Genomic DNA, 57533 nt, shown 5'->3' with positions numbered 1-57533 from the left:
ACCCCGCCCCCAGGCGCGCGATCTCGACCGAGCCGCGCTCGTCGAAGACCGGGCAATCCTGGACCATGCGCACGACGGCATTGAAATCCGCCGCCTCGATCACCGAGTAGCCCGACAGCGAGCTGCTGGACAGCTTGGGGCCGATCAGGCGGCTCGGGATCTCGACGCTGTCCTGCGTCAGGCTGCCCGGATCGAGCAAGGCCGGGCCCAGGGCGCCGAACCAGGCGCGCCAGCGATCTTCCTGGCGCTCGCCCGGCTCCGATGCGCCGCGATAGATGATCAGGAATCGTTCCATGTCGTCCCCCATGAAGGTGGGCTCAACATAGCAGAAGCGGGCCGGCGCTGACGCACGGCTGACCCGCACCGCTGGCCCGCCCCATGGTCCGCTAGCCGATCAGAAGCGCACGTTCGCCGTCAGGCTGGCCGAGCGCGGAGTCCCCGGCGTATAGCGGTAACCGCTCTTGTTGATGGCCGCGACATACTTTTCGTCGCCGATGTTGTACACGTTCAGGCGCAGGTCGACGTGCTTGCTGACCTTGTAGCCGACCATGGCGTCGAACACCCAGTACGATTCGGTGTACAGCGGGGTGCCGATCGCGCCGTCGGTGCCGCGCGCCAGCTTGTCGGAAAAACGCGCGCCGCCGCCGATGCGCAGGCCCCACGGCAGGTCATACGAGGTCCAGGCGGTGAACGATCGCTTTGGTTGATAGGTCAGGCTGTTCTCGCCGGCGGCGGTGACGTTGCGGCCGCGCTCCACGCTGGTGTCCATGTACAGGTAGCCGGCGCTGAGCAGCCAGTGCGGCGCCAGTTCGCCGGTCGCGCCCAGCTCCACACCCTGCACCCGCTTCTCGCCGGTCTGGTACCACTGCTGGTCGACCGGATCCTGCTCGACCTCGTTCTCGACCTCGGTGCGAAACAGCGCGGCCGACAGCGACAGCTTGGATTTCAGCAGGTCGAGCTTGCCGCCTACTTCGGTGGTGACCGTCTTTTGCGGATCGTAGATCGGATTCTGGGCGCTGTTGGCGTTGCCCGACACGGTGAAGCTGCCGCCCGGCGGCTGCTTGGAACTGGCCACCATCGCATATACGCTACTGTTGGCGGTCGGCTTGTACAGCGCCGACAGCTTGCCGTTGACCAGGTTATCGCCGACCTTGAAGCGGGTCGAAGTCAGCACGTTATTGGTCAATGCCACCACCGAATAATCTCCGCGGAAGTGGTCGAGGCGCACGCCGCCATTGAAGATCCAGCGTTCGCCGACCTTGACGGTGTCGAACACGTACACGCTCTGGGTGTCGACCTCGCCCTCGTTGTAGGCGCCGGTGCGGCGCACGTCGACCGGCGTGGTCGGCGCCTGGTTCGGGTCGGGATGGTAGATGTTCGCGGGCGGCAGCGTGCCCAGGCCCGTCAAGCCCCAGGTGGTCTGGCGTTCGCTGGTGATTTCGAGGCCCGTCACCAGGGTGTGCGACACGGCGCCGGTGTCGAACTGGCTGGTCAGCGTCGTGACGTTGGTGAGGATCTTGTTTTCCTGGTCCTTGCCGGTGCGGATGCTGCGCGCCAGGGTCCAGGTACTCGGGTCGGCCTCGACCGGCGTGGCGAGGTTGGCGGCGCTGGTGAGGAAGGCGGTGAGCAGGTAGTCCTGGCTGGTCTTGCCGTAGCGGCTCGTGTTCTGCAGCTTCATGGTCGGCGAGAAGTCGTGCTCGATGCGCACGGTGGCCATGTCGGCCTTCACGTCGTCGTAATCATCGACCGAGCCGTAGAAGTTCTTGGGGTCGACCTTCGGGGCGTCGGCGACCCAGGGTTTGGCGCGGTCCGGGCTGGTGTAGCCCGGCAGGCCGATCACGTACACGCCGCCGTCGGGGATGTTGTTCTGGTCGACGTGCAGGTAGTCCAGGTGCACCCGGGTGGGGCCGTTCAGGCCGAAGCCGATGCTCGGCGCCACCGCCCAGCGCTTGTTCTCGACCACGTCGCGCGCGGCGCTGCCCGAATCCTGGGCCAGCACGTTCAGGCGCACGGCGATGCCGCGCTGTTCGTCCAGCACCTTGTTGGCATCCAGCGTGATGCGTTTCTGCTCGCCGCTGCCGCCAGTGATCGCGGTGGTCACCAGGTCGGTGAGATTCGCCTTCTTGGTCACCAGGTTGACCGAGCCGGTCGGCGCACTGCGGCCGTTGTCGGTGCCGGCCGGGCCTTTCAGCACGTCGATCTGCTCCAGGTTGAACACGTCGCGCGAGATCGAGCCGACGTCGCGCACGCCGTCGACGTAGATGCTGCCGGACGTATCGAAGCCGCGCATGAAGATCGCGTCGCCGGTATTCGTGTTGCCGTTCTCGCCCAGGAAGAAGGCGCCGACGCCGGGGGTGTTGCGCAGCGCCTCGGTCAGGGTCAGGGCGCCCTGCTGCTCGAACAGCTCCTTCTTGATCACCTGCACGGTCTGGGCGGTGTCGACCAGGCGCTCGGTGTACTTGGGCGACGAGGCGTTCTCGGCGCGGAAGGGGTTCTCGTAGTTGCCGACGACTTCGACGGTCGATTGCGGAGCGACGGTGGCAGGCGCTGCAGTGGCGGTGGCAGCGGTGGCGGCGGTGGCGTCGGCGGCGGCGTGCGCGCCGAGCGGCAGCAGCGCCGCGGCCAGTGCGGTGCCCGCGAGCTGGCTGCGGGTGATGGGGTGCTTGCGGCTTTTTATTGCTTTCATGGCGAGGCGGTCTCTCTCAGAAGTGATATTTGATGAAACAGTGCAACTAAAACAATGATTCTACCGAGAACGTCAATACATGTAAACGATAATCATTATCATTTGTGTTCGCACCACACACTTGACCGGGTTCGCCTGGGCCGTTTGCCAGTAGCAGAAAGCAAACGTCCCCGCTCATGGCGGGGACGTTGTCCAACCGTTGGGCATGCGGCGCTCGCCGCATGCCGGCCGGCGTCAAGCCTTCTTCTGCTGCGCGATCCAGTTGTCGACCAGCTCGCCCAGCACGTCGAGCGGCACCGAGCCGGCGCCCAGCACCAGGTCGTGGAAGGCCGGCAGCGAGTACTTGTCGCCCAGTTCCTTCTGCGCCTTCTCGCGCAATTCCAGGATGCGCAGCATGCCGATCATGTAGGCATTGGCCTGGCCCGGCCACACGACGTAGCGCTCGGTTTCCTGGGCGCCCATGCCGTAGTCGATCGCCTGCTGGCGGGTCCAGCCCTTGGTGTGCAGGCCGGTGTCGGCCACCAGGCGGCGGGCGCGGAACAGCTCCGAACCCAGCGCGCCCAGAAGGCCCGGGACGTCGTCCTTGTACCAGCCCTGCTCCACCGCCAGGCGCTCGGTATACAGCGCCCAGCCTTCCGAGTGGGCGCTGCCGCCGCTGAAGATGCGCTGGCTGCGGAACTTCGGCAGGTCGCTCATCTCTTGCTGGATGGCGAGCTGGAAGTGGTGGCCCGGCACCGCCTCATGGTAGGCCAGGCTGCGCATGCGGATCATGTCGAAGGTCGGGCCGCGCAGCGGCACCCAGAAGATACCCGGACGGCTGCCGTCCGGCGCCGGCAGGGTGTAGTGGGCGGCGGCCGACGGCTCGGTCAGGGGCGGCACGCGGCGCACGTCGACCGGCGCGCGCGGCTTGAGGTTGAACAGCGAGGCGCTCCTGCGCTCGGCGTCGCGCACCATCTCGTTGTAGCTGGCGATGATCGCCGGACGCGGATCGCCCTCGCCCTTCGGCTGGAAGCGCGCATCGAGCTGCTTCATGCGGGTTTCGATATTGCCGTCGGCCAGGCCGAGCGAGCGCAGGTGCTTGTCCATCTCGGCTTCGATGCGCGCCACTTCGCGCAGGCCGATCGTGTGGATCTCGTCGGCCGTGAGCTGGGTGCTGGTGAAGTTCTCGATCGCGCGCTTGTAGGCGGCGGCGCCGTTCGGCAGGCGCGAGATGCCGGCAACAATGCCGGTCTTCGGGTGGATCTCGGCCATGAAGGCCTGCACGCGGGTGTAGGAAGGACGGATCTTCTGCTCGACGATGCCGGTCGCGCGCGCGATGGCGGCGCTGCGCGCCTCCGGCGACAGGTCCTTCATCTCGGCGGTGCGCTGGGCCAGCGTGGTCACCAGCACGTTGTCAGAGGCGGCCGGCTTGAGGAAGTGGTCGACCTGGAACTGGGCGCGCTCCAGGATGAAGCGCGGAGGAATCATCTGCTTGCTTGCCGCGCCCTTGGCGCGCGCCAGCGCCTCGTCGAGACGGACCGCCACCTGGTCCAGGCGCGCCAGGTAGCTGTCGACGTCGGCCGCGTTGCGCATCGGGTGGGTGTTGGTCATGAAGTTGACCAGGCCGATCTGCGGACCGCTGAACTGCGAGAACACGAAGGCGTGGTCTTCGAACGGCTCGTTGGCGATCACGTTCTGCAGCGACCAGCGCATCACCGCCGCCGAGATCTTCTGGGTCTCGTTCAGGGGCTGCGACTTGAAGCCGTCCAGGCGCTTGACGCCTTCGCGCGCCATCGCGACGGACTTCTGGCGGTGCGCCGCGCTCAAGGGGGTCAGTTCGCGGTCCAGCCTGGCCTGCTCGGCGCCGCTGAAGTACTGGGTCGAGGTCGCCAGTTGCGGGCTCAGGCGCACCCAGTCCTCGGCAAACTTGTCGCTCCAGGCGTCGAAGGCCTTGTAGGGGGCGACGGCGGCGGCCTGGGTGGCGGCCGGCGCAGCCACCGCTGGCAGCGACACGCCGGCGAGCATGGCGGGGATGAACAGGGCGGCGATGGTGGCGCGCAGGCTGCGCTGGCGGGTCGATGGCATCTCGGGTGTCTTCCTTGTGGTTGATTATCTGCGGCGGGTAGCAATTGCCGCCAAGGAATCTAACATGGAAGTAAACAGATCGACAACGCCGGTGTTGTCGCGCGGCGTACGTACGGCGTCTTACATCCGGTCGCAATTTACTCTCACTGCATGACAGCTCGCGGCTACGATCACGACTGGACCAGACGAAAGGAGCGGGCATGACGGCAGGCAGGCATGGAAAGTGGAGCAGCGCCATCGCAATGGCGTCGGGGGCGTTGCTGATCTTGCCGAACGCACTGGCGCAGGCGCCTGCCATGCGGGATCCGATCCCGGCGCAAACCGCGCGCGCCGTCGTGCAGCAGACCATCCAGCTGGTCGAGTCCGAAGGCCTGTACCCGCGCAAGCGGGACGAATACGCGAGCGCCAAGGCGCGGCTGCTGGCGGCGCTCGACGATGCGGGAGCGCAGGTCGATCGCCAGTCGCTGTGGCAGCAGGTGAACGCGCTGCTTGCCACCCTCGACGCCGATGGCCACTCGTCCATCCGGGCGCCGTCGAGCGGGCGCCGGGTCCAGCAAGGCCTGGCGAACGCACGCGCGCAAGGGACGGCGTCGTCCTTCGCGCTGGTCCTGACCGCGCACGGCCAGGTGCTGCACTGGACGCCGCCCCAGAGCATGGGCGACCTGCAGACCGAAGCGCCGCTCTTCCTGCAGCGCTTCCACGCGGACTATGCGACGACGCCGGGGACGGACAAGGCCTGCGCCCTCGTGATCGACCTGAGCGCCCAGCTCGGCGGGAACGCCTGGCCGCCTTTCATCGCCATGCATCCGCTGTTCGGCCCGGCCAATGCGGCGGCCTTGGTCGCACGCGACGGCGCGCGCACGGCCTTCGTCAAGCCGCTGCAACTGCGCGAGATGGAAACCCTATACGGGGGGCGCGCGGACAATCCGCTGCAGCGCTTCGCCGGCGCGCCGCTGGCCGTCTTCGTCGACCAGCGCACCAGCAGCGCCGGGGAAATGCTGCTGGTCGCCCTGATGGGAGAGGGCCCGCGCACGCGCACCTTCGGCCAGACCTCGTTCGGGGCGACGACCGCCAATGTCGCGCACCGGATGGCGGACGGCTCCATGCTGGCGCTGACGACGTCGCGCTACGCGGTCGGCGACGCGCCTGTCATCCGCGGCGGCATCGCGCCCGAGGTTCCGACGAGGCCGGGAGAATCGGCGAGGGAGACGCTGCTGCATGCTGCGACATGGGCGGCCCAGTCCTCGCCGCTCTGCCGTCACTGAGGGCGGTCGACGTCACCTTGCGCGGCGGCGATCATCCGCTCCTTGAGTTCGATCTCGCCGCAGTAATACAGCACGGCCGCGCCAAGGCAGGCCAGCACTTTCCACCCCAGCAGCAGGCTGCCGACGCACACCACCGCTGCCCCCAGCGCGAGCCGGATCGCGAAAGTGCGGCGCGCCATGCCGAACACCACGCGGCTGTATGGACGCTGGTGGAAGAACACCACGAACAGCAGCCAGTAGGGAATCGCATACACGAAGTACAGCAGCGCGCCGATGCCGAGCGCAAAGCCGACCAGGGGCACGCGAAACGCCAGCATCCCCAGGACGCCGATCGCCAGCCAGTACAACGACAAGTTCCGGTACCGCACTTGCACTCCCGATGAATCGCATTGGGCGGCATCTTACCTCACGACCATCTCGGGGCAGGTGCGCGCTCCGTATAATGCCGGCTTGGCCTCCACGAAGAAAGCGACCACACCGCATGCAGCACATCCGGGACAAGCTCGAAAACAAGCAGATCGGCATCTATTTCGCGACGGTGGCGTTGGCCGCGCTGGCAGCGCTGGCGCTGCCGGGGACCACGGCCCTGAAGCCCGCGGTCAACCCTGCCCTGGCCTTCATGCTGTTCGTGACCTTCCTGCAGGTGCCGCTGGCCGAACTGGGACGCGCCTTTACCCACACGCGCTTCCTGGGCGCGCTGCTGGTGACCAACTTCGCCGTGATCCCGTTGCTGGTCGCCGGCCTGCTGCCCTTCGTGCCAGGCGATCCGCTGATTCGGCTGGGAGTCCTGCTGGTGCTGCTGGCGCCCTGCATCGACTACGTGGTCACCTTTTCCCACCTCGGCCGCGCCGATGCGCGCCTGCTGCTGGCGGCGACGCCCGTCCTGCTGGTCGCCCAGATGCTGATGCTGCCGCTGTACCTGCGCATCCTGCTCGGCGATGATGCGGCCGGCCTGGTCCAGCCTGGCCCCTTCATCGACGCTTTCGTGTGGCTGATCGCCGCGCCGTTGCTATTGGCGGTCGCGCTGCAGCTCTGGGCCGCACGCAGCCAGGCCGGCGCACGTGCGTCGACAATCCTTGGCCTGCTGCCGGTGCCGGCCACGGCGCTGGTGCTGTTCATCGTGGTGGCGTCGGTGCTTCCGCAGCTCGGCCAGGCGCTCGATGCGGCGCTGCGGGTGGCGCCCGTCTATGCCGCCTTCGCGCTGCTGGCCCCGCCCGCCGGCTGGCTGGTGGCGCGCCTGTTCCGACTCGCTGCGCCCGCCGGCCGCGCGGTCGCCTTCAGCGGCGCCACCCGCAACTCGCTGGTGGTACTGCCGCTGGCGCTGGCCGTGCCGGGCGCGGTGCCGCTGCTGCCGGCGATCATCGTGACGCAGACGCTGGTCGAGCTGATCGCGGAGCTGGTCTACGTGCGCCTCATCGCGCGTCTGGGCTAGCGTCGGCCTCGATTATCAAGAGCGCCTGCTTCGCCGGACTCCAGCTGCGCGCCAGGCGCCAGTCGCGCGCCGCGCCCTCCACCACCACCTGCCAGTGGGTCGCCTCCAGGATCGGCAGCGTGGCCGAGAAGCGGCCCTGCGCATCGGGCAGCGCCTCCAGCGCCAGGTCGCGCTCCGGCAGGGTCGGATGCGCCAGCCGGATGTGGAATGGCGCCACCACCGGCTGGCCGCCGCTGGCCAGGCGTCCGTTCAGGCGCCCCGCCTGCGCATCGTGGCTGGCCTCGAAGGAAAGCAGCAGCTCGGTGGCGACGCGGTCGCGCCGCAAGTCCTGGTTGATGGCCTTGCCCTGCTTGTAGTAGTCGGCCACCACCATCGCGTCCGGCTGCTGCGCGCCGAGCCAGGCCGAGACGCCGGTGGCGATCATCACGGCCACCGGACCGATCATCAGGAACCACGGCCAGCGGTGCCTGTACCACGGCGCCGCCTGCTGCGGGAAGTTGGGGTTGGTCGCTTGCATATCCTTCTCCTTGCTCATATCGGCCTCACTTCGGAACGCTCATTTAGGTACAATAAAGGCCGCCCCTTCGCTCACGCTCAGGTCCGGATCGCCCACCGAGCGCACAGTGAATTCGATCCTGTTCGACCCCGGCTTGCCGGCGCCCGGGTCGACGCGCACCCGCACCGGCACCGCGCGCGTGGTGGCGCCTTCCATTGCGATGGCGCCGTCGTCCACCACCGTGGCCGAGGGAATGCCGCTCACGCTCACCCGCAGCGTCTGCGGCGCTTCGCTCGTGTTCATCACCTGCAGCCGGTAGACGTTCTCGATGCGGCCATCCTCGACTTCGCGCCCCATCGAGCCGCGGTCGCGGATCACGTCCAGCTTGAGCGGATTGCGCAGCGCCAGCGACGTGCCCATCGCCGCCACCAGCATGGCCAGCACCGCGCCGTAGACCAGCACGCGCGGACGCAGCATGCGGCGCCGGATCTCGAGCGCGCCGAGCTTTTGCACCAGGCCGTTCTCGGTCGCATAGCGGATCAGGCCGCGCGGTTTGCTGACCTTGTCCATCACGATATTGCAGGCGTCGACGCAGGCGGCGCAGCCGATGCACTCATATTGCAAGCCCTTGCGGATGTCGATGCCGGTCGGGCACACCTGCACGCACAGGCTGCAGTCGATGCAGTCGCCGCTGTTGCCGGCGCGCGCCTGCGCTTCGCCCTTCCTGCGGCCGCTGCGCGGCTCGCCGCGTTCGGCGTCGTAGGTGACGATCAGCGTGTCCTGGTCGAACATCGCGCTCTGGAAGCGCGCATACGGGCACATGTACTTGCAGACCTGCTCGCGCAGCCAGCCGGCGTTGCCGTAGGTGGCGAGAGAGTAGAACAGGATCCAGAAGGTTTCCCACGGCCCCAGGCCGAAGGCCGCGATTTCGCCGCCCAGCGAGCGGATCGGGGCGAAGTAGCCGACGAACGTGAAGCCGGTCCAGAGCGCGACCGCGCCCCACGACAGGTGCTTGGCGCCGCGCCTGGAGATCTTTTCGGCATTCCACGGCTGGCGCGCGAGCCGCAGCTGGCTGCTGCGCGAGCCTTCGATCTTGCGTTCGATCCACAGGAAGATCTCGGTGTAGACCGTCTGCGGGCAGGCGAAGCCGCACCAGACGCGGCCCGCTACCGCGGTGACCAGGAACAGGCCATAGGCGCACACGATCAGCAGCGCCGCCAGGTAGATGAAGTCCTGCGGCCAGAACACCATGCCTGCCAGGTAAAACTTGCGGCTGGCCAGGTCGAACAGGACGGCCTGGCGGCCGTTCATGTTCAACCACGGCAGGCCGTAGAACAGGATCTGCGTCAGCCAGACGCAGGCCCAGCGCAGCGTGGCGTAGCGTCCCTCGATCTCGCGCGGGAAGATGTCTTCCCGCGCGGCGTACATGCGGACGATCGCTTCGCGCGGCGCTCCAGCAGGGTCTGTCATTTTGCTGCCGTCGCTTTCGTGGGAATGCTTGACGCCGGTGAGGTCGGATTCGACAGGCTCCACACATAGGCCGCCAGCACGTGGACCTTCTCTTCGCCCAGGAAGTCGCCGAAGGCCGGCATGGTGTTGGTGCGGCCCTTGCGGATCGTCTCCATCACGGTCTCGACGCTGCCGCCATAGAGCCAGGTCTTGTCGGCCAGGTTCGGCGCGCCCAGCATCGCATTGCCCTTGCCGTCGGCGCCGTGGCAGGCCACGCAGGTGGCGAACTTCGGCTTGCCGAAGGCGACCTTGATTGGATCGGCCGACAGGCCGGACAGCGAGCGCACGTAGTGGGCCACGCTCTCGACGTCCTTGTCCGAGCCCAGCGCCGCGCCCATCGGCGGCATCATGCCGGTGCGGCCGCTCATGATCGTGGTCTTGATGACCTCCGGCTCGCCGCCGTGCAGCCAGTCGGCGTCAGCCAGGTTCGGGAAGCCCTTGCTGCCGCGCGCATCCGAGCCGTGGCATTGCGAGCAGTAGGTCAGGAACAGGCGCTCGCCGATCGCGTGGGCCTGCGGGTCTGCGGCCACGGCCTTCAGGTCGAGCTTCCTGTACTGTTCGAACAACGGGCCATACTCGAGCTTCGCCTGCTTCAGCTCGGCCTGGTACTCGCTCACCTGGTTCCAGCCCACGGTGCCGCGCCAGGCGCCCAGGCCCGGGTACATGACCAGGTAGGCGGCGGCGAACAGGATCGACAGCCAGAACAGCACGATCCACCAGCGCGGCATCGGCGTGTTGAGCTCCGTGAGGTCTTCGTCCCACACGTGGCCGGTGGTCATCTCCGGTTTGCCGGCGGCGTCGAGCCTGACCTTGAACTTGGACTGCGACCATAGCAGGATGGCGCAGCCGGCGATCGACAGGACCGTGATCACCGCGACGTAGTAATGCCAGAAGTCGTTGAAGAAGTCGGCCATGTCAATGCTCCTCGCCCTGGTCGGCGCCGTCCGCGAACGGCAGCCGCGCCGCCGCGTCGAAATCGCTGCCCTTGTGCAGCAGGTAGGTCCAGCCCACGATGCCCATGAAGGTCGCGAAGCTGATCACGGTCATGACGCTGCTGGCGTCGTCGAATATCTGTTGGATTGCCATCTCAGTTCCTCGTCTTGATCTGGGTGCCCAGGCCCTGCAGGTAGGCGACCAGCGCGTCCTGCTCGGTCTTGTCGACCAGGTCTTTCGGTGCTTCCGCGATCTCCGCGTCGGTATAGGGCACCCCGACGCGCCGCAGCGCGCGCATCTTCGGCATGATCTCGGCCGGGACCAGCTTGGTCGTGGCCAGCCACGGATAGGCCGGCATGTTCGATTCGGGCACCACGTCGCGCGGATTGTCGAGGTGGGTGCGGTGCCATTCGTCGCTGTAGCGGCCGCCCACGCGCGCCAGGTCGGGGCCGGTGCGCTTGGAGCCCCACTGGAACGGGTGCTCGTAGACCGACTCGCCGGCCACCGAGTAGTGGCCATAGCGCTCGGTCTCGGCGCGCAGCGGCCGGATCATCTGCGAGTGGCAGCCGTAGCAGCCCTCGCGGATGTAGACGTCGCGGCCGGCCAGGCGCAGCGGCGAATAGGGTTTCAGGCCGGCGACCGGTTCGGTGGTCGACTTCTGGAAGAACAGCGGCACGATCTCGACCAGGCCGCCGAAGGAGATGACCAGCAGGACGAGGCCGATCAGCAGCCACACATTCTTCTCGATCCACTCATGGGTGAATTTCATTGCAGACTCCTGGTTTCTTTAGGCTGGGACGACATGCTCGGCGTCAACCACGCCGCGCGGATTCTTCGGCCCGACCGGGATCGGGACGTCGACGCTCTTCGTGCCGCGCATCGTCATCCAGGTGTTCCAGGCCATCAGCACCATGCCGCACAGGTACAGGGCGCCGCCCGTCACGCGGATCACGTAGTAGGGCCAGGTGGCCTTGACGCTTTCGGCGAAGGTATAGGTCAGGGTGCCGTCGGCATTCACCGCGCGCCACATCAGGCCCTGCATCACGCCGGCGATCCACATCGAGGCGATGTAGAGGACGACGCCGATGGTGGCGACCCAAAAATGCGTTTCGACCATGGCGACGCTGTGCATCTGCTTCTTGCCGGCGACGCGCGGGATGATGTAGTAGATCGAGCCCATGGTGATGAAGCCGACCCAGCCCAGGGCGCCGGCGTGGACGTGGGCGACGGTCCAGTCGGTGTAGTGCGACAGGGCGTTGATGGTCTTGATCGACATCATCGGACCCTCGAAGGTGGCCATGCCGTAGAACGACAGCGAGACGATCATGAATTTCAGCAGCGGATCGGAGCGCAGCTTGTGCCAGGCGCCCGACAGGGTCATGATCCCGTTGATCATGCCGCCCCACGACGGCGCCAGCAGGATGATCGAGAACACCATGCCCAGCGATTGGGTCCAGTCGGGCAGCGCGGTGTAGTGCAGGTGGTGCGGACCGGCCCACATATAGGTGAAGATCAGGGCCCAGAAGTGCACGATCGACAGGCGGTACGAGTACACCGGACGCTCGGCCTGCTTTGGAATGAAGTAATAGACCATGCCCAGGTAGCCGGCGGTGAGGATGAAGCCGACCGCGTTATGGCCGTACCACCACTGGATCATGGCGTCCTGCACGCCCGAGTACACCGAATACGATTTCATCAACGAGGCTGGCGACGTCATGCCGTTCACGATGTGCAGGATGGCGACCGCCAGGATGAAGGCGCCGAAGAACCAGTTGGCGACGTAGATGTGCTTGACCTTGCGCTTGACGAGGGTGCCGAAGAACACCACGGCGTAGGCGACCCAGACGATGGCGATCAGGATCGCGATCGGCCATTCGAGTTCGGCGTATTCCTTGCCGCGCGTGAAGCCCATCGGCAGCGTGACCGCGGCGCACAGCAGCACCGCCTGCCAGCCCCAAAAGGTGAACGCGGCCAGCTTGTCGGAGAACAGGCGCACCTGGCAGGTGCGCTGCACCACGTAGTACGAGGTGGCGAACAGGCCGCAGATGCCGAAGGCGAAAATGACCGCATTGGTATGCAGCGGACGCAGGCGTCCGTAGCTGAGCCATGGGATGTCGAAGTTGAGCGCGGGCCAGGCCAGCTGGGCCGCGATGAACACCCCTGCCGCCATGCCGATCACGCCCCAGACCACGGTCGCAATGGCAAACTGGCGCACGATCTTGTAGTTATAGTTTAGACTGCTGTCCAAGATGCTCTCCTGAAATGACACGATGTAGTGACAGCCAGGAGTGTGCGTTTACGAACCTTAAAAATCCTTGATGTGTATCAAAATGTTCCTTGATGGATAGAGTATGGGGAACGTCTGTCGTAGCCTGTTGTGCGCTGAGCTGCGACGCTTTCTTCCACGATTCCATGGGCATCGTTTTGAGATGAATCAGGTCCAAAACTAGACGGCCCGCCACAGTCCGGGGGGCTTTTCCTCACTCACCAATAAGGAATCGCTATGCCGCCTCTTTCCCAATCCGTTCACGAAGAAATGTCCAAGCGCCTACACCAGGCGCGCGAAGACCTGCTCGGCGCCGTTCGTTCGCGCACCACGGCCGACGAGGGTGACGCTCCGCAGATCGGCCCGCTCGCACATGAGGTGCCGGGCGACGACCGCGTGACCGCCGAGATGATCAGCCACGACCAGGCCCACCTGGCCGAACACGATGCGAACACGCTGCACGAGATCGACGTCGCCCTCGGCAAGCTCGAGGCCGGCGGCGCCGGCATCTGCGAGTCGTGCGGCCGCGAGATTCCGGACGGGCGCCTGCTGGCCACGCCGACGGTGCGCACCTGCATCGAATGCCAGGACCGCATCGAGAAGGAAACCCACACCGGGCGCGGACCAACGATGTGATCCGTCGTCGCGGGGTCGGCGGCCATGCCTCCGACCCTACCGATCGTCATCCTGCAAGACGCGATACGCCGGCCCTTCCAGATCGTCGAACTGCCCGCTCTCGGCCGCCCCGAAGAACACCCACAAGGCCACCCCCACCACCAGCACGCTGAGCGGCACCAGCAAATACAAGGCTTCCATCGCTAATCCCTTCGCAAGCGCAGCGCATTGAGCACGACCACGGCCGAGCTGGCCGCCATGCCGATCCCCGCCAGCCAGGGATTCAACAACCCCGTCGCCGCCGCCGGAATCGCCGCCACGTTGTAGACCGTGGCCCAGGCCAGGTTCTGGCGGATCACCGCCAGCGTGCGGCGCGCCGTGTCCAGGGTGTCGGCCAGCGGCGCCAGGCTGTCGCCCATCAGCACCCCGTCGGCATGCAGCTGCGCCAGTTCGGCCCCGCGCCCCATCGCGAACGAGACGTCGGCCCCGCGCAGCACTGCCGCGTCGTTGATGCCGTCGCCGACCATCGCCACGATCGCGCCATCCTGCTGCAGGCGCCGTACATAGGCCAGCTTCTCCTGCGGCAGCTTGCCGCCGATGGCGGTCGAGATGCCCAGGCGGGCCGCCACGGCCTGCGCCGCATGCTGCTCGTCGCCGCTGAGCAGGATCACCGTCTTGCCGCTGGCGCGGATGCGGCGCACCACCTCGGCGGCGTCGGCCCGCAGGCCGTCGGCCAGGTCGAAGCGCGCCAGCCAGCCTTCGCTGCTGCCGAGCCAGACCGAGGTGGCGCCCACCGGCGCCGCCACGCGCGCCACGCCGCCGGCCACGCCGGCGACCCAGGCGACGTTGCCCAGGCGGTAGTAACGCCCATCGACCCAGCCCTCGACGCCCTGCCCGATCGTGAACTGCGTGCGTTCGGCGCGCGCGGCCTCGGCGGGCGATGCGATGACCGCCTCGCGGATTCCCAGCGCCAGCGGATGCGGATTGTCGGCCTCCAGCGCGGCGGCGATGCGCAGGCAGTCGAACCCGGTCAGGCTGCCCACCGGCAGGGTCTGGCGCAGCACCGGCCGGCCATGGGTGAGCGTCCCGGTCTTGTCGAACACCACATGGGTGGCGCGGTCGAAGGTTTCCAGCGTGTGCGGCTGCACCGACAGCACGCCGCGCCGCAACAGGCGGTCGGTGGCGGCGGCCAGCGCGGTCGGCGTGGCCAGCGACAGCGCGCACGGGCAGGACACCACCAGCACCGCGATCGCCACCTGCCAGGCCTTGCCAGGGTCCACCTGCAGCCAGGCGAAATAGGCCAGCACGGTCAGCGCCAGCAAGCCGAGCACGAACCAGGCCGCCACCCGGTCGGCCCACAGGGCCAGCGCCGGCTTGCCCTGCCCCGCGCGCTCGACCAGCCGCACCAGCATCGACAGCGTGCTGTCATGGGCGGTCGAGGTCACGCGCAGCACGATGGCGCCGCCCGCATTGAGCGCGCCGCCCGGCACCAGGTCGCCCACGCCGCGGCGCTGGGTGCGGCTCTCGCCGGTCAGAAGCGCCAGATCGACGTCGGTGTCGCCCTCGACGATCATGCCGTCGGCCGGCGCCGCCTGGCCCGCGCGCACCAGCACCAGGTCGTCCACCCGCAGGCTGCCGGCCGTCACCAGCTCGGTGTCACGCAACTGTGGATCGCCGCGCAGGCGCAGCGCCGACGGCGGCAAGCCCTGCTGCAGGCGCTCGAGCGCGCCGGCCGCCTTGCGGCGCGCGCCCAGTTCGAGGTAGCGGCTGCCCAGCAGCAGGAACACGAACATGGTCACCGAATCGAAATACACGTCGCCATTGCCGGTGACCAGCGCCTGCAGGCTGCCGGCGAAGGCGGCGCCGATCCCGAGCGCAACCGGCACGTCCATGCCCGGCATGCCGCGCCGCAGGTCGCGCCAGGCGCCCTTGAAGAACGGCTGGGCCGAATACAGCACCGCCGGCAGGGTCAGGAACAACGCGGCCCAGTGCATCAGCGCCGTCATCGCGGCGTCCATCGTGCCCTCGTCGGCCATGTACACCGGCACCGCATACATCATCACCTGCATCATCGACAGGCCGGCCACGAACAGCTGGCGGAACAGCTGCTTGCGCGCGCGCTCGAGCTGCTCGCCGTGGCGCCGCGCATCGTAGGGATAGGCGACGTAGCCGATCGCGCGCAGCGTGCGCAGGATGGCGCTGGCGCGGCAGCCGGACGGATCCCAGCGCACGAACAGGCGCTCGGTGGCCACGTTCAGGCCGACGTCCAGCACCCCGGGCAAGTCGTGCAGGCGGCGCTCGATCAGCCACACGCAGGCGGCGCAGCGGATGCCCTCCACCGTGAAGCTGGCCGCGCCGTCGGCATCGCCGTCGTCGACCAGGTCGAGCTCGGGCGCATTGGCGGCCTCGATGTCGGCCTGGGCGGCGTAGGCGGTGCGGGTCGCGTAGTAGTCGGCGAAGCCGCCGTCGACGATGGCCTGGGCCGCCGCCGCGCAGCCGGGACAGCACATGCGCCGCACCTCGCCGCCGATCGTGGCTTGCCAGGCGCTGTCGCGCGGCACCGGCAAGCCGCAGTGGAAACACCCTGCGGGCGCGTTGCGCGCGGCAGCCGTGGCGGCGCCGCCCGCGGCGCGCACCGCTTCTTCGAGCACCGCGCTCATGCCGGGCTCCCGAGACACAGCCCGTGCATCCAGCCGGCCGGCAGGCCGCCGGCGGCGCGCGCCAGGCCGAGGATGCCGAAGGCCAGGATCGCAAACCCGCAGCACAGGCGCACCGCGCGCCGCGCCATCAACGCGCGCAGGCGCCCGCCCGCCAGGCCGAGCGCGGCCAGCATCGGCAGCGTGCCCAGGCCGAAGGCGAGCATCACGCCGGCGCCGTCCAGCGCCGAGCCGCTCAGCATGGCCGTCACCAGCACGCTGTACACCATGCCGCACGGCAGCCAGCCCCACAGGGCGCCAAGCGCGAACATGCGGACGCCGCCGGTTCGGGCGCCGCTGGTCCCGACGCCGTTCATGCGCCGCAGCAGCGGCGCGAGACGGCGCCACAATGCCTGGCCGGCCTGCTCGACGCGGGCCAGGCCGCGCCAGGCGTCCATCAGGAACAGCCCCAGCGCCACCAGCATCAGGTTCGCGGCCCAGTACAAGCCTGCCTGCACGGCCGGCAACGCCGCCAGCGAGGCCGCGCCGCCGGCCAATCCCCCGGCCAGCGCGCCGGCCGTCATGTAGCTGGCGATGCGCCCCGCGTTATAGGCCCCCACGCCGGTGAGCGAGGCGCCCGCGCTCGCGGCGACGGTCCGCACCGGCACCGGGAAAGCCGGTTCCCGTGCGGCCAAGCCCGGCGCGCGCGGAAGCGACAGCGCGCCGACGATCCCGCCGCACATCCCGGCGCAGTGCACGCTGCCGGCCAGGCCGACCAGAAACACCGGGAACAGGCTGACGCCGCTCATCGACCGGCCCTAGACGGTGTGCGAATGGCGCGGGCCCTCGCCCGGCCGGGCGAGGTAGCGGTCGAACACCATGCACACGTTGCGGATCAGCAGGCGCCCCTTCATCGTGACGGTCAGCCACTCCGGCCCGACCTGCACCAGGCCGTCGTCCTGCATCGTGCGCAGCGTGGCCAGCTCGCCGGCGAAGTGCTGTTCGAAAGCGATCGGGAACGCCTGCTCGATGGCCGGGATCGACAGCTCGAACTGGCACATCAGCTTCTGGATGATCGAGCGGCGCAGCGCGTCGTCCATCGACAGGCGGATGCCGCGCTGGACCGGCAACTCGTTCCGGTCGATCAGGTCGTAGTATTCGTCGAGCGTCTTGACGTTCTGGCTGTAGGTGGCGCCCACCGCGCCGATGCTCGACACCCCGCACGCCACCAGGTCGGCGTCGGCGTGGGTCGAATAGCCCTGGAAGTTGCGGTGCAGGCGGCCCTGGCGCTGGGCCACGGCCAGGTCGTCGTCCGGCTTGGCGAAATGGTCCATGCCGATGTACACGTAGCCGGCGGCGCCGAGGCGCTCGATGCACAGCTGGAGCATCCTGAGCTTGGTGTCGCTGTCCGGCATGTCCTGTTGCAGGATGCGCCGCTGCGGCTTGAACAGGTGCGGCATGTGGGCATAGTGGTAGACCGAGATCCGGTCCGGGCCGGCCTCGATCACCTTGTCCAGGGTTTGCGTCATGCTGGTCAGGGTCTGCTTCGGCAGGCCGTAGATCAGGTCGATGCTCACCGAACGAAAACCCGCGGCGCGCGCGGCGTCGATGATGGCCACCGTCTCGCGCTCGGGCTGGACCCGGTTGACCGCCTTCTGAACGTCTGGATCGAAATCCTGCACGCCCAGGCTGATGCGGTTGAAACCCTGGCGCCGCAGGCAGTGCACCCGTTCGACGGAGACGGTGCGCGGGTCGACCTCGATCGAATATTCGCCGCGCTCGTCGGGGGCGAAGCGAAAGCACCGCGCCAGGTGCGCCATCAGCTCGCCCATCTGCTCGTCCGACAGGTAAGTGGGGGTGCCGCCGCCGAAGTGCAGCTGCTCGACCTCGTTCATGCCGGCGAACAGCAGGCCCTGCATCTCGACCTCGCGCTTCAGGTAGGACAGGTAGGTCGCCGCCTTGTCGCGGCGCCTGGTGACAATCTTGTTGCAGGCGCAGTAGTAGCAGACGCTTTCGCAGAACGGGATGTGCAGGTACAGCGACAGCGGACGCTTGCCGCGGGTGCGCACGCTGGCCACCGCGTGCAGGTAGTCGCGGTAGCCGAAGTCGGGGCTGAAGCGATCGGCCGTCGGGTAGGACGTGTAGCGCGGGCCGGACTTGCCGAGCCGGGCCAGCAGGTCGCCATCGAATTCGACGGTCGGGTGGAGCACGGTGGCGGGTTGGGACGGGAACCGGGTGGGAATCGGCGCGGGAGGCGCCGCTTGCACTTCTGCGAACATGACTGAGGTACTCCAGCTGCTGGCCGCTTTGCCGAAATGCAAAGTGGCACGATTAGCGGTCAGTTTATTGATCTACTTCACGCAAATCCTTGACATGCATCAAATATGGAAGAGTCAGCTCTGGCTTGGCCGCCCGCCATGCTTGAACTTGAACACGGACAAGGCCAGCGACAGGCGTGCTGCCTCATCGGCCACGCTGCCAGAGGACAGCGCCGATTCCTCGACCTGGGCGGCGTTCTGCCGCGTGATCGCGTCCAGCTCGCTCATGGCGGCGTTGACGCCCAGGATGTCCTGGGCCTGTTCGCGGCTGGCGGCCGTGATCGCGCTCATGATGGCGGCTGCCTCGCCCACCTTGTCGACCACCGCGCGCATGGTCTGGCCGGCCTGGCCGACCAGTTCGCTCCCCTCGCCCACGTGGCCGCTGGAGACCTCGATCAATCCCTTGATTTCCTTGGCGGCGCCGGCGGTGCGCTGGGCCAGGCTGCGCACTTCGCCGGCCACGACCGCGAAGCCGCGCCCCTGCTCGCCGGCCCTGGCCGCCTCCACCGCCGCGTTCAGCGCCAGCAGATTGGTCTGGAAGGCGATGCCGTCGATCAGGCCGATGATGTCGCCGATGCGGTTGGCCGAGCCGCTGATCCGGTCCATGGTCCGGCCGACGCGATCGACGGCCTGGCCGCCCTGGCCGGCCACCGTCGTGGCGGCCAGCACCATGCCGTCGGCCTGCACCGCACTGTCGGTATTGCGGCCGGCGGCGCGCGCGATATTGCCCAGGCTGCTGGCGGTCTGCTCGAGGCTGGCGGCCTGGGCTTCGGTGCGGGCGGCCAGGTCGGCGTTGCCGGCGGCGATCGCGCGGGTGGCCAGCTCGATCGAGCTGACGTTGTCGCGCACGTCGCCGATGATCGCGGTGAGATTGATGTTCAGCTGGCGCAGCGCCAGCTGCAGGCGGCCGACGTCCCCGCTGCCGGGCGCCGCGACGGGACGCGCCAGGTCGCCGCCGGCCAGGGCGTGGACGGTGGCGATGGCTTCCCGCAGAGGCCGCGCGATGCTGCGATCGAGCTCATACCAGGCCGCCAGCGAGGCCAGCACGCCGGCGCCGGCCAGCACGCGCCAGCCCATGCCTTCGGCCACCGCCGCGAGCGTGCCCAGCAGCACGGCCTGGGCGCCCATCGTCCAGCCCAGGCGCTGGCGCAGCGACAGCGCGCGCAGGGCGGCCAGGACATCCAGGCGCCGGCGCCAGCCGGTGCGCACCACCCGGCCGCGCACGATGCCCAGGCCGCGCGCCTGGCCGGCGCGGATCCGACGGTACAACAGGTCGGCCTGCTCGACCTGCGCGCGGGTGGGCGCGGTGCGCACCGACATATAGCCGGTCACGCGGCCGCGCTCCCGGATCGGCACCACGTTCGCCACCACCCAATAGAAGTCGCCGTTCTTGCGGCGGTTCTTGACCATCCCGGTCCAGGGTTCGCCCGCCTGCAGGGTCGCCCACAGGTCGGCGAAGGCTTCGGGCGGCATGTCGGGGTGGCGCACGATATTGTGCGCCTTGCCCAGCAACTCGTCCTCGCTGAAACCGCTGACGTCGACGAAGCTCGGGTTGACGTAGGTGATGCGGCCTTTGGTATCGGTCTTCGAGACGATCGACTGTCCCGCCCCCATCACGTATTCGATCCCGGTCACTGGCTGGTTGTTGCGCACTGTGCTCTCCCTCTTGTTGCCTGTAAGAAAATATAGTTTCTTGCATTCTAGCGATGAGGAAATGCGAAAAATATGACCTACATCAAAAATGCGATGGTTGGCCATGCTATGTAACCAAGAGAATCTTGATTTAGTTCAATGTCTTGCTTTCACGGTAAACTTGTGGGATGGACAATCTCACTCACTCCCTGGTAGGCCTGGCGCTGGGCGAACTCGCCGACCGCGCCCTGCCCTTTCAACCCGATCCGCACCAGGCGCGCACGCGCCGCCGCGTCCTGCTCGCCACCGGCGCGCTGGCCAGCAACTTCCCCGACCTGGACCTGGTGCTCACGCCCCTGTTGGCGCCGCCGCTCGGCTACCTGCTGCACCACCGCGGCCATACGCACACGCTGCTGTATGCCCTGCCCCAGATCGCGCTGCTGCTCGGCCTGCTCTGGCTGCTGTGGCCAGGGGCGCGGCGCCTGCTGCGCGACGACCGCACGGCGCGGCGCGCGGTGCTGGCCACCGCCGCGCTCGGGATGGTGCTGCACCTGTCGCTCGACTTCCTGAACGTGTATGGCGTGCACCCCTTCCACCCGCTCGACTCACGCTGGCTGTATGGCGACATGGTGTTCATCATCGAGCCGGTGTTCTGGACCGCGCTCGGGATCGCGCTCGCCCTGCTGGCGCCGAACCGGCTGCTGCGCTGGCTGTTCGCGGCGCTGATCCTGGCGGCGCCGGTGGCGTTCACCTATCTGGGGTTCCTGCAATGGGGTTCGCTCGCCGGACTGTTGCTGCTGGCGGGCGTGGTGGGCTTCATGGCGCGCCGCGGCGGCGCGCGCGGCGTGGTCACGGCGCTGGTGGCCTGCCTGGGCTTCATCGCGGTGCAGGGCGTGGCCGGGCAGCTGGCGCGCGAACAGATCCGCGCGGCGCTGGCCCAGGTCGATCCCGGCAGCCGGGTGCTCGACCTGCCGCTGTCGGCCTTTCCCTCGAATCCCCTGTGCTGGTCGTTCGCGACGATCACCGACCACGGCGGCGCCGGAAGCTATGCGGTGCGCCTCGGCGTACTGAGCCTGGCGCCCGGCATCACCAGCGTGGCGGCCTGCCCGGCGCGCTTCGGTGGCGAACCGGGAGCGCCCGCCGAGGCGCTGTCGTGGAAGTATCGGGAACACGGCAGCCTGGCCGGCCTGCGCGCGCTACAGCAGGATAACTGTCACTTCGACGGCTGGCTGCGCTTCGCGCGCGTGCCGTCGCTGGTCGACGGCAAGGCGACCGACATCCGCTTCAGCGCGCCGGGGGAAGAGAATTTCTCGACGCTTCCCTATGACGAGATGGCCGGTCAGCCGTGCCCGGCGCCGGTGCCGCAATGGGAGCGGCCGCGCCAGGACTTGCTGGACGGGCGCTGAAGGTCGCGCGCCCGAGGCAGGTCCTGAAGCAGGGCGGGATTGCACGCCTGCTGCCGTCTGATCGACGGCAGCCGCCCCCGCACCGGACAGGAGCTCGATGACTACCGAACCCACGCTGCCGGCCTGGATTGCCAGCAAACCAATCCAGCCCACGCCGCAGTGAAATTTGACCCACGTTTGATCGCGATCAACCGTGCGCCTGACAGGCTGCCTTGCGCCGCGTATAGTGAAACGCCGTGCGCCACGTTCCAGACCACCGAACGGAGTCAGCATATGTTCAAGACCATACTCGTCCATGTCGATGGCGGGCCCTGCCAGGAGAGCCGCCTGCGCGCGGCGGCGCTGCTCGCCGGCGCGCACGGCGCCCACCTGGTCGGCAGCGCCGCCACCGGCCTGTCGATGGCCAGTTACGCGGTGCTGAACGGCTCGATGGCCATGCCGGTCTCCAATCGCGAATTCCAGGACCTGCGCGATGCCGTCGCCACCCAGCTCGACGATTTCGTGGCCCAGGCCGGGCGCCTCGGCATCCGCGGCGCCGAGGCGCGCATGGTCGAAGACGCCGACCGCGACGGCCTGCTGCTGCAGGCGCGCTACGCCGACCTCGTGGTGGTGAGCCAGGACAATGGCCGCGCCCGCGCCACGACCGAACGGGGCCTGCCCCAATACCTGGCCCTGCACGGCGTCCGTCCGGTGCTGGTGGTGCCCGACTCCTACCACGGCAAGCCGATCCCCGGCGACGCGCTGGTCGGCTGGGACGGCAGCATGCCGGCCCAGCGCGCGATCAACGCCGCCCTGCCCCTGCTGGCCCAGGCCGGCACCGTGCACCTGGCGCTGGTCAACCCCGACCTGCAATCCGGCCTGCACGGCGACGAACCGGGGGCCGACATGGCGCACTACCTGGCGCGCCATGGCCTGAAGGTCGACGTCGCCGTCGCGCATACCCGCGCCACCGAGGGCGAGGCCCTGATGGACATGGCGCGCGACTGCCACGCCGGGCTGATGGTGACCGGCGCCTTCGGCCATAGCCGCTACCGCGAATGGATCCTCGGCGGCGTCACGCGCGACGTGCTCGACCACGCGCCGGCGCCGCTCCTGATCGCCCATTGAATCCCACTCGACCTACTTTGCCACTATTTCAGCCATGACTTTTCACCACTATCCAGGAGGCAGCGCCGGCGCCATCGGCGCCGCGATCCGCCATGCCCGCCGCCACCTGTGCGCGCGCCTGGCCGACACGGCCGACAGCACCTGCACGCCGGACGACTGCTTCGTGCACGCCTTCCCGGCCGTCGTCACGGCGGTCGAGGTCGGGTTCCGGCACGAGGAACGGGTCATGGAATCGCTCGACTACGAACGCCTGCACGAGCACCGCGCCGAGAACGCCACCATCCTGGCCGCCCTGCACCGCGCCATGCCGCTGGTCGAGGATGGCGACGTCACGCTCGGCCGCCAGCTGGTGGCGGCGCTGCTCGACCTGCTGTCGCTGCACCGGATCAGCACCGACCTCGCGCTGGCCACGGCGCCGCATGCGCCCAGCGGCCGCCCCGGCGGGCGGGTGCCGCGCATCCTGCTGCATGGCGCCGGGCACGCGGGCTGGCGCTCGCGCCACCACTGACATCTACTTGAGGCCGGCGCGCTGGCGCCGAATCACCTTGCCCGACACCATGAACGTGCCGTCACCCTTGTAGTGCAGGGTTTCCGGATGGCGTGGCCGCGCGGCGACGCGCGCCGCCACCACTTCCCAGATGAAGAAATCGTAGCGCCCGACCAGGCTGTCGTCATGCAGCCGGCACTCGAACTGGGCGTGACACTCGCGGATCGACGGCGCCGCCACCTGCTCGCTTGCCTCCGGCGTGAGGCCGAAGGCGGCGAACTTGTCGATCTCGGCCCCGGTGGTCGAACCGACGCCCAGCACCGCCTCGAGCTGGCGGGTGGTCGGCAGGTTGATCACGCATTCGCCGCTGGCGCGGATCAGGCCGTGGCTGTGGTTGGCGGACGAGATCACGCAGCCGATCAGGGACGGACTGAATTCCATCACCGTGTGCCAGCCCATCACCATGACGTCATGCTCGCCACGGTGGCACGAGCTCACCAGCACCACCGGTCCCGGCTCCAGGTAGCGCCGCACTTCGTGCAGCGGCAGGTCGTGCTTGCGTCCCATCCGTCCTCCCGTTATCAGCCCGTCCATATTATGGTCCGGCCCGCAAGCGTCCGGCGTACGCTTGCAGGCAACGCACGCGACAGCAGAAAAATGCTAGCGCCGGCGCGCGCCGGCGGCGGACAATGGTCACGATACGTCCCGACCCGCCACCACCAGACACGAGGCTTGCCATGGATTCCGGCCCATCCGCCCCCACCAGGATCGCCTTTCTCGACTTCGAACTGCTTCCCGCCCAGCGCCTGCTGCTGCGCGCCGGACGCCCGCTGCCGAGCGGCGCGCGCGCCTACGACCTGCTGGTGCTGCTGGCCTCCCGGCCCGGCGAAGTCGTGAGCAAGCGCGCGCTGATGGCCGGGGCCTGGCCGCATACCGTGGTGGTCGAGGCGAACCTGCGGGTGCAGATCGCGGCCCTGCGCAAGCTGCTGGGCGACGCCGGCAGCGCGATCGTGAACGTGGCCGGGCGCGGCTACGCCTTCACCGCCGTGCCCGCGCCCCAGGCCGGGGAGGCGGCCGCTCCCGCCCACGCTGCCGGAAACCCGCCGTCCACGCCTGCTCAGGCCGCGGCCGGCGCCACCGCATCCTGCAGCGCCTCGATGGTCGCCGGCTTGGTCAGGTGCACGTCGAAACCGGCGGCCAGCGCGCGCGCCACGTCGGCCTGCTGGCCGTAACCGGTCAGCGCCACCAGCCGCAGCGGGCCTCCTTCCGGCGCGCCCGCGTCGCCGCGCAAGGCCGCGGCCAGCGCATAGCCGTCCATGTCGGGCAGGCCGATGTCGAGGATCGCCACCTCGGGCGGTTCGGCCACGGCCAGCGCGCGCGCCTCGGCCGCGCTGTGGGCGACCCGCACCGCATGCCCCAGGTGGCGCAGCAGCAGCGCGCTGGCCGCGGCCGCATCCTCGTTGTCGTCGACCAGCAGGATGCGGCGTCCCGGCGCCGCCGGCGCCAGCGGATCCGGCTCGCGCGCCGCGCTCGGCGCGCCGAGCGGCAGGATCACCTCGAAACGGCTGCCGGCGCCCGGGCCAGCGCTGTAGGCCGCGACCCGGCCGCCATGCAGTTGGGCGATCTCGCGCACGATCGCCAGGCCGAGCCCGAGTCCGCCGGTGCGCCGCGCCAGCGGCTGCGGCGCCTGGTAGAACGGCTCGAACACGCGCGCCAGCAACTCAGGGGCCATGCCGGCGCCGTTGTCGCTCACGCCCAGCACCGCCTCGCCATTCACCGCCGCCAGCGTGACGCGGGTGTCGCTGCTGCCGAAGCGGGCCGCGTTCGACAGCAGGTTGCCCAGCACCTGCGCCAGGCGGGTCTCGTCGCCGGTGACCCAGACCTCCGGCGGCGCCTCCAGGGTGATGGGCTCGCCCGGCAGGGCCGCCACCGCATGACGCGCCAGTTCGGCCAGGTTCAGCGGGCGGGCGTCGATCGCCAGCTTGCCGGAGGCGATGCGCGACACGTCCAGCAGGTCGTCGACCAGGCGCCGCAGGTGGGTCACCTGGCGCCGCATGACGGCGCGCTCGCGCTGGCTGCCCGCTTCGCCCCGCAAGTCCATCAGGTCGAGCGAGGTCAGGATCGGGCTGAGCGGATTGCGCAGTTCGTGGCCCAGCATGGCCAGGAAGGCGTCCTTGGCCTGGCCGGCCTGGCGCGCCTGCGCCAGCGCTTCCTCGAGCGACGCCAGCAGGCGCGAACGCTCCTCTTCCTGCGCGGCGCGCCGGCTGGCGGCGGCCTCCAGTGCCTGGCCCATCTCGCGGATCTCCTTGATCCGCGACGGCGCCACCTGCACCTTGCGCGCGCTGCCCAGCGCGGCGGCGCCGGCCTGCACGCTCTCGATGCGGCGCACGATGCGCCCGGACAGCCACGAGGCCAGCGCGATGCAGGCGCTCAGCACCACCCAGGCGCCCAGCACGTAGACCGCGAAGCGCTGGAAGAAGCCCACCCCGAAGCCGGCGCTGGGGGCGCCCACCGCCACCACCCAGCCATAGCGCGGCGAGGTCGTGTAGGCGCTGATCACCTGGTCGCCTTCGAGCGTGGTGGTCACGCCCACGCCTTCCGGCCCGCCGCTCTTCATCAGCGCCGTGAGCGAGGCGCTGGGCGCGCCGACCACGGTGCGCTCCTGGTCGCGCGAGCGCGCCACCAGCGCGCCGCCGCCGTCCATCACCGCGATCACCGATTCCGGAGGAATCTTCTGGCGCGCGATCACGTCCAGGAAGCGGTTCGGCTGGACCACGGCGGTCAGGACCCAGGGCTGGCCGTCGGGCCCCGTCACCGGGATCCGCACCGGCACCGCCGGGCGCCCGCCCTGCCCGCGCGCGACGCGGCCGGCCATCGGGCGGCGCTGCTCCATCGCCTGGTGCAGACTGCCGGGATCGGCGATGCGCGCCGCCGGCGCCCCATATGGCGCCATGGTGCGAAACAGCGGACGGCCGGCGGCGTCGGAGAGCACCACCCCCAGCCAGTCGGGGCGCGACAGGCGGCTGGCGGTGTCGTGGAAGCCGCGCAGGTCGCCGCCCGCCAGTTGCGGACTCTTGGCGATGCCGCTCAGGGCTGCCACGGTGGCGTCCAGCTCGGCGTCGACGGCGCTCGACAGCGCGCGCGCATGGCCGATCATCATCCTTTCCTGTTCCTGCTCCAGGTACAGGCCGGCGCCGTGGATGGTCCAGACTCCCAGCAGCACGAGCGGCAGCAGGCCGATCGCGGTGAGCAGGATCAGGAGGTGTCGGAGGGACAGGACGGTTCCGGCAACGGCGCGCATGGGTGTTCCAGAAAGGAAACGTCCATTATAGGATGAGCCGCCTCCATCCTTGCGGTTTTTGCGGGATTGACCACCGGGGTCAGCGCGGAATCGACAGCGCCAGGGTTTCCTTCAGTTCTTCCATCACCACATAGCTCTTCGACTGGCCGGCGTCGGCCACGTGCAGGATCTCCCCCAGCAGGCGCCGGTACTCGGACATCTCGGGGATGCGCGCCTTGATCAGGTAGTCGAAGTCGCCCGACACCAGGTGGCATTCCATCACCTCGGGAATGGCCAGCATCGCGCGCCGGAAGCGTTCGAAGGCCTTGTCGGATTTCTGGTGCAGGTTGATCTCGACGAACACCAGGATCTGCATGCCCAGCGCCTGTGGATTGATGCGCGCGTAGTAGCCCTGGATGACGCCGTCGCGCTCCATGCGCTTGACCCGCTCGATGCAGGGCGTGAGCGACAGCCCGACCTGCTCGGCCAGGTCCTTCATCACGATCCGCGCATCCTGCTGCAGGATCGACAGGATATGCAGGTCGATCCGGTCCAGGATGCGGTTCGAGGCTTTTTGCACGCGCATGGGTCGATTCCGGTGGGTGAATGCAGAAGTATTTGCTGAAAAATTGCGTATTAACAGAAACAATTATCTCCTCACCCGCGCTACGATGGCAAGCTTTTCTAAATCTGGATTTTTCGAGGAACATATGCGAGTCATCGTATTGGGCAGCGGCGTGGTCGGCGTCACCACCGCGTATTACCTGGCGCAGGCCGGCCACGAGGTCACGGTCATCGACCGCCAGCCCGGTCCCGCCCTCGAGACCAGTTTCGCCAATGCCGGCCAGATCTCGCCCGGCTATGCCTCGCCGTGGGCCGCGCCCGGCATTCCGCTGAAGGCCGCCAAGTGGCTGTTCCAGCGCCACGCGCCGCTGGCGATCCGTCCCGACGGCTCGCTGTTCCAGCTGCAGTGGATGTGGGAGATGTACCGCAACTGCGACCCTGCCCGCTACGCCGTCAACAAGGAGCGCATGGTGCGCCTGGCCGAATACAGCCGCGATTGCATGCGCGCGCTGCGGCGCGACACCGGCATCGCCTACGAAGGCCGCCAGCAGGGCACGGTCCAGCTGTTCCGCACCCGCCAGCAGTTCGACGGCGCGGCCAAGGACATCGAGGTGCTGCGCGACGCCGGCGTGGCCTATGAAGTGCTGGAGGGCGCACAGCTGGCCACGGCCGAACCGGCGCTGGCCAACGTGGCCGACAAGCTGGTCGGCGGCCTGCGCCTGCCGAACGACGAAACCGGCGACTGCCAGCTGTTCACCAGCCGCCTGACGGCCATGGCGCGCGACCTGGGCGTGCGCTTCGAATTCGACACCACGATCCGCTGCCTCAACGAGGCGGGCGGCGAGATCGTCTCGGTTGAAACCGACAAGGGCGCATTCGCCGCGGATCGCTTCGTGCTGGCCCTGGGCAGCTATTCGCGCCTGCTGCTGCAGCGCTGGTTCCCGCTGCCGGTGTATCCGATGAAGGGCTATTCGCTGACGGTGCCGATCACGGACGCGGCGCGCGCGCCGGTGTCGACCATCCTCGACGAGACCTACAAGATTGCCGTCACCCGCTTCGACGACCGCATCCGCGTTGGCGGCATGGCCGAGCTTTCCGGCTACAACCTCGACCTCAATCCACGCCGCCGCGAAACCCTGGAGCTGGTCGTCAACGACCTGTTCCCGGGCGCGGGCGACACCGCCCGGGCCAGCTTCTGGACCGGCCTGCGTCCGATGACGCCGGACAGCACCCCGGTGGTGGGCGCCACGCTGCTGCGCAACCTGTTCCTGAACACCGGCCACGGCACGCTGGGCTGGACCATGGCGGCCGGCTCGGCCAGCGTGATCGCCGACCTGGTGGGCGGCAAGGCGCCGTCGATCCGCGCCGACGACCTGGCCGTGTTCCGCTACGCGGGCGGCAGCGGCGGCGCCGCCGGCGCCAAGCTGGCGCAGGCGTAAGCGCATGGATCAACACACCGATCGGCGCGATGACGGCGCGGCGCGCGCCGGCGCCACCCTCACGATCGACCTGGACGCGGTGCGCGCCAATTACCGCTTGCTGCGCGCGCGCGGCGCCGCCAGCACCGGGGCGGCCTGCGGCGCGGTCCTGAAGGCCGACGCCTACGGGCTCGGCATGGACAAGGTCGCGGCGGCGCTGGCGCGCGAAGGCTGCCGCAGCTTCTTCGTGGCTCACCTCGACGAAGGCATCCGCCTGCGCCGGCTCGTGCCCGGCGATTGCACCATTTATGTGATGCACGGCGCCATGCCGGGCACGGCGCGCGACTGCGTCGAGCACGACCTGACGCCGGTGCTGAACGACCCCGGCCAGGTGGCCGAATGGCGCGCGCTGGCGCGCGAGCTCGGGCGCGAACTGCCGGCCGCGCTGCAGGTCGACACCGGCATGTCGCGCATGGGCCTCGCGGCCGCCGATCTCGACCGGCTGCGCCAGGACCCGGCCTGGCTGGACGGCATCGCGCCGCGATTGTTGATGAGCCACCTGGCCTGCGCCGACGAGCCGGCGCACCCGCTCAACGCGCGCCAGCGCCGGCGCTTCGAAGAGGTGCGCGCGCTGTTTCCCGGCGTGCCGGCCAGCCTGGCCAATTCCTCGGGCGTGTTCCTGGGCGGCGCCTGGCACTTCGACCTGCTGCGCCCGGGATGCGCGCTGTACGGCATCAATCCCCAGCCGGGTCACGCCAATCCGCTGGCGCAGGCGGTGTCGCTGGCGGCGCGCGTGGTGCAGCTGCGCACCGTGGCCGCCGGCGACATCGTCGGCTATGGCGCGCGCTACGTGGCGCCGGGCGAGCGCCGCATCGCCACCATCGCGATCGGCTATGCCGACGGCTGGCTGCGCGCCCTCACCGGCCGTTCGCAGGCCTTCGTCGACGGCGTGGCCGTGCCCTTCGCCGGCACCGTGTCGATGGACAGCATCACGCTCGACGTCACCGGCATCCCCGAAGACCGGATCGCGCCGGGGCGGACGGTCGACCTGCTGTGCCCGCAGCAGACGGTCGACGACGTCGCGCTCCAGGCCGGCACCATCGGCTACGAGGTGCTGACCCGCCTGGGCGGGCGCTTCGCGCGCCGTTATCTCGGGCTGCCGGCGCAAGAATAACGCCGAAATCGGGCGCCGCGGTTACCATGCTGCCTGCGGCGACCCGCCGCGGCAGCCCGGGAGTCCACCTTGTTCGAAATCAGCCAGCTTCGCTGCTTCGTCGCCGTTGCCGAAGAACTTCACTTCAGCCGGGCGGCGCAGCGCCTGAACATGACGCAGCCGCCGTTGAGCCGCCAGGTCCGGCTGCTCGAACACAGCGTCGGCGTGGCCCTGCTCGAGCGCAGCAGCCGTTCCGTCACCCTCACCGCCGCCGGCAAGGCCTTCCTGCCGGAAGCCGTCCGCATCCTGCGCCTGGCGCAAGAGGCGGCGGTCAAGGCGCGCCGCACGGCCAGGGGTGAACAGGGCACGCTCTCGATCGGTTTTTCCGCCGCCTCCGGCTACAGCCTGCTGCCGGCGGTCGTGCGCGGCATCCGCCAGGTCTGCCCCGACGTGGCGCTCAACCGAAAGAGCTCGTGAGCACGGCCCAGGTCGAGGCGCTCAACGCAGGCGAGATCGACCTGGCCCTGATGCGGCCGCACCCCATCAACGGCGAACTGGAAAGCGTGCCGATGGCGACCGAGTCGCTCATGCTGGCGGTGCAGGCGAGCGAGGCCCACGCCTGGCCCGCCGAGCCCACCCTGCAATGCCTGCACGGCCGGCCTTTCCTCATGTACTCGCCCTACGAGGCGCGTCCCTTCTACCAGATGCTCAGCGAACGCTTTGCCAGGGCCGGCGTCGTGCCCGATGTCGTCGAGTACATCGGACAGGTCCACACCATGCTGGCGCTGGTCGGCGCGGGAATGGGGGCCGCCCTGATCGCCGAAGGCGCCTGCCGCCTGAAGTTCGAAGGCGTCGTCACGCGCCGGATGATGACCGAACCCGTCCACCTGGTGGGCGCCTACCGCCGCAACAACGACAACCCCGTGCTCGACCTGTTCAAGCAGCAGGTGCTCCGTTCTTTCAAACTTACGCAAAGCCGTCCATAGTTAACTTTGCTGTTGAATTCCTGCTTCGCCGGGGCCGGTTTCGTCTTGCGCTTCACGCCCAAGGCCAGCGCCTTCCCCTCCACAGGCAGCGACGGTGGAACTCAACGCCATATTTCTCAGGTTGATTGCCGCGTTCATGTCGCGATCGTGCTGTGCGCCGCAGTCTGGACAATGCCATCGGCGAACCTCAAGGTCGAGCACCTCGAGCCGATGGCCGCAGCAGTAACACGTCTTGCTGCTGGGATACCAGCGATCGACCACGACGACCTGCCCACCGCGCCACGCCGCCTTGTACTCCAGTTGGCGGCGCAGCTCACCGAAGCCCATGTCCGTGATCGAGCGCGCCAGGCAGCGGTTCCCAAGCATGCCCTTGACGTTCAGATCCTCGATGCCGATGAGATGGAATCGACGGGTGATGGATGTGGTCAGCTTGTGCAGGCCGTCCCGCCGTATCTCGGCGATCCGCGCATGCAGGCGCGCGAGCTTGTTTTTCGCCTTGATGTAATTGCGGGCCCCTTTGACTTTGCGCGACAGACTGCGCGCCAGGCGCTTTACCCGCGCCAGGAGAGACCGGAGCGCCTTGGGGCCGGCGAAGGTCTCGCCGGTTGACAAGGTGGCCAGCGTCCTGACACCCAGATCGACTCCTACCGCGCCTTGGTTTTTGGCGGGCGGCAAGTGTGACGCGTCGGTGTTGACAACTACACTGGCATACCAGCGATCTGCAACACGCTCGATCGAGGCCGAGACGATTCGCCCACTCAGGCGCAGGGATTCGCACATGCGCAGCCATCCCAGCTTCGGGATACGGATGCGTTTGTCCTTGACGCTGAACTGGTCATTCGTCAATGTAAAGCGGTCGTCACGACCCTTGCGTCGATATCTCGGGTAACGAGCCCGGCCTTTGAAGAAATTCTCGAAGGCGCGTCCCAATTGCTGGATCGCCATCTGCGGAGCATTCTTCGTCACTTCCAGCATCCAGGGGTACTGCATGCGTTTGATCGCATTGAGCTGGCGCCTCAGGGCCTTCTCGTTCGGTTTTGGCAAGTCTGGATCGGCCCTGCACGCTTCATACTGTCGCTGCCACTCGGCCAGTGCCCAATTGTAGGCGAACCGGGCGGTACCTGCCGCGCGGGCAAGGTAGGTCGCCTGGACGTTGTTGGGGTCGAGACGAATGCGATGACCGCGGAACATAATGGTTCCCAGAAGCGTGGCCGGCGTTGGCTATGAAACCGGCAAGAGCGAATCAGCCGGTCTTGTCAGAGCTGGTGAGGCACCAAATAGTTCCCAAAAGCGCACCCTTCAGCCAAATTCCAGATTTCCAGCCCATCTTTAGCAGATGCGAACCATCGCACTCGCGCTGCGGGCATGTATTCCTCCCATAACGACCAGCGCACTCCCGCATTCATGTCCGTCCGACTATCGTCGAGCCAAACTTTCTCAAAGTGGGCAAGTTTGAGAAGTTTCAAGTAGCTTTCGAACTAACTGTAATCAACCCCGCCTTTCTCCAGGCCTGAACCCACCTGCCGCCGCGATCGATTCAATTATTGAATCAGACACGACAGCATTTGAATTGCTCGGGAATCGATCCCGGTCCTATGATGGCTCTGCCGCGCCGATATTCACTGGCGCCGGCTGCGTACGGATGACAAACAATCCGGCCATATCACAGGAGACAAGCATGAAACAACTGGCAGCGCTGGCGCTGGCCTGCGCCGGCACCGTCGCCCATGCGCAGGCGTCCGTGACCTTCTACGGCATCGTCGACGCCGGCATCATCGTCGAAGATGGCGGCGCGAACGGGCGGATCACCAAGGTCACGAGCGGCGTCGGCGCCGCCTCGCGCTTCGGCTTGCGCGGGGTGGAGGACTTGGGCGACGGCGTGTCGGCCTTTTTCACCCTGGAGGGCGGCGCCAAGATCGACACCGGCGAAATCGACGCCGCCGGCACGATCTTCAACCGCCAGTCCCTGGTCGGCCTGCGCGGCGGCTATGGCGCGGTGGCCCTGGGCCGCCAGTACACGCCCTACCACACCGCGATGGTGACCATCGTCGATCCGTTCAGCACCGGCTACGCGGGCAGCGCCAAGAGCCTGTTCCCCCACAACGGCGCCAATATCCGCACCAGCAACACCATCACCTACGCGACACCCAGGGTGAACGGCTTCGACGCCGAGCTGGCGTACAGCGTCGGCGAACAGGACGACTCCTCGGTGGGGCGCCAGTTCGGCGGCGCGGTCGGTTACGCCGCCGGCCCGCTGGCGCTGCGCCTGGTCTACAACAACAAGAACACCGATGTCCCGGCCAGCGGCGCCACGCCGGCCGTGGAACGGACCCTGGGCCGCAACTACCTGCTGGCCGCATCGTACAAGCTGGCGCGCGTCAAGCTGCATGCGGGGTTCAGCGTCGACAAGGGCTTCAATGCGGCGCCGCTGATCAACCCGAACAATCCCTACGGCGGGACCAGGCCGACGCCGTCGACCGACGGCCGCAGCGTCCTGCTGGGCGTGACGGCGCCGATCGGCGCCGGCACCCTCATGGCGTCGGTGCTGCACAAGGACGACCGCACGGCATTCAACCAGGACGCCAATGCCTGGGGCATCGGCTACCTGTACGCGCTGTCGAAACGCACCGGCCTGTACGCGGCCTATGGCCACGTCGACAACCGCAACGGCGCCGGCTATACCATTGCGAACAATACCGAAGCGGGCAGCGGCGACACCGGCTACAACCTCGGCATGCGCCACAGCTTCTGATCACGCTTGAATACGCTTGAATACTTATAACGAGGAGACATCATGAGAATGAATACGACCGTATCGTCCCTGCTGCTGGGCCTGGCGTTGATGGGCGGCGCGCAGGCCGCGCCATTTCCGAGCAAGGCCATCAACGCCGTCGTGCCCTTCCCGTCCGGGGGATCGACCGACGCCATCGCCCGCGCGATCGGCCCGAAAATCAGCGCGACGCTGGGCCAGCCCTGGGTGGTCGACAACCGTCCGGGCGCCACCGGCGCGATCGGCGCCGGCTACGTCAAGCGCGCGGCTCCCGACGGCCATACGCTGATGGTGGCCTCGATCGCGGTGTACTCGGTCAATCCCCTGCTCCAGAAGCGGCTGCCCTACGATCCATCGAAGGACTTCGACCTGTTGACGGTGGCGGTGCAGGCCCCGAACGTGCTGGTGACGAATGCCACCGTCCCCGCCAACACGGTGGGCGACTTCATCGCCTACCTCAAGAAGCATCCCGGCAAGGTGACCTTCGCCACCTCGGGTGCGGGCAGCTCGGACCACCTGACCGCGGCGCTGTTCTGGCAAAAGACCGGCACCTCGGGGCTGCACGTGCCCTACAAGGGCGGCGCGCCGGCGATCACCGACCTGCTCGGTGGCCATGCCAACGTCTCGTTCCAGAACATCAACGTCGTGCTCGGCCATATCAAGTCCGGCAAGCTCAGGGCCCTGGCCGTGACCGGCGCCAACCGGTCGGCGGCGCTGCCCAACGTGCCCACGCTCGCCGAATCGGGCGTCAAGGACGTCGACGTGTATTCGTGGCAGGCCATCGCCGCGCCGAAGGGATTGCCGAAAGACGTCAAGGCCAGGCTGCACACCTCCATCGTGAACACGCTGCGCGACCCGCAGATCAAGGACAAGCTCAGCGAGCAGGGGTTCGAGATCGTGGCCTCGTCGCCCGAACAGTTCGCCAAGTTCCAGGCCCAGGAACTGGCGCGCTGGCGCGACGTGATCACCAACGGCAAGATCGAGATCGACTGATCCGGCGCCAGCGCTTTTTCCTGAACCTCCACTTTTTTGACCCGTACATCATGCGCAACCCGAATCCGAATGCCCCCGTCGTCACCAGCCTGCGCGTCGTCCCGGTCGCGGGGCAGGACAGCATGCTCCTGAACCTGAGCGGGGCGCACGGCCCCTGGTTCACCCGCAACATCGTCATCCTGACCGACAGCGCCGGCAATACCGGCCTGGGCGAGGTGCCCGGCGGCGAGGCTATCCGCCAGACCATCGAGGATGCCCGCCCCTTCATCATCGGCGCGACCCTGGGCGACTACAACAAGGTGCTGGGCGCCATGCGCAGCGCCTTCGCCGAACGCGACCAGGGCGGCCGCGGCCTCCAGACCTTCGACCTGCGCACCACGATCCACGCCGTCACGGCCGTGGAATCGGCGCTGCTCGACCTGCTCGGCCAGTTCATGGGCGTGCCGGTGGCGGCGCTGCTGGGCGACGGCCAGCAGCGCGACGCGGTCGAGATGCTGGGCTACCTGTTCTATGTGGGCGATCGCAAGCGCACGCCGCTGGCCTACCGCAGCGAGCCGGACGCCGACAACGACTGGTATCGCCTGCGCAACGAAGAAGCGCTCACGCCCGAGGCCATCGTGCGGCTGGCCGAGGCCGCCCAGGCGCGCTACGGCTTCAATGACTTCAAGCTCAAGGGAGGCGTGCTGTCGGCCGACGAAGAGATGGAAGCGATTGTCGCCCTGCACGAGCGCTTCCCCCAGGCGCGCGTGACGCTCGACCCCAACGGCGGCTGGCTGCTGGCCGACGCGATCCGCGTGTGCCGCGACAAGCACGGCATCCTGGCCTATGCCGAAGACCCGTGCGGCGCCGAGAACGGTTTCTCGGGACGCGAAGTGATGGCCGAATTCCGGCGCGCGACGGGGCTGCGCACCGCGACCAACATGATCGCGACCGACTGGCGCCAGATGGCCCATTCGATCCAGCTGCAGTCGGTCGACATCCCGCTGGCCGACCCGCATTTCTGGACCATGCAGGGTTCGGTCAGGGTGGCCCAGTTGTGCGAGATGTTCGGCCTGACCTGGGGTTCGCATTCGAACAACCACTTCGACATCTCGCTGGCGATGTTTACGCACGTCGGCGCCGCCGCGCCGGGCAGGGTCACCGCGATCGACACCCACTGGATCTGGCAGGACGGCCAGCACCTGACCAAACGCCCCCTCACCATCGAAGGCGGCATGGTGCAGGTGCCGCGCAAGCCGGGCCTGGGCATCGAACTCGACCCCGACAAGCTGGAACTGGCGCACCAGGCCTACAAGAACATGGGGCTGGGTGCGCGCGACGACGCGGTCGCCATGCAATACCTGGTGCGCGACTGGAAGTTCGACAACAAGCGCCCCTGCCTGGTGCGTTGAGGCCGTGGCCGGCGCTTGCGCCGTCTTTACTGCAAGGCTAGAACAGCTCCAGGTTCGGCGAAGGCGGCGGCGCCGCGCGCTTCGGCGCCAGCGGCGCCGGCCACGCCTTCATGGCCTCGGCCGGGTAATGGCGCAGGAAGCTGCGCGCGACGTCGGTATCGCGGCAGGCCAGCCAGTCCCCCACCTCTTCCTGCGCCAGCAGCACCAGCGAGCGCTTCTCGTCGCCCGGCCTGTGCATGCGCCGCATCAGCGGATGGTCGTCGGCGTTGATGGTGATCTGGGTGAAGGCGGTCGACATCTCCCCGTCGGCCTCCTGCCATTCGCGCCACAGGCCGGCCACCCAGAACATCGACTCGTCGGCCATGCCGATCGCGGTGCGCTCGGCGCGTCCGCTCTCGTAGCACGGCTCGTAGAACCACAGCATCGGCACCGCGCACAGCTGCAGGCGGCGAAAGGCGAAGGCGAACGAGCGCCGCTCGAGCAGCGATTCGGCGCGCGCATTCATGGTGTCGAAGGGCTTGACCTCGGGCGGGATGTGACGCCGCGGCACCATGCCATAGCTGGCCACGCAGGCGTCAAGCGGCAAGCCGGGCGCCGCGCGCAGGATCGGCGCCGCGTAATCCTTCCATGTTTCCTCGGGCCAGTGCCAGTCGCGCGGAAGGATGCTGAAGGCGCCAATGCGGCCATTGAACTGCTCGGGCGTCGGCGGACGATAATTAACACACATGAGAGAAGCCTAAAAAGTGTTGCTCAATGATAACAGTTGCAGGCGTGCTGCGTCGTACATGGGACCCAAAGTGTAAAATACCAAGATTCATCTCTTCGCATTTACACTCGATGCCGCCAGCCAGCCTTCCCTTCCTGCCCGCCACCGACGAGACTTCGCGACTGATTCTGGCATTTCCCTGGGAAACCACCAGCCTGGGCCCGATCGACAGCTGGTCGACCGTGCTCAAGACCACGGTGGCCCTGATCATGGCCACCCCGGCGCCGATCGTCACCTTGTGGGGCGAGGACGGCTACATGATCTACAACGACGCCTACCGGGTGTTCGCCGGCGGGCGCCACCCGGTGCTGCTCGGTTCAAAAGTGCGTGAAGGCTGGCCCGAGGTGGCCGACTTCAACGACAACGTGATGAAGGTGGGCCTGGCCGGCGGCACCCTCAGCTACCAGGACCAGGAACTGACCCTGCACCGCAGCGGCCAGCCCGAGCAGGTCTGGATGAATCTCGACTATTCGCCGATCCGCGACCAGGACGGCGCCATCGCCGGCGTGATGTCGGTGGTGGTGGAAACGTCGAGCAAGGTCAAGGCCGAGCGCCATGTGCGCGCCGAGCGCGAGCGCCTGAACACGATGTTCGAGCAGGCGCCCGGCTTCATCTGCCTGCTGGACGGCGCCGAACACCGCTACTCCCTCGCCAACGAAGCCTACCGCGCGCTCACCGGCCGCCGTCCCCTGCTCGGCCTGCCGGTGGCGCAGGCGGTGCCCGAGCTGGCCGAACACGGCATCGTCGAGGTGCTCGACCGCTGCTTCGCCGAAGGCACGACCTTCCGCGCCGAGGGCGTCGAACTCACGCTGCGCAATCCCGGACTGGACGCGCCGGCGCACTTCTTCATCGACTTCGTGCTGCAGCCGCTGCGGGACGCCAATGGCGCGGTGTTCGCCACCTTCGTGGAAGGCAACGACGTCACAGAGCGGGTGAGCGCCGAACGCGCGCTGCGCGCCAGCGAGGCGCGCTTTCGCACCTTCGCCCAGGCCATGCCCAACCACGTGTGGGCGGCGCACGAGGACGGCAGCGTCGAATGGATCAACGACCGTGTGCACGAATACGCCAATGCCGGCGCCGCGCCCCAGACCCTGCTGGGCCATGGCTGGAGCCCGCTGGTGCATCCGGACGACGAGCCGCGCTACCGCGCGCTGTGGGACGCCAGCGTGGCGTCCGGCGCCCCGCTCGACGTCGAGATCCGGCTGCGCCGCCACGACGGCGACTACCGCTGGCACCTGGTGCGCGCGCGGCGCTCGCCGGGCGAGGCCGGCGACGGCGCCCTGTGGATCGGCAGCAGCATCGACATCGAGGACCAGAAGCGCGCGAGCGATGCGCTGGCCGCCGTCAACGCCACGCTCGAGGAACGGGTGGAGCGCCGCACGGCGGAGCGCGACCGCATGTGGCGGCTGTCGAAGGACATCATGCTGGTGGCCGACTTGCAGGGGACCTTGTCCGCCGTGAACCCGGCCTTCACGACCATCCTGGGCTGGCTTGAATCCGAGGTGCTCGCAACTCCCCTGCTCGACCTGGTGCACCCGGACGACCGCGAATCCACCACGCGCCAGATCGAGGTGCTGCGCCTGGGCGGCCAGGTTTACCGCTTCGAGAACCGCTATCGGCGCAAGAACGGCAGCTGGTGCAACCTGTCCTGGACCGCCTCGCCCGACGACCAGTACATCCACGCGGTGGGCCGCGACATCAGCACCGACCTGGCCCGGATGGAGGCCATGCGGCGCACCGAGGCCGCGCTGCAGCAGGCGCAGAAAATGGAGACCATCGGCAAGCTGACCGGCGGCGTGGCGCACGACTTCAACAACCTGCTGCAGGTCATCGGCGGCAACCTGCAGCTGATCGCGCGCCGCGCCGACGGCCTGCCCGAGATCAAGAAGCGCGTCGAGAACGCCATGAACGGCGTCGAGCGCGGCGCCAAGCTGGCCAGCTCCCTGCTGTCGTTCGCGCGCCGCCAGCCGCTCGAGCCGAAGGCGGTCAAGATCGGCCGCCTGCTGGCCAGCATGGAAGACATGATGCGGCGCGCCCTGGGCGAGGAGATCGACGTCGAGATGGTGATCTCGGGCGGCCTGTGGACCACCGAGGTCGACCCGGCGCAGCTCGAGAACGCGATCCTGAACCTGGCGATCAACGCCCGCGACGCCATGGACGGCGCCGGCCGGCTCACCATCGAGGTCGCCAATGCCGCGCTGGACGCCGCCTACTGCGCCGCGCACACGGAGGTCGCGCCCGGCCAGTACGTGCTGCTGGCCGTGAGCGACACCGGCAGCGGCATGCCGCAGGAAGTCATCGACCAGGCCTTCGAGCCCTTCTACTCGACCAAGCCCGAGGGCAAGGGCACCGGTCTCGGTCTGTCGATGGTGTATGGCCTGGTCAAGCAGTCGGGCGGCCACGTCAAGATCTACAGCGAGGTCGGCGAAGGCACCACGGTCAAGATCTACCTGCCACGTTCGCTGCAGGCCGAGGACCACGCCGGCGAGCAGCTGGCGCAGCCGGCGACCGGCGGCCACGAGACCGTGCTGGTGGTCGAGGACGACGAGCAGGTGCGCCTGACCGTGGTCGACATGCTGGCCGACCTGGGCTACCGGGTGCTGCGCGCCGGCGACGCCGCCTCGGCCCTGACCGTGATCGACAGCGGCATCCACATCGACCTGCTGTTCACCGACGTCGTGATGCCGGGTCCCCTGCGCAGCCCGGAGCTGGCGAAGAAGGCGCGCGAGCGCCTGCCGAACGTCGCGGTGCTGTTCACCTCGGGCTATACCGAGAACGCGATCGTGCACGGGGGGCGCCTCGATCCGGGCGTGGAACTGCTCGGCAAGCCCTATACCCGCGACGCCCTGGCGCGCAAGATCCGCCATGTGCTGGCCAACCAGCAGCAGAAGAACGCGGCCCTGCAGCCGGCGGACGGCGCCGCCGCGCCGGCCGGCTCGAAGGCGCGCGTGCTGCTGGTGGAAGACGAGGACGACATCCGCGAGAACACCGCGGAACTGATGCGCATCATGGGCTACGAGGTGCTGGAGGCGGCCAGCGCCGAGGCGGCGCTGGCGCTGCTGGAGCGGCGGCCGGACGTCGTGCTGACCGACCTGCAGTTGCCGGGCCTGGGAGGCGAAGCGCTGGCGCATACGGTAAGGCAAAGATTGCCGCGCGCGCGGGTCGCCTTCATGAGCGGGGCCAGCCACGCGTCGAGCGTGGCCGACGCGCTGCTGCCCAAGCCCTACGACGCCGGACAGCTGCAGGCGCTGCTGGAAAAGCTGGCCTGATCCGGGCGTTCAGGCGTCGCGCCGCATATCGTCCGGCCGTTCACGCGCTGTAGCTGGGGCGATGGATGGCGCTGGCTGTCGTGCACGGTGGCGAGCAAACCGGAAAGCCGGCGCCACCGGCAAGGAATGGTGTTCCAATTGTGCTGCATAACAATGCCACCGCAAGTTACAATAAAGAAACGGATTATCGAGTTTCGCTATCGCAAATTGTGAGAATTTGATAGATTGTTGACTTGCCCGTGCGTATTTGTTGCGCATGTCGGCATGCCTGTATGATGCCCGCTTGGCATGCTTGTCCATCCGGCAAGCATGCTCTGCGCGTTGTTGCCGGCCTTGCCGGCGGGGCACTTAACCATATGCACACCTGAATCCATGAAATCGCACAGCAGTCCATCGCCGGGGCAGCCAGATCCCGCTTCCTCGGAAGTTTGTTCGACCAAGGAGGCCGCAAGCCTGCTCGGCGTGTCGCACCGCACCGTGCAATTGTGGGTGGAGGGCGGCGTGCTGCAGGCATGGAAGACGGCGGGCGGCCACCGCCGCATCCTGCTCTCCTCGGTGCACCGGCTGGTGGCCCAGCGCAACCAGGCGGTGACGGGCGGCGCGGCCGCCAGTTCGCCGGCCGCGCCGGCGGCGCCCTCTTCGGCGCGCCGCATCGTGATGGCCGACGACGACGCCACCCTGCTGCGCCTGTACGAGCTGGAAATCTCGGGCTGGGGCCTGGATGCCGAGCTGATCAAGGCGCGCGACGGCTTCGACGCCCTGATCCGCATCGGCGAAGCCAAACCCGACCTGTTGATCAGCGACTTGAACATGCCGGGCATGGATGGTTTCCGCATGGTACGCACGCTACGCGCCGACCCGCGTTATGGCAAGATGGCCATCATCGTCATCAGTGGGCTGGACCGGGCAACGATCGCTTCGATGGGTTTACCGTCCGACATACCGGTGTTCTCCAAACCGGTGCGTTTCCCCGAACTGCGCGCCAGGGTCGAACAGATCCTCGGCACCAGCGAGCGAGCCATGGAGACTTAACCAGGACCAAGAAGAATGCGACACGAGCCGCACAAGACCGTTCGTACCGCCTTGCCCGATCCCCAGCCCGACGCCGCGCGCGTGCGGGCCTTGCACGAGCTGCAACTGCTCGACACCCCGCCCGAGGAACGCTTCGACCGCATCACCCGCCTGGCCTGCCGCCTGCTGGGCGTGCCGATCTCGCTGGTCGCCCTGGTCGACGCCGAGCGCCAGTGGTTCAAGTCGCGGGTCGGCATCGAGATTGCCGAAACCTCGCGCGCCGCCTCGTTCTGCACCCACACCATCCAGCACGCCGACGGCCTGGTGATCGAGGATGCCCGGCAAGACCCGCGCTTCGCCGCCAATCCCTTCGTGCTGGGCGAGCCGCGCGTGCGCTTCTATGCCGGCATCCCGCTGGCCGCGCCCGACGGCAGCCGGATCGGCGCCCTGTGCGTGATCGACAGCCAGGCGCGCCAGTTCGACCAGGACCAGATGGCGACCCTGCGCGACCTGGCGGCGATCGCCGGCGACGAGCTGCGCGCGCGCCCGGCCGGACGCCCGGCGCCCGAAGGCTGGGAAAAAGCCCTGGTCGCCCACTTGCCGGACGGAATCCTGATGCTCAACGTCCATGGCGTGATCGTCGCCGCCAACCCGGCCGCCGAAAAGATCTTCGGCGCCAGCGGCGCCATGCTGGCCGGCCGCCCGCTGGCCGAACTGCTCGACGAAGACCTGGTGAGCCGGCGTCGCGCCGGCCTGCTGGTCGAGGGCGCCCCCTATGAGACCGGGGCCAGGCGCCTGGACGGCAGCCGCTTCCCGGTCGAGTTCTCGTATTGCCGCATGGCCTGGGCCGCGCGGCCGAAATTCGCCGTCACGGTGCGCGACATCACCCAGCGCCGCGCCCAGGAAGAACGCGCACGCGCCACCGACGCGCGCCGGCGCCACCACTTCGCCACCGCCACCCATGAGCTGCGCACTCCGATGTCGAGCGTGCTGGGCTTTTCCGAGCTGTTGCTCAAGCGCGACTTCGACGCCGCCACCCAGCGCGAGCTGGTCGAGATCATCCACCGCGAGTCGGCGCGCCTGGTCGACCTGGTCAACCAGTTGCTCGACCTGGCGCGCATCGAGGCCGGCGGCGCAGCCGAGCTCAAGCTCTCCGCGGTCGCGCTGCCGGCGCTGGTGGAGCAGACCCTGGCCAGCCTGGAAGGCCTGGGCCAGGCGCACAGGGTGCGCACCGACCTCGCGCCCGGCCTGCCGCCGCTGGCGGCCGACGCGCAAAAGATGCAGCAGGCGCTGACCAATATCGTCAGCAACAGCATCAAGTATTCCGCGCCCGCCACCCCGATCGCGATCAGGGCCTGGCTGGAACGGCGCGACGGGCGGTCCATGGTCGCGATCCGGGTGCGCGACCAGGGCCTGGGCATGACGCCCCAGCAGCAGGCCCAGGTGTTCGATGCCTTCTACCGGGTCGACCGCGAGTCCGGCGTGCCGGGCAGCGGCCTGGGCATGACCATCCTCAAGGAAATCGTCGACCTGCATGGCGGCCAGATCGTGCTCGAATCGCAGTTCGGCGTCGGCACCGAGGTCACATTGTACTTGCCTCCCGTCCTCACCGAAGAAGGAGTCGGCTGAGGCGGTTGTACCGCCCGCGCCACACCTGCCCCATCCTTCCTCGGTTTGCTCAGCGGTAATTCGGCCGGCCCGTGCTTTGTCCTTGACAGGCAAATGTGAAACGATAAAATCAGTAAATATGAAAACCGCCGATCAACGAGTTACCGAAGGACGTTCATTCGACCGGGCCGCCTACTGCACCACCAGGCAGGCCGCCGAGCGGATCGGCGTATCGCACCGCACGGTGCAGATGTGGGTCGAGAACGGCACCTTGCAGGCCTGGAAGACGGCGGGCGGCCACCGCCGCATCGCGCTCGACTCGGTCGCACGCCTGCTCGACGAACGGCGGGCCGCCCTGAGCGGCGCGAGCGCAGGGCCCCGGCCTGCGCCGCGATCTGCGCCGCGATCTGCGCCAATTCCGCGTCCGATCGTGCTGGACGGCGCATCCGGCGGCGCCGTGCGCAGCGTCCTGATCGTCGACGACGACGCCATGCTGCTGCGCCTGTATGAGCTGGAGATCTCGACCTGGGGCCTGGGCCTCGCGGTGCGCAAGGCCAGCAACGGCATCGAGGCGCTGGTGCGGATCGGCGAAGCGCGGCCCGACGTGCTGGTGAGCGACCTGCACATGCCGGGCCTGGACGGCTTCGGCATGATCCGCTCCCTGCGCGGCAATCCAGCCACCGCCAGCCTGCCGCTGGTGGTCGTCAGCGGCATGGACAAGCCGGCGGTGCTGGCCCTGGGCCTGCCCGAGGACGTCGCATTCCTGACCAAGCCGGCCCCGCTCGCGGCCCTGCGCGCCGCGGTCACCGCGCGGCTGCCGGCGACACCCTGAACCCGGTCGCACCCGCCACCGCAAGCTCAAGAAAATGAACGAGACGCCCCACCTTCCCGCTTCCCCGCCCGCCGACGAGGCGCGCCGCCTGCAGGTCTTGATCGACCTGGACCTGCTCGACTCGCCGCCCGACGAGCGCTTCGACCGCATCACGCGGCTGGCCGCGCGCCTGTTCGGCGTGCCGACCGCGCTGGTCAGCCTGATCGACGCCGAGCGCCAGTGGTTCAAGTCGCGCGTGGGCATGGCGCTGGAGCAGACGCCGCGCGCGGCCTCGTTCTGCGCCCACGCCATCCTGCAGGACGACGTGATGGTGGTGGCCGATGCCTGCAAGGACGCGCGCTTCGCCGACAGCGCGCTGGTGCGGGGAGAGAGCGCGGTGCGCTTCTATGCCGGCTCGCCGATCGACATCGGCGACGGCACGCGCATCGGCACCCTGTGCATCATCGACCGCGTGCCGCGCGAATTCGGCCCCGACGAACGCACCCTGCTGCGCGACCTGGCCGGCATCGTCGCCAATGAAGTCGCCGCCCTCGAACTGAAGGCCGTGGCCGAGCGCGAACGGCGCAATGCCCAGACCGTGCGCGCCCTGCTCGAACACCTGCCGGACGGCGTGCTGCTGTTCGACGCGGCCGGCACGATCCAGTCGTGCAACCCGGCCGCCGAACGCATGTTCGGCGCGCCTTGCAAAGTGCTGGCCGGGGTGCCGCCCAGCACCCTGATCGGCATCCAGCCCAAGCCGGTGGCGCGGCATGAAGGCAATGGCCGGCGCCCGGACGGCAGCATCTTCGCGGCCGAGGTCTCGATCGCCGAGATGACGCTCGACGGCCAGGGTTACCTGGTAGCCACGGTGCGCGACGTCGCCTGGCACCGCGCCGAGCAGGAGCGCGTGCGCGAGGCCAACCGGCGCCGCTACGAGTACTTCCGCACCGCCAGCCACGAGCTGCGCACGCCGATGGCCAGCATCCTGGGCTTTTCGGAATTGCTGCTCAAGCGCGACTTCGACGCCGCCACCGGCCGCGAGCTGATCGACATCATCCACCGCCAGGCCACGCGCCTGATCGGCCTGGTCAACCAGATGCTCGACCTGGCGCGCATCGATTCGGGCGGCTCGGACCAGATGCACCCGGGGCCGCTCGACCTGGCCCAGGTGCTGGAGCAAGTGAAAGCCGGGATCGAGGATGCGGCGCAGGCCCGCCGCATCGTCCTGCGGGCGGCGCCGGACCTGGCGCCGATCGTGGCCGACCCGCAGCGCGTGCAGCAGGCGCTGGCCAATATCGTGGCCAATGCCCTGGCCTATTCGGCGCCCGACAGCCAGGTCGAGATCGGCATCGGGCCCCAGGCGCGCGACGGCCGCCCGGGCGCCGCCGTGACCGTCAGCGACCGCGGCGTCGGCATGACGCCTGAACAGCGAACCCAGGTGTACGACGCCTTCTGGCGCGCCGGCGCCCTGCCCGACGTGCCGGGCAACGGCCTGGGGATGACCATCGTGCGCGAGATCGTGGCGGTCCACTGCGGCCTGGTGGAAATCGCCTCGAACCCCGGGGACGGCACCCGCGTGACCGTCTGGCTGCCGCGGGACGGCGTGCCCGCCGACCCGGAGGCCGCTCGATGACGCGCCGCATCCTCGTCGTCGACGACCAGCCCGACCTGCGCCTGTTGATCCGCCTGACCCTGCGCGCGCTGGGCGAGGTGAGCCAGGCGTCCAGCGCCGAGGCCGCGCTGGCCGAGCTGGCGCGCTGCGTGCCCGACCTCCTGATCCTGGACGTCTGGCTGGGCGAAGGCATCAGCGGCCTGGAACTGTGCCGCAAGCTGAAGGACGCGCCTGCGACCGCCGGCATGAAGATCATGCTGCTGTCGGCCTGCGGCCAGCAGAGCGACGTGGCGGCCGGCCTGGCCGCGGGGGCGGACTACTACATGGTCAAGCCCTTCAGTCCGGAGGCGCTGGTGGAGGCTGCCGCCGGCCTGCTCGCGTAGGGTCGACGGCTCCAATACTTTCAGGGAGACGCATCGTGGGCAACCAAGGCAACCACCACCAGATCGACAACATCGAATTCAACGTCGCCGACATCACCCGCAGCAAGGCCTTCTATGGCGAGGTGTTCGGCTGGTCCTTCGTCGACTATGGCCCCGGCTATACCGAGTTCCGCGACGGCCGCCTGGCCGGCGGCTTCACGACCGACGGGCCGGTGCGCGCGGGCGGCCCGCTGGTGATCCTGCACTCGAACGACCTGGAAGCGACCCAACGCCGGGTCGTCGACGCCGGCGCCCGCATCAGCAAGGACATTTTCTCGTTCCCCGGCGGACGGCGCTTCCATTTCATCGATCCGGACGGCTACGAGCTGGCCGTGTGGACGGCCGACGCCGGCGCCTGACACGGCCTTCAGGCCGCGAGCGCGCGCTCCGACACCCTCGAGGGCAGGTCGACGTGGAAGCACGTGCCGCCGCCCGCGCGGTCCTCGAACGACAGTTCGCCGCCATGCTCGACCATGATCTGGCGGCTGATCGCCAAGCCGAGCCCTGAACTGGTCTTGCGGTCCGAGCCCGGATCGGCCTGGGCGAAGCGCTGGAAGATGCGCGCGCGAAATTCCGGCGGGATGCCCGGCCCGCGATCGGCCACGCTGATGCGCAGGCCGCGGCTGCTGCGCGCCAGCGTGACCTCCACCGCGCCCTGGGGCGGCGAATACTTGAGCGCGTTCGACAGCAGGTTCATCAGCACCTGGGTGATGCGGTCGCGGTCGACCTCGGCCGGCTGCCGCTCCAGGCCCGCTTCGCAGCGGCTGCGCAGTTCGACCCCGGCATCCTGGGCCTGGACCCGCATCGCGCCGAGCGCGTCTTCCACGATCGGCATCAGAGGCTGGGGCCTGGGCACGGCCGACAGGCGGCCCGATTCGATCTTTTCCACGTCCAGCATATCGCTCACCAGACGCACCAGGCGTTCGCAGTGGCGGTGCGCGATCTCGACCAGTTCCTGGATCTCGCCATCGATCGTCCCGGCCGCGCCGCTCTTGAGCAGCGAAAGCGAGGCGCGCATCGAGGTCAGCGGCGTGCGCAGCTCGTGCGAGACGGTGGCCACCAGCTCGTTCTTCATCTGATCGACGCGCTTCCTGAGCGAGACATCGTGCAGGAAGATGCTGAAGAAGCTGCGCTCGCCGATGCCGGCGATGCCGGCCGTCATCTCGATCGCGAATTCCTCGCCCTGGCGCGTGCGCACGGTGCGCTCGACGCGCCGGTTCAGGGCGCCTGTGTGGCCGGTGGTGCGGAACTCGACGATGGCGCGCCGCAGCGAGTCGTGGTAGCGCTGCGGCAGCACCAGTTCGGCCAGCGGACGCCCGATCGCCTCGTGGCGGCGCCAGCCGAACATGCGCTCGGCCTGGGTATTCCAGTCGGTGACGACGCCGTCCAGGTCCATGCCGATGAAGGCGTCGTGGGCAGTCTCGATGATGGTGTTGATGTGCTGCGCGTTCTGCTGAACGATGGCGAGGGCACTCGCCAGCTCCTGGGTGCGCTCGGTCACCCGCTGTTCCAGCGTGTGGTTGAGTTCTTCCAGCTCGCGCCCGCGCCGCACCAGGTCGGCCAGCAGCGTGTTCAGCGCGCTCGACAGGCTGCGCACCTCGTCATACGAACGCTCGTCGGGCACTAGGGGCGCGGCGCCGCCGCGGCGGATGCGGTCGGCATAGGCCTGCAGGTTCTTGATCGGATGGGTGATCCAGTTCGCCACCAGCGCGCCGGCGGTCGAGAACAGCACCGCCAGCCCCACCCCGGTCCACAACGCGTACTGGCCGAGCCGGTGCACCGGCGCATAGGCATTGCCCGCCTCCTGGCGCAGCAGCACCGTCCAGCCCAGGCCGGGATAGTCGGCATAGCCGTCGGTCTGGCTGTAGCCGACCAGGTATTCCCTGTCATCCGACCAGCGCTCCAGCACGTAGCCGATGCCGCGCTCGGCGCGCGCGCGGCGCAGGCTGGCGGTGTCGATGGTCGTGCCCTGCAGGCCGGGCGGGCCCAGCAGCACCAGGCCCTTGGTATCGACGATCAGGGCGTCCACCCGACGCCCGGCCTGGATCGGCTCGATCACCGAGCGTTCGACGTCGTGCGCCCACTGCCATGACAGGTGGGCCCCCAGCACCGCGCGCGGCTGCCCATCGGGAGCCTCGATCGGAAACGCGACGTCGACAAAGCGCTGCGGCTCGCCATTCACTGAAGGCAATAGCTTGGCGAGCAGCAGCGCCTCGTGCACGTCGCCGATGTGGGTGCCGGCCAGCGCGTTGGCGAACCACGGCCGCGCCGCCACATTGGCGCCCTCGAGCAATCCGCGCGCGGCCACTTGCACCCGGCCGTCCACGGTGGCGATCCCCAGCCAGCTGTAATAGCCATAGCTGCGATGGGCGTCGTCGAGCATGCGGCGCTGCGATTCCAGCGTCGCATGCGGCCCCAGGTCGGCGATGCGCCGCGCCAGCAGCTTGACCTCGCGGTAGCGCTCATACATGCCGCGGTCGAGCTTGTCCGCGGCCTGCTGGGCCAGCTCGCCCAGGCCGAAGCCGATGCTTTCGCGCACATGGTCGCGCGCCTGGTTCTGGACCAGGGCGACCAGGATGATGGTGAGGACGGCGCACAGAACCGAGGTTGCGAGCGCCATGTAGCCTGCCAGTCCGCGGGGAAGCAGGGTGCGCGGCAGATTCCGGACAATTGGCATACGCATCAACGAGAACTTGTATGGGATATGTAACCGGTCGATTTTACGTGAATAGTTGCTCTACGAGAACTCGTGACAGGCCCTGTTCAATATCTTCCGTGGCCTGTTCGCCACGGCCGGATCAGTTTATTGACATTCTAGCTTGTCAGAAGTGCTAGCTCACCGGCAACACTGGTTTTGACCCGCAATTTCTTTCGGTAGCAGCCCGGGATTGACCAGGATTTCATGTGTCATCCCGGTGCACGATCGCCGCACCTGCTGCGGGTCGCTGCATGGCCCCGACTTGATCCGGTCGACACCGCTCGCTGGACAATACGGAACAATCGGTGTTGCCGGCGATTTCACCCATGGTCCCGGCGCTCCCACTCACCATGCCGAAAGGACACACGATGGCCACCTTCACCACCCGCGACGGCGTCGACATCTATTACAAGGATTGGGGCCGCGGCCGGCCGGTCGTGTTCTGCCACGGCTGGCCGCTGGGCGCCGACAGCTGGGAAGCGCAGATGCTGCACCTGTCGCACAACGGCTTCCGTACGATCGCACACGACCGGCGCGGACACATGCGCTCGAGCCAGCCGTGGGACGGCAACGATATGGACCATTACGCCGACGACCTGGCCCAGTTGCTCGAATTGCTCGACCTCAATGACGTCTGCCTGGTCGGCTTTTCGACCGGCGGCGGCGAGGTGGCGCGCTACGTCGGCCGCCATGGCACCGGCCGCATCGCCCGGCTGGCCCTGATCGGCGCCGTGCCGCCGCTGATGGTGCAGCGCCCCGACAACCCCGACGGCGTGCCGCGCGAGGTGTTCGACGCCATCCGCGCCGGCCAGCTCGAGAACCGCGCCCAGCTCTACCTCGACATCCCGTCCGGCCCCTTCTATGGCTTCAACCGGACGGGCGCGACGCCATCGCCGGGATTGATCCAGTCGTGGTTCCTGCAGGGAATGCTGGGCGGGCACAAGAATACCTACGATTCGATCGCGGCGTTTTCCGAGACCGACTTCCGCGACGACCTCAGGAAATTCGACAAGCCGACGCTGATCATCCACGGCGACGACGACCAGGTGGTCCCGATCGACGTCGGCGGCCGGGCTTCGGCGCGGCTGGTGCCGCACGCGACCTTCATCGCCTATGCCGGCGCGCCGCACGGCTTGACCGAGACGCACAAGGACCGGGTCAATGCCGACCTGCTGGCCTTCGCGCGCGGCGAAACCGTGGGCCACTAAGCTGGATACTCCCCCATGCCGGACCACGCAGGCAAGATACTCCCCTCCCTACTGCGGCGCGAGCGTGCAGGACGCGCCGCAGGTCGTGCGGTAAATTGCTATCGCTCAGCCGTTAGCGGCGCGACAAGAAAATCTATCGCTCATCCATGGCCATTCTGGCACACGGGAAGGCACATTAACTAAAATTAATCATTCGCACACCCCGTCTTAAGCCTGCGCCGGGCATGATCGAAGGTTGGGAAAATATCGCTCTCAACCTTGCAATCCGGATCCAACCACATGCCCTCGACCACTTCCTCGCGCCGGCGCCAGCCGGCCCTTGGCGCCGCCGCGCTGGCGGCGCTGCTGCTGTCCGCCTGCGCCAAAGACCCGAAACCCGTCGCGCCCGCCGTTCCGGAGGTGGCCGTCCTGACGATGAACACGTCCAACGTGGCGCTCAACATCGCCCTGCCGGGTCGCACCGCGCCCTTCCTGCTGGCCGAGGTCCGGGCCCGGGTCGACGGCATCGTGCAGGAGCGCCGCTTCAGGGAAGGGGCCGACGTCAAGTCGGGCGAGCCGCTGTACCTGATCGATCCGGCGCCCTACCGCGCCGCGCTGGCCAGCGCCGAGGCCGAGCTGCAGCGGGCCCAGGCCACCCTGGCCAGCAATACCTCCCAGCTCAAGCGCAACCAGGTGCTGGTGAAGGAAAACGCTGTCAGCAAGCAGGAATTCGAAAACGCGGAAGCCGCCCAGCTCGAAGCCGCGGCCGACGTCGCCGCCGCCAAAGCCGCCGTCGAGAGCGCCCGCATCAACCTGGGTTACACCAGCGTCAGCGCGCCGATCACCGGCCGCAGCAGCGTATCGGCGGTGACGCAAGGCGCTTACGTCCAGGGCAGCGCCGCCACCCTGATGACCACCATCCAGCAGATCGACCCGATGTACGTCGACCTGCAGCAATCGAGCGTCGACGGCCTGCTGCTGCGGCGCGAGATCGCCGCCGGGCGGGTGCGCATGGACGGCGCCAACGCCGCCAGGGTCAGCCTGACCCTGGAGGACGGCAGCACCTACGCTCGCAGCGGCACGCTCGAGTTTTCCGGCGTGACGGTCGACCAGGCCACCGGCGCGGTCACCCTGCGCGCGCGCTTCCCGAATCCCGACAAGCTGCTGCTGCCCGGCATGTTCGTGCGCGCCAGCGTCAGCCAGGGCGTGCGCCAGTCGGTGATGCGGGTGCCGGCGCCGGCCGTCTCGCGCACCCCGCAGGGCACCGCGACCGTCATGATCGTGGACCGCGAGAACAAGGCCCAGCTGCGCACCGTGCGCACCGGCGCCCTGGTCGACGGCTACTGGCTGATCGACGAAGGCCTGAAGGAAGGCGAACGCGTGGTGGTCAGCGGCACCCAGAAGCTGCGTTCCGGCACCGTGGTCAGGATCGGCGCGCCGTCGGCGCCCGCCAGCCAGGCGCCGGCGGCGCCGGCCACCGCCGCCGCCGGCACTGCCACGGCCGCAGCGCGCCAGGGATAAGCGACGATGCCAAAGTTCTTCATCCAGCGTCCGATCTTCGCGATCGTGATTTCCCTGTTGATCATGCTGGTCGGCGGGATCGCCCTGTTCAAGATGCCGGTCGAGCAGTATCCGCCGGTGTCGCCGCCGTCGGTGCAGATCCAGGCCACCTTCCCCGGCGCCTCGGCCGACACCATGCAGAACACCGTGGTCCAGGTGATCGAGCAGCAGATGACGGCGATCGACAACCTGCTCTACATGCAGTCGACCAGCGACGACACCGGCCGCTCGACCACCACCCTGACCTTCGCCGCCGGCACCGATCCCGACATCGCCCAGGTGCAGGTGCAGAACAAGCTGCAGACCGCGGTGCCGCGCCTGCCGAGCGAGGTGCAGCAGTCCGGCCTGCAGGTGACCAAGTCGACCTCGGACTTCCTGATGGTCGCCGCCTTCGTCTCGGACGACGACAGCATGACCAAGTTCGACATCGCCAACTACGTGGCCTCGAACATCCAGGATCCGCTCAGCCGCATCCCGGGCGTGGGCAGCATGAACCTGTTCGGCACCCAGTACGCGATGCGCGTCTGGCTCGACCCGGTCAAGCTGACCAGCTACCAACTGACCCCGCTCGACGTGGCCGACGCCATCCGCGCCCAGAACGTGCAGATCGCGGGCGGCGCGCTGGGCGGCCTGCCGGCCGTCCCCGGCCAGATGCTGAGCGCCACCATCAACCAGGCCACCATGCTGCGCACGCCCGACGAGTTCAAGCGCATCCTGCTCAAGGTGCAGCAGGACGGCTCGTCGGTGCGCATCGGCGACGTGGCGCGGGTCGCGCTGGGTCCCGAGAACTACAACGTCGACGTGCGCCTGAACGGCAAGTCGGCGTCGGGCCTGGGCATCCAGCTGGCGCCGAACGCGAATGCTCTCGAGACCGCGGAGCGGGTGCGTGCGCGCCTGGAAGAGCTGGGCCAGTTCTTCCCGCCCGGCCTGCGCACGGTCTACCCGAACGACGTCACCCCCTTCATCGAGGAATCGATCAGCGGCGTGGTGCATACCCTGATCGAGGGCATCGTGCTGGTGTTCCTGGTCATGTACCTGTTCCTGCAAAACTTCCGCGCCACCCTGATCCCGTCGATCACGGTGCCGGTGGTGCTGCTCGGCACCTTCGGCATCATGGCGGCGCTCGGCTTCACCGTGAATACGCTGTCGATGTTCGGCCTGGTGCTGTCGATCGGCCTCCTGGTCGACGACGCCATCGTGGTGGTCGAGAACGTCGAGCGCGTGATGCACGAGGACGGCCTGGGGCCGAAGGAAGCGACCATCAAGGCGATGGGCCAGATCACCAGCGCGCTGATCGGCGTGGCCCTGGTGCTGTCGGCGGTGTTCGTGCCGGTCGCCTTCTCGAGCGGCACGGTGGGCGCGATCTACCGCGAGTTCTCGCTGACGGTGGTGGCCTCGATGCTGCTGTCGGCCTTCATCGCGCTGACGCTCACGCCGGCCCTGTGCGCGACCATGCTCAAGCCGGTCGATCCGAACCACCATGAAAAGAAGGGCTTCTTCGGCTGGTTCAACCGCTCGTTCGACAACACGCGCGACCGCTACCTGGGCGGCGTATCGCGCATCCTGAAACGGCGCGCCCTGTGGATGGTGGTGTACCTGGTCATGGTCGGAATCGTGATCGCCCTGTTCCTGCGCCTGCCGGGCGGCTTCCTGCCCAAGGAAGACCAGGGCTTCATGTTCGTCCAGGTGCAGACCCCGGCCGGCAGCAGCCAGGAAATCACCGGCCGCGTGCTGGAAGAGATCAGCCAGTACCTGCTGAACGAAGAAAAGGCGGTGGTCGAGGCCACCTTCATGACCAACGGCGCCTCTCAGCCGCAGCGCGGCCAGAACCAGGGCCGCCTGTTCGTGCGCCTGCGGCCATGGGACGAGCGCAAGGGCGACGAGCTGGGGGTGTCGGCGCTGGCCAGCCGCATCAGCGCGCGCTACGCCAATTTCCAGGGCGCGGTGATCAATACCGTCGAACCGCCGTCGATCCGCGGCCTGGGCTCGGCCACCGGCTTCAACCTGCAGCTGCAGGACCGCGGCGGCCTGGGCCACGAGGCGCTGGGGCAGGCGCGCGACCGCCTGCTCGAGCTGGCCGCCAAGGACCAGCGGCTACAGCGCGTGCGCTTCTCGGGCCAGGCCGACAACGCCACCTACAAGATCGACATCGACCGCGAAAAGGCGGCGGCGCTGGGCGTCGACCTGACCCAGGTCGACCAGATCTTCTCGACCGCCTGGGGCTCGCGCTACATCAACAACTTCCTGGACACCGACAACCGCATCAAGCGCGTCTACATCCAGGCCGACGCCCAGTTCCGCATGAACCCGGACGACTTGCGCCACCTGTACGCGAGGAATGGCGACGGCGCGATGGTGCCCTTCTCGTCCTTCGCCACCGCGCGCTGGACCTGGGGCTCGCCAGCGATGGCGCGCTACAACGGCATCGAGTCGGCCGAGATCCAGGGCCAGCCGGCGCCGGGCTACAGCACCGGCGAAGCGATGGCCATCATGACCGAGCTGGTGGGCCAGTTGCCGCAGGGCATCGGCTACGAATGGAGCGGCATCTCGCTGCAGGAATCGCAGGCCGGCGCCCAGGCGCCGCTGCTGTACGCGCTGTCGATCCTGGTCGTGTTCCTGTGCCTGGCGGCGCTGTACGAAAGCTGGGCGATTCCGATCTCGGTGATCATGGTGGTGCCGATCGGCGTGCTGGGCGCGCTCGGCGCGGCGACCGCCTTCGGCATGGAAAACGACGTGTTCTTCCAGGTGGGCCTGTTGACCACCATCGGCCTGTCGGCCAAGAACGCGATCCTGATCGTCGAATTCGCGCGCGAGCTGCAGATGCAGGGCATGGGCCTGGTGGAGGCGGCGCTGGAAGCGTCCAAGGTGCGTCTGCGCCCGATCATCATGACCTCGATGGCCTTCATCCTGGGCGTGACGCCGCTGGCGATTTCGAGCGGCGCCGGTTCGGGCAGCCAGAACGCGCTGGGCATCGGCGTGATCGGCGGGATGATGACGGCGACCTTCCTGGCGACCTTCCTGATCCCGCTGTTCTACGTGCTGGTCGCGGGCCGCTCGAAGCCGCCGGTGGCCCACACGCCGCCGCCCGCGCCGGCGCACGCGCCGAAGGCCGAGGCCGAGGCCGAGGCAGCGGATACAATGCCGACTTCCCAATGAGACTGCCGTGAAACTGTTACTCGTCGAAGACAATGAACGCGTGGCCCGCTTCGTCAAGAAGGGGCTGACCGAGGCCGGCCATACGGTCGACCACGCCGACAATGGCCGCGACGGCATGTACCATGCCGTCAGCGAGCCCTACGACGCGATCGTCATGGACCGCATGCTGCCGGGCGGGATTGATGGCCTCGGCATCATCGAAGCCCTGCGCCAGCAGGGCAACCGGGTGCCGATCCTGATCCTCTCGGCGCTGGACGGCGTGGACGACCGCATCCGCGGCCTGCGCGCCGGCGGCGACGACTACCTGACGAAACCGTTCGCCTTCGGCGAGCTGCTGGCGCGGCTCGACGCCCTGCTGCGCCGCTCGCAGAGCCAGGCGGTGGAAACCGTGATGAGCCTGGGCGACCTGTCGGTCGACATGCTGGCGCACCGCGTCACGCGCGCCGGCCGCCCGGTGGCGCTGCAGCCGCGCGAGTTCAAGCTGCTCACTTACCTGCTGCGCCACGCCAACCAGGTGGTGACGCGCACCATGCTGCTCGAGAACGTGTGGGATTACCACTTCGACCCGCAGACCAACGTCATCGACGTCCATATCAGCAAGCTGCGCCAGAAGATCGACGCGGGCTTTGCGACGCCGCTGCTGCGCACCGTGCGCAACGCCGGCTACATGCTGACCGACCAGCCGTGAGACACGTCCTTTGAACCTGCGCCTGCCCAGCTTTTCCGCCCGCACCATCGCGATCGGCTACGCCGTCGTCACCCTGCTGGTGCTGGCGATGTTCGCCGCGCCGCTGTGGTTCGCCTGGCACAAGAACATCGGCGAGGTGCGCACCCAGCTGCTCAAGTCGGACGCCCGCCACCTGCGCAATCTGTTCGAGCGCCAGGGGCCGCCGGCGCTGGCGGCGGCGATCGACAGCCAGGTCCATGGCGTCAACGACGGCGTGCGCAAGATCATGCTGTTCGTGGCGCCCGACGGCGCCAAGCTGGCCGGCAACCTGCCGGAATGGCCCGAGGGCGTGCCCGAGCGCGACGGCCTGTGCCAGGTGACGATCCGGGTCGACGACAAGCCGCGCAACGTGGAGCTGGTGCGGGTGACGCTGGAAGACGGCTATTCTCTCCTGGTGGCCAGCAACCTCGATCGCTTCCAGCAGCTCGAGCGCCTGTTCGCCTATGGCCTGCTGGGCTGCGCGCTGGCGGTGCTGGTGGGGGCGGCGCTGGGCGGCGTCCTGATCCGGCGCGCGCTCCTGGGCCGGGTGCAGCGCATCAGCCAGACCACGGCCTCGATCATCGAAGGCAAGCTGTCGCACCGCCTGGTGGAGCCGCGCGACGGCGACGAGCTGCAGCAGCTGACCCGCACCGTGAACCGCATGCTGGACCAGATCGAGCACCTGGTGACCGGGGTGCAGGACGTCTCCAACGCGATCGCGCACGACCTGCGCACGCCGCTGTCGGAGCTGCGCGCGCGGCTCGAGGAACTGTCGGTGGCGCGTCCGCCGAGCGAAGAAGCCTTCGCCGAGATCGACGCCGCCATCGACGACGTCGATCGCGTGATGGGCATCTTCAACGCGCTGCTGAGGCTTAGCGAGATCGACAGCGGCAGCCGGCGCGGCGGTTTCGTCGAGGTCGACCTGGCCGCGCTGGGGGCCGAGGTCACCGAGTTCTATGGCCCGGTGGCCGAGCTGAAGGACATCGACCTGGGCTTCGACGCGCCCGAGGACTTGCGGGTGGTGGGCGACCCGGTGCTGCTGGCCCAGGCCCTGGGCAATATGGCCGACAACGCATTGAAATACGCGCCGGTGCGTGGCGCGATCGCGATCACCGCACGCCGCATCGACGCCGACCGGGTCGCGGTGGTGGTGGCCGACAACGGCCCGGGTATTCCGGAACACGAGCGCACGCGCGTGATCGAGCGCTTCTACCGGGTCGACGCCAGCCGCGGCACGCCGGGCGTGGGCCTGGGCCTGAGCGTGGTCTCGGCCGTCGCGCGCCTGCACGGCGGCAGCCTGACGCTGGAAGACAACCATCCGGGCCTGCGCGCCACCCTGCTGTTGCAGGCCAATCCGGCTGCGCAAACCTATTGAGGCTTTATCTGGAAGCAGCGCCTGCGCGTTCGAGGATGGCATCGATCGAGGCGCGCGCCTCTTGCATCACCCTGGGCACGTCGACGCCGAGCAGGCGGCCGCCGCGCTTGAGAACGACGCCGTCGACGATCACCGTGTCGACGTTGGCCGGCGTGGCCGAGTACACGATCAGGGCGTAGGGATCGGCATTGGCGGCCAGGGACATGTTCAGGGCGCCGGTATCGAGCAGGATCAGGTCGGCGCGCTTGCCGGGCGTGATCGAACCGATCTGGTCGTCCATGCCGATCGAACGCGCCGCCTCGATGGTCGCCAGTTCGAGGATGCGGCGCGGCGCGACCGCCGTTTCCTTTTTGGCGGCACCCGATTCGGTGAGCGCAAGCAGGCGCATATTGGCGAACAGGTCGGCGCTGCCCGCCAGCGCCGTGCCGTCGATGCCCAGGCCGATGCGACCCACGGCCGCGTAGTCGCTGAGGACGGTCAGGCCATAGCCGACGCGCTGCTCGGTGACCGGCGTCAGCGAGAGCGCGCTGCCGGCCTGTCGAAATGCCGCCAGCTCGGCGGGCGTGGCGCCGGTGGCGTGCACGATCTGCACGTCCTCCCCTAACAGGCCGCTGGCGGCCAGGGCGCCGTTGCGCTTGCCGCCGGAATGCACCGAGACCGGCAAACCGAGCTTGCGCGCGGCCGCGATCTCGCGGCGGCCGGTCGCGGCCACGTCGGCCTTGCCCTCCCCCACGCCGCGCCAGCCCAGCCCCAGCGTGACCCGCCCCGGCCGCGCCCGCGCCGCCGCGGCGGCGAGCAGGTCGAGGTCGACGCTCTCGGCCGGCCCCAGGTCGTCATGCGCGCCAGCGAGCAACCGGGCGCGGATGCCGCTTTGCAGCAACGCCTGTTCGGCCGCCTCGAGGTGCGCCGGGCTGCGCAAGTTGTGGAAGAAATCGACGGTGGTCGTGACGCCCGAGGCCAGAGTCTCGATGGCGCCGACATAGGTGCCGATGCGAACGTCGTCCGGCGTGTAGTGCCGCCCCAGTCGCTTCTTGAGCGCGAAATAGTCGGTGTCCGGCGTATTGCGAAACTGCCCGCGCGCCGCGCTCAGCCACAGGTGGTTATGGGTGTCGACCAGTCCCGGCAGCAGGATCATGCCGCGCGCATCGATCCGCTCGGCCCCGCCGCCTCGAGCTCGGGCCCGACAGCGACGATCCTCCCATCGCGCACCAGCACGTCGGCCTCGCGCCGGTCGCCCTGCTGCGGATCGAGGCTGACGACATGCGCATTCTGGATCAGCAAGGCCCGCTGCTGTCCCAAAGCGCCCTGGCACGACGCAAACAAGAAAGCGAGCACGACACAATGCAAGAGACGCGACATGGCAATTTCCAGGCAATGAGACTGCACCCATTCTACAAGCCAATACCGCCGAGCCGCGCGCGCTTACAAGCGCACTAATGAGGGTCAGAGTAAAATTGTTTGACAACTTCAGTAAATCAATTGGTCAATAATTCGACTCGGACCCTAATTATTGGGCAATATCTCTGGTCTAGCTGAGAAATCGATGTCGAACTGATCGGCAATCTAAGAAATTGCTCGATAAATCGACGCTGACCCTCATTATTCGCGCCCTATTGAACGCCATTTTTATTGCAAACGCAGAACTAATTAGAATGGAGAACGATATTCATCGCCGATAGCGCTCGCACGGGCCAAAAATAAAGAGGGTCAGTGTCGAATTGTTTGCCAATTTTTGAAAATCAATTGGCTAATAATTCGACTCTGACCCTCTTTATTTCGCTGCCTGATTACAGACAGCTGCTCATTGAGAATAGCTGCCGATCAAGCGGAGAAATTGCTCAATAATTCTACTCTCGTATATTGAAGGTGCCGCGGCGGAGCTGGTCTATGATGGCGACGAAGCGGTCGGGCGGAGTGATGCCGAACGACTCGAGTGCCGTTGAGC

49 protein-coding genes (1 of these 49 only partly in view) are annotated in these 57533 nt (G+C 68.2%); 26 read left to right on the top strand and 23 right to left on the bottom strand.

The features are described from left to right. From HMPREF9710_RS13675 to HMPREF9710_RS13665, 3 genes are all read right to left on the bottom strand, one after another. A protein-coding gene (locus tag HMPREF9710_RS13675; protein WP_157225570.1) for a YciI family protein crosses the window boundary here: on the bottom strand, positions 1 to 295 show its 5' portion. 32 nt of this gene lie to the left of the window's left edge; the window shows 295 of its 327 coding nt (coding positions 1-295); its start codon is at positions 293 to 295; its stop codon lies beyond the left edge, outside the window. A 99-nt stretch (positions 296 to 394) separates the two neighbouring features. Further along, positions 395 to 2686 carry a catecholate siderophore receptor Fiu gene (locus HMPREF9710_RS13670; protein ID WP_005667224.1) on the bottom strand — a complete coding sequence of 764 codons (2292 nt, stop codon included), beginning with the start codon at positions 2684 to 2686 and terminating at the stop codon, positions 395 to 397. Between the two features lie 234 nt (positions 2687 to 2920). Then, a complete protein-coding gene (locus HMPREF9710_RS13665; protein ID WP_005667222.1) occupies positions 2921 to 4750 on the bottom strand; it encodes a DUF885 domain-containing protein in 1830 nt (609 codons plus the stop codon). Positions 4751 to 4950: 200 nt separating this feature from the next. Here HMPREF9710_RS13665 and HMPREF9710_RS13660 point away from each other — a divergent pair, with 200 nt between their 5' ends. Then, positions 4951 to 6015: a S41 family peptidase gene (locus HMPREF9710_RS13660; RefSeq protein ID WP_005667220.1), complete on the top strand. Its 1065-nt coding sequence runs from the start codon at positions 4951 to 4953 to the stop codon at positions 6013 to 6015. On the opposite strand, the gene HMPREF9710_RS13655 is transcribed toward HMPREF9710_RS13660, so the two are convergent. After that, a complete protein-coding gene (locus tag HMPREF9710_RS13655; protein WP_157225569.1) occupies positions 6009 to 6368 on the bottom strand; it encodes a hypothetical protein in 360 nt (119 codons plus the stop codon). The two genes, HMPREF9710_RS13660 and HMPREF9710_RS13655, sit on opposite strands and share 7 nt — an antisense overlap. A gap of 128 nt (positions 6369 to 6496) precedes the next feature. Between HMPREF9710_RS13655 and HMPREF9710_RS13650 the strand changes: the two genes are divergently transcribed. Continuing rightward, positions 6497 to 7447: an arsenic resistance protein gene (locus HMPREF9710_RS13650; protein ID WP_005667217.1), complete on the top strand. Its 951-nt coding sequence runs from the start codon at positions 6497 to 6499 to the stop codon at positions 7445 to 7447. On the opposite strand, the gene HMPREF9710_RS13645 is transcribed toward HMPREF9710_RS13650, so the two are convergent. The 6 genes from HMPREF9710_RS13645 to ccoN are packed head-to-tail and all read right to left on the bottom strand — an operon-like array spanning position 7428 to position 12633. Next, complete coding sequence (locus tag HMPREF9710_RS13645; protein WP_040776672.1) at positions 7428 to 7964, bottom strand: FixH family protein; 537 nt, start codon at positions 7962 to 7964, stop codon at positions 7428 to 7430. The genes HMPREF9710_RS13650 and HMPREF9710_RS13645 overlap by 20 nt on opposite strands. Before the next feature lie 39 nt (positions 7965 to 8003). Next, complete coding sequence (gene ccoG, locus HMPREF9710_RS13640) at positions 8004 to 9413, bottom strand: cytochrome c oxidase accessory protein CcoG (RefSeq protein ID WP_005667214.1); 1410 nt, start codon at positions 9411 to 9413, stop codon at positions 8004 to 8006. Then, complete coding sequence (gene ccoP, locus HMPREF9710_RS13635; protein ID WP_005667213.1) at positions 9410 to 10366, bottom strand: cytochrome-c oxidase, cbb3-type subunit III; 957 nt, start codon at positions 10364 to 10366, stop codon at positions 9410 to 9412. Before ccoP ends, ccoG begins: the two co-directional genes overlap by 4 nt. 1 nt (position 10367) lies before the next feature. Continuing rightward, entirely contained in the window at positions 10368 to 10538 is a 171-nt protein-coding gene (locus HMPREF9710_RS13630; protein WP_005667212.1) for a cbb3-type cytochrome oxidase subunit 3, read from the bottom strand. Between the two features lies 1 nt (position 10539). Beyond that, positions 10540 to 11154: a cytochrome-c oxidase, cbb3-type subunit II gene (gene ccoO / locus HMPREF9710_RS13625; RefSeq protein WP_005667210.1), complete on the bottom strand. Its 615-nt coding sequence runs from the start codon at positions 11152 to 11154 to the stop codon at positions 10540 to 10542. Between the two features lie 18 nt (positions 11155 to 11172). Then, complete coding sequence (ccoN, locus tag HMPREF9710_RS13620; protein ID WP_005667208.1) at positions 11173 to 12633, bottom strand: cytochrome-c oxidase, cbb3-type subunit I; 1461 nt, start codon at positions 12631 to 12633, stop codon at positions 11173 to 11175. Between the two features lie 288 nt (positions 12634 to 12921). On the opposite strand from ccoN, the gene HMPREF9710_RS13615 reads away from it, so the two are divergent. After that, a complete protein-coding gene (locus HMPREF9710_RS13615) occupies positions 12922 to 13287 on the top strand; it encodes a TraR/DksA family transcriptional regulator (protein WP_157225568.1) in 366 nt (121 codons plus the stop codon). 36 nt (positions 13288 to 13323) lie between these two features. Here the strand turns inward: HMPREF9710_RS13615 and ccoS are convergent, their stop codons facing one another. From ccoS to HMPREF9710_RS13590, 5 genes are all read right to left on the bottom strand, one after another. Beyond that, positions 13324 to 13467, bottom strand: coding sequence for a cbb3-type cytochrome oxidase assembly protein CcoS (gene ccoS / locus HMPREF9710_RS13610; protein WP_005667205.1), 144 nt, complete (start codon positions 13465 to 13467; stop codon positions 13324 to 13326). Between the two features lie 2 nt (positions 13468 to 13469). Continuing rightward, a complete protein-coding gene (locus tag HMPREF9710_RS13605; RefSeq protein WP_005667204.1) occupies positions 13470 to 15926 on the bottom strand; it encodes a heavy metal translocating P-type ATPase in 2457 nt (818 codons plus the stop codon). After that, positions 15923 to 16711 carry a sulfite exporter TauE/SafE family protein gene (locus HMPREF9710_RS13600; protein WP_005667203.1) on the bottom strand — a complete coding sequence of 263 codons (789 nt, stop codon included), beginning with the start codon at positions 16709 to 16711 and terminating at the stop codon, positions 15923 to 15925. The genes HMPREF9710_RS13605 and HMPREF9710_RS13600 overlap by 4 nt, the downstream gene beginning before the upstream one ends. A gap of 9 nt (positions 16712 to 16720) precedes the next feature. Continuing rightward, positions 16721 to 18181, bottom strand: a complete 1461-nt coding sequence (gene hemN, locus HMPREF9710_RS13595; RefSeq protein WP_005667201.1) for an oxygen-independent coproporphyrinogen III oxidase — start codon at positions 18179 to 18181, stop codon at positions 16721 to 16723. Positions 18182 to 18295: 114 nt separating this feature from the next. Next, positions 18296 to 19873 carry a methyl-accepting chemotaxis protein gene (locus HMPREF9710_RS13590; RefSeq protein ID WP_005667199.1) on the bottom strand — a complete coding sequence of 526 codons (1578 nt, stop codon included), beginning with the start codon at positions 19871 to 19873 and terminating at the stop codon, positions 18296 to 18298. A 167-nt stretch (positions 19874 to 20040) separates the two neighbouring features. Between HMPREF9710_RS13590 and HMPREF9710_RS13585 the strand changes: the two genes are divergently transcribed. The 3 genes from HMPREF9710_RS13585 (at position 20041) to HMPREF9710_RS26595 (ending at position 22873) form a co-directional block, all read left to right on the top strand. Further along, positions 20041 to 21258, top strand: a complete 1218-nt coding sequence (locus HMPREF9710_RS13585) for a metal-dependent hydrolase (protein WP_005667198.1) — start codon at positions 20041 to 20043, stop codon at positions 21256 to 21258. A 273-nt stretch (positions 21259 to 21531) separates the two neighbouring features. Next, a complete protein-coding gene (locus tag HMPREF9710_RS13580) occupies positions 21532 to 22365 on the top strand; it encodes a universal stress protein (protein ID WP_005667197.1) in 834 nt (277 codons plus the stop codon). Positions 22366 to 22399: 34 nt separating this feature from the next. Then, on the top strand, positions 22400 to 22873 hold the full coding sequence (locus HMPREF9710_RS26595; protein WP_005667195.1) for a hemerythrin domain-containing protein: 474 nt from the start codon (positions 22400 to 22402) through the stop codon (positions 22871 to 22873). A 3-nt stretch (positions 22874 to 22876) separates the two neighbouring features. Here HMPREF9710_RS26595 and HMPREF9710_RS13570 read toward each other — a convergent pair whose 3' ends face one another. Next, positions 22877 to 23419, bottom strand: a complete 543-nt coding sequence (locus tag HMPREF9710_RS13570) for a flavin reductase family protein (RefSeq protein WP_005667193.1) — start codon at positions 23417 to 23419, stop codon at positions 22877 to 22879. A gap of 170 nt (positions 23420 to 23589) precedes the next feature. Here HMPREF9710_RS13570 and HMPREF9710_RS27150 point away from each other — a divergent pair, with 170 nt between their 5' ends. Continuing rightward, on the top strand, positions 23590 to 24084 hold the full coding sequence (locus tag HMPREF9710_RS27150) for a winged helix-turn-helix domain-containing protein (RefSeq protein WP_005667192.1): 495 nt from the start codon (positions 23590 to 23592) through the stop codon (positions 24082 to 24084). On the opposite strand, the gene HMPREF9710_RS13565 is transcribed toward HMPREF9710_RS27150, so the two are convergent. Continuing rightward, on the bottom strand, positions 23970 to 26153 hold the full coding sequence (locus tag HMPREF9710_RS13565) for a hybrid sensor histidine kinase/response regulator (RefSeq protein WP_005667190.1): 2184 nt from the start codon (positions 26151 to 26153) through the stop codon (positions 23970 to 23972). The two genes, HMPREF9710_RS27150 and HMPREF9710_RS13565, sit on opposite strands and share 115 nt — an antisense overlap. A 79-nt stretch (positions 26154 to 26232) precedes the next feature. Beyond that, positions 26233 to 26718: an Lrp/AsnC ligand binding domain-containing protein gene (locus HMPREF9710_RS13560; protein WP_005667188.1), complete on the bottom strand. Its 486-nt coding sequence runs from the start codon at positions 26716 to 26718 to the stop codon at positions 26233 to 26235. Between the two features lie 124 nt (positions 26719 to 26842). Between HMPREF9710_RS13560 and HMPREF9710_RS13555 the strand changes: the two genes are divergently transcribed. From HMPREF9710_RS13555 to HMPREF9710_RS28550, 4 genes are all read left to right on the top strand, one after another. Beyond that, positions 26843 to 28135 (top strand): D-amino acid dehydrogenase, encoded by a 1293-nt coding sequence (locus tag HMPREF9710_RS13555; RefSeq protein WP_005667186.1) that lies wholly within the window; start codon positions 26843 to 26845, stop codon positions 28133 to 28135. Between the two features lie 4 nt (positions 28136 to 28139). Next, the gene (gene alr / locus HMPREF9710_RS13550; protein ID WP_005667184.1) at positions 28140 to 29288 is read left to right on the top strand and encodes an alanine racemase; all 1149 of its coding nucleotides are present in this window, start codon (positions 28140 to 28142) and stop codon (positions 29286 to 29288) included. Positions 29289 to 29357: 69 nt separating this feature from the next. Beyond that, positions 29358 to 29744, top strand: a complete 387-nt coding sequence (locus HMPREF9710_RS28555; protein ID WP_005667182.1) for a LysR family transcriptional regulator — start codon at positions 29358 to 29360, stop codon at positions 29742 to 29744. Further along, positions 29741 to 30253, top strand: coding sequence for a LysR substrate-binding domain-containing protein (locus HMPREF9710_RS28550; RefSeq protein ID WP_005667180.1), 513 nt, complete (start codon positions 29741 to 29743; stop codon positions 30251 to 30253). The genes HMPREF9710_RS28555 and HMPREF9710_RS28550 overlap by 4 nt, the downstream gene beginning before the upstream one ends. On the opposite strand, the gene HMPREF9710_RS13540 is transcribed toward HMPREF9710_RS28550, so the two are convergent. After that, positions 30254 to 31444: an RNA-guided endonuclease InsQ/TnpB family protein gene (locus HMPREF9710_RS13540; protein WP_005667178.1), complete on the bottom strand. Its 1191-nt coding sequence runs from the start codon at positions 31442 to 31444 to the stop codon at positions 30254 to 30256. Between the two features lie 487 nt (positions 31445 to 31931). Between HMPREF9710_RS13540 and HMPREF9710_RS13535 the strand changes: the two genes are divergently transcribed. From HMPREF9710_RS13535 to gudD, 3 genes are read left to right on the top strand one after another with little or no spacing between them, the layout of a single operon-like run. Then, positions 31932 to 33005: a porin gene (locus HMPREF9710_RS13535; protein ID WP_005667176.1), complete on the top strand. Its 1074-nt coding sequence runs from the start codon at positions 31932 to 31934 to the stop codon at positions 33003 to 33005. Between the two features lie 42 nt (positions 33006 to 33047). Further along, positions 33048 to 34016 (top strand): Bug family tripartite tricarboxylate transporter substrate binding protein, encoded by a 969-nt coding sequence (locus HMPREF9710_RS13530; RefSeq protein WP_005667174.1) that lies wholly within the window; start codon positions 33048 to 33050, stop codon positions 34014 to 34016. A 50-nt stretch (positions 34017 to 34066) separates the two neighbouring features. Then, on the top strand, positions 34067 to 35407 hold the full coding sequence (gene gudD, locus HMPREF9710_RS13525; RefSeq protein ID WP_005667173.1) for a glucarate dehydratase: 1341 nt from the start codon (positions 34067 to 34069) through the stop codon (positions 35405 to 35407). 37 nt (positions 35408 to 35444) lie between these two features. On the opposite strand, the gene HMPREF9710_RS13520 is transcribed toward gudD, so the two are convergent. After that, the gene (locus tag HMPREF9710_RS13520) at positions 35445 to 36134 is read right to left on the bottom strand and encodes an SOS response-associated peptidase family protein (protein ID WP_005667172.1); all 690 of its coding nucleotides are present in this window, start codon (positions 36132 to 36134) and stop codon (positions 35445 to 35447) included. A gap of 110 nt (positions 36135 to 36244) precedes the next feature. Here HMPREF9710_RS13520 and HMPREF9710_RS13515 point away from each other — a divergent pair, with 110 nt between their 5' ends. From HMPREF9710_RS13515 to HMPREF9710_RS13485, 7 genes are all read left to right on the top strand, one after another. Further along, positions 36245 to 39442: a PAS domain S-box protein gene (locus HMPREF9710_RS13515; RefSeq protein ID WP_005667171.1), complete on the top strand. Its 3198-nt coding sequence runs from the start codon at positions 36245 to 36247 to the stop codon at positions 39440 to 39442. Between the two features lie 372 nt (positions 39443 to 39814). Next, positions 39815 to 40474 carry a response regulator gene (locus tag HMPREF9710_RS13510; protein WP_005667170.1) on the top strand — a complete coding sequence of 220 codons (660 nt, stop codon included), beginning with the start codon at positions 39815 to 39817 and terminating at the stop codon, positions 40472 to 40474. Positions 40475 to 40489: 15 nt separating this feature from the next. Then, the gene (locus HMPREF9710_RS13505; RefSeq protein ID WP_005667169.1) at positions 40490 to 42082 is read left to right on the top strand and encodes a sensor histidine kinase; all 1593 of its coding nucleotides are present in this window, start codon (positions 40490 to 40492) and stop codon (positions 42080 to 42082) included. A gap of 118 nt (positions 42083 to 42200) precedes the next feature. Next, positions 42201 to 42893 carry a response regulator gene (locus HMPREF9710_RS13500; RefSeq protein WP_005667167.1) on the top strand — a complete coding sequence of 231 codons (693 nt, stop codon included), beginning with the start codon at positions 42201 to 42203 and terminating at the stop codon, positions 42891 to 42893. Between the two features lie 34 nt (positions 42894 to 42927). Next, positions 42928 to 44505, top strand: coding sequence for a sensor histidine kinase (locus HMPREF9710_RS13495; RefSeq protein ID WP_005667166.1), 1578 nt, complete (start codon positions 42928 to 42930; stop codon positions 44503 to 44505). Further along, complete coding sequence (locus HMPREF9710_RS13490; protein WP_005667165.1) at positions 44502 to 44867, top strand: response regulator transcription factor; 366 nt, start codon at positions 44502 to 44504, stop codon at positions 44865 to 44867. Before HMPREF9710_RS13495 ends, HMPREF9710_RS13490 begins: the two co-directional genes overlap by 4 nt. Before the next feature lie 35 nt (positions 44868 to 44902). After that, the gene (locus HMPREF9710_RS13485) at positions 44903 to 45265 is read left to right on the top strand and encodes a VOC family protein (RefSeq protein WP_005667164.1); all 363 of its coding nucleotides are present in this window, start codon (positions 44903 to 44905) and stop codon (positions 45263 to 45265) included. Positions 45266 to 45273: 8 nt separating this feature from the next. Here the strand turns inward: HMPREF9710_RS13485 and HMPREF9710_RS13480 are convergent, their stop codons facing one another. Further along, a complete protein-coding gene (locus HMPREF9710_RS13480) occupies positions 45274 to 47526 on the bottom strand; it encodes a sensor histidine kinase (protein ID WP_229409794.1) in 2253 nt (750 codons plus the stop codon). A 404-nt stretch (positions 47527 to 47930) separates the two neighbouring features. Between HMPREF9710_RS13480 and HMPREF9710_RS13475 the strand changes: the two genes are divergently transcribed. From HMPREF9710_RS13475 to HMPREF9710_RS13455, 5 genes are all read left to right on the top strand, one after another. Further along, entirely contained in the window at positions 47931 to 48812 is an 882-nt protein-coding gene (locus HMPREF9710_RS13475; RefSeq protein ID WP_229409793.1) for an alpha/beta fold hydrolase, read from the top strand. Between the two features lie 279 nt (positions 48813 to 49091). Further along, on the top strand, positions 49092 to 50312 hold the full coding sequence (locus HMPREF9710_RS13470) for an efflux RND transporter periplasmic adaptor subunit (RefSeq protein ID WP_005667161.1): 1221 nt from the start codon (positions 49092 to 49094) through the stop codon (positions 50310 to 50312). A gap of 6 nt (positions 50313 to 50318) precedes the next feature. Further along, entirely contained in the window at positions 50319 to 53507 is a 3189-nt protein-coding gene (locus tag HMPREF9710_RS13465; protein ID WP_005667159.1) for an efflux RND transporter permease subunit, read from the top strand. A gap of 7 nt (positions 53508 to 53514) precedes the next feature. Continuing rightward, positions 53515 to 54195 (top strand): response regulator transcription factor, encoded by a 681-nt coding sequence (locus HMPREF9710_RS13460; protein ID WP_005667157.1) that lies wholly within the window; start codon positions 53515 to 53517, stop codon positions 54193 to 54195. 10 nt (positions 54196 to 54205) lie between these two features. Continuing rightward, a complete protein-coding gene (locus HMPREF9710_RS13455; protein WP_005667156.1) occupies positions 54206 to 55588 on the top strand; it encodes a sensor histidine kinase in 1383 nt (460 codons plus the stop codon). A gap of 4 nt (positions 55589 to 55592) precedes the next feature. Here the strand turns inward: HMPREF9710_RS13455 and HMPREF9710_RS13450 are convergent, their stop codons facing one another. Both HMPREF9710_RS13450 and HMPREF9710_RS26590 read right to left on the bottom strand, forming a co-directional pair. Continuing rightward, positions 55593 to 56723, bottom strand: a complete 1131-nt coding sequence (locus tag HMPREF9710_RS13450; protein WP_005667155.1) for an amidohydrolase family protein — start codon at positions 56721 to 56723, stop codon at positions 55593 to 55595. After that, positions 56720 to 56947, bottom strand: a complete 228-nt coding sequence (locus tag HMPREF9710_RS26590; protein WP_005667154.1) for a hypothetical protein — start codon at positions 56945 to 56947, stop codon at positions 56720 to 56722. Before HMPREF9710_RS26590 ends, HMPREF9710_RS13450 begins: the two co-directional genes overlap by 4 nt. Positions 56948 to 57533 lie beyond the last annotated feature (586 nt).

Origin of the sequence: Massilia timonae CCUG 45783, assembly GCF_000315425.1 — a bacterium.
Taxonomy (GTDB): Bacteria; Pseudomonadota; Gammaproteobacteria; order Burkholderiales; family Burkholderiaceae_D; genus Telluria; species Telluria timonae.
This window is presented reverse-complemented; position numbering and strand designations above follow the sequence as displayed.

Coding starts and splice junctions, on each gene's coding strand:
- HMPREF9710_RS13665 (WP_005667222.1), bottom strand. CDS start 4,750: ATGCCATCGACCCGCCAGCGCAGCCTGCGCGCCACCATCGCCGCCCTG.
- HMPREF9710_RS13600 (WP_005667203.1), bottom strand. CDS start 16,711: ATGAGCGGCGTCAGCCTGTTCCCGGTGTTTCTGGTCGGCCTGGCCGGC.
- HMPREF9710_RS13670 (WP_005667224.1), bottom strand. CDS start 2,686: ATGAAAGCAATAAAAAGCCGCAAGCACCCCATCACCCGCAGCCAGCTC.
- HMPREF9710_RS13585 (WP_005667198.1), top strand. CDS start 20,041: ATGGACAATCTCACTCACTCCCTGGTAGGCCTGGCGCTGGGCGAACTC.
- HMPREF9710_RS13475 (WP_229409793.1), top strand. CDS start 47,931: ATGGTCCCGGCGCTCCCACTCACCATGCCGAAAGGACACACGATGGCC.
- ccoO (WP_005667210.1), bottom strand. CDS start 11,154: ATGAAATTCACCCATGAGTGGATCGAGAAGAATGTGTGGCTGCTGATC.
- HMPREF9710_RS13560 (WP_005667188.1), bottom strand. CDS start 26,718: ATGCGCGTGCAAAAAGCCTCGAACCGCATCCTGGACCGGATCGACCTG.
- HMPREF9710_RS13500 (WP_005667167.1), top strand. CDS start 42,201: ATGAAAACCGCCGATCAACGAGTTACCGAAGGACGTTCATTCGACCGG.
- HMPREF9710_RS13470 (WP_005667161.1), top strand. CDS start 49,092: ATGCCCTCGACCACTTCCTCGCGCCGGCGCCAGCCGGCCCTTGGCGCC.
- HMPREF9710_RS13540 (WP_005667178.1), bottom strand. CDS start 31,444: ATGTTCCGCGGTCATCGCATTCGTCTCGACCCCAACAACGTCCAGGCG.
- HMPREF9710_RS26595 (WP_005667195.1), top strand. CDS start 22,400: ATGACTTTTCACCACTATCCAGGAGGCAGCGCCGGCGCCATCGGCGCC.
- HMPREF9710_RS13615 (WP_157225568.1), top strand. CDS start 12,922: ATGTCCAAGCGCCTACACCAGGCGCGCGAAGACCTGCTCGGCGCCGTT.
- HMPREF9710_RS13605 (WP_005667204.1), bottom strand. CDS start 15,926: ATGAGCGCGGTGCTCGAAGAAGCGGTGCGCGCCGCGGGCGGCGCCGCC.
- HMPREF9710_RS13480 (WP_229409794.1), bottom strand. CDS start 47,526: ATGGCGCTCGCAACCTCGGTTCTGTGCGCCGTCCTCACCATCATCCTG.
- HMPREF9710_RS13630 (WP_005667212.1), bottom strand. CDS start 10,538: ATGGCAATCCAACAGATATTCGACGACGCCAGCAGCGTCATGACCGTG.
- HMPREF9710_RS13520 (WP_005667172.1), bottom strand. CDS start 36,134: ATGTGTGTTAATTATCGTCCGCCGACGCCCGAGCAGTTCAATGGCCGC.
- ccoP (WP_005667213.1), bottom strand. CDS start 10,366: ATGGCCGACTTCTTCAACGACTTCTGGCATTACTACGTCGCGGTGATC.
- HMPREF9710_RS13645 (WP_040776672.1), bottom strand. CDS start 7,964: ATGCAAGCGACCAACCCCAACTTCCCGCAGCAGGCGGCGCCGTGGTAC.
- alr (WP_005667184.1), top strand. CDS start 28,140: ATGGATCAACACACCGATCGGCGCGATGACGGCGCGGCGCGCGCCGGC.
- hemN (WP_005667201.1), bottom strand. CDS start 18,181: ATGTTCGCAGAAGTGCAAGCGGCGCCTCCCGCGCCGATTCCCACCCGG.
- HMPREF9710_RS13450 (WP_005667155.1), bottom strand. CDS start 56,723: ATGATCCTGCTGCCGGGACTGGTCGACACCCATAACCACCTGTGGCTG.
- ccoG (WP_005667214.1), bottom strand. CDS start 9,413: ATGACAGACCCTGCTGGAGCGCCGCGCGAAGCGATCGTCCGCATGTAC.
- HMPREF9710_RS13580 (WP_005667197.1), top strand. CDS start 21,532: ATGTTCAAGACCATACTCGTCCATGTCGATGGCGGGCCCTGCCAGGAG.
- HMPREF9710_RS13650 (WP_005667217.1), top strand. CDS start 6,497: ATGCAGCACATCCGGGACAAGCTCGAAAACAAGCAGATCGGCATCTAT.
- HMPREF9710_RS13495 (WP_005667166.1), top strand. CDS start 42,928: ATGAACGAGACGCCCCACCTTCCCGCTTCCCCGCCCGCCGACGAGGCG.
- gudD (WP_005667173.1), top strand. CDS start 34,067: ATGCGCAACCCGAATCCGAATGCCCCCGTCGTCACCAGCCTGCGCGTC.
- ccoS (WP_005667205.1), bottom strand. CDS start 13,467: ATGGAAGCCTTGTATTTGCTGGTGCCGCTCAGCGTGCTGGTGGTGGGG.
- HMPREF9710_RS13530 (WP_005667174.1), top strand. CDS start 33,048: ATGAGAATGAATACGACCGTATCGTCCCTGCTGCTGGGCCTGGCGTTG.
- HMPREF9710_RS13490 (WP_005667165.1), top strand. CDS start 44,502: ATGACGCGCCGCATCCTCGTCGTCGACGACCAGCCCGACCTGCGCCTG.
- HMPREF9710_RS13515 (WP_005667171.1), top strand. CDS start 36,245: ATGCCGCCAGCCAGCCTTCCCTTCCTGCCCGCCACCGACGAGACTTCG.
- HMPREF9710_RS13535 (WP_005667176.1), top strand. CDS start 31,932: ATGAAACAACTGGCAGCGCTGGCGCTGGCCTGCGCCGGCACCGTCGCC.
- HMPREF9710_RS13505 (WP_005667169.1), top strand. CDS start 40,490: ATGCGACACGAGCCGCACAAGACCGTTCGTACCGCCTTGCCCGATCCC.
- HMPREF9710_RS13465 (WP_005667159.1), top strand. CDS start 50,319: ATGCCAAAGTTCTTCATCCAGCGTCCGATCTTCGCGATCGTGATTTCC.
- HMPREF9710_RS13510 (WP_005667170.1), top strand. CDS start 39,815: ATGAAATCGCACAGCAGTCCATCGCCGGGGCAGCCAGATCCCGCTTCC.
- HMPREF9710_RS13570 (WP_005667193.1), bottom strand. CDS start 23,419: ATGGGACGCAAGCACGACCTGCCGCTGCACGAAGTGCGGCGCTACCTG.
- HMPREF9710_RS26590 (WP_005667154.1), bottom strand. CDS start 56,947: ATGTCGCGTCTCTTGCATTGTGTCGTGCTCGCTTTCTTGTTTGCGTCG.
- HMPREF9710_RS13555 (WP_005667186.1), top strand. CDS start 26,843: ATGCGAGTCATCGTATTGGGCAGCGGCGTGGTCGGCGTCACCACCGCG.
- HMPREF9710_RS27150 (WP_005667192.1), top strand. CDS start 23,590: ATGGATTCCGGCCCATCCGCCCCCACCAGGATCGCCTTTCTCGACTTC.
- HMPREF9710_RS13565 (WP_005667190.1), bottom strand. CDS start 26,153: ATGCGCGCCGTTGCCGGAACCGTCCTGTCCCTCCGACACCTCCTGATC.
- HMPREF9710_RS13660 (WP_005667220.1), top strand. CDS start 4,951: ATGACGGCAGGCAGGCATGGAAAGTGGAGCAGCGCCATCGCAATGGCG.